This window comes from Streptomyces sp. JL2001, from assembly GCF_050917515.1.
GTDB lineage: Bacteria > Actinomycetota > Actinomycetes > Streptomycetales > Streptomycetaceae > Streptomyces.
Genome location: NZ_CP169421.1, coordinates 5,869,115 through 5,925,063 on the forward strand (window position 1 = coordinate 5,869,115; position 55,949 = coordinate 5,925,063).

Here is a 55,949-nt window from a genome sequence, read left to right on the forward strand (position 1 = left end):
GTCGCCGGCCCGGGCTTTCGCATGTGCTCCCGACCGTGACCGCCCGGCCTCCGAACGGCCCCGGGACTTCGTGTGAGGTGCCTCCGGTGCGGTGCCTCAGGGGTGGGGCGGCGGGTTCAGCGGGGGCTGCTCGGGCGGGCGGAGTAGGTCTCCCGCTCGCCGGCCGGGTCGTCGGTGTCCGAGGCCGTCGCGGGGTGAGGAGCCGCGGGCGCCCTGCGCAGCCGCGTCCACGCCGCGTACAGCACGAGCCCGGCGGCCAGCCCCGCCCCACCGCCGAAGCAGGCCGTCGGGATGAGGTCCAGCGGCTTGTCGATCCGGCCCCAGTAGGCGTAGAAGCGCAGGCAGCGGTGGACGATCCCGGCGAGGAAGCACGCCCCGATCAGCGCGCCCGCAAGCCGGCGCCCCCGCCGGTCCAGCACCACGATCCCCGCGGGACGGGCCCGGTCCGCGGGCGTCGCGCGCAGCGCCCGGACGACGAACCACACCAGCAGGCCGAAGGCCAGGGCCGAACCCCCGTACTGCGCGTACAGGTAGACCGGGAAGCCGGCCACGAGCTCGCCGAGGAACGGGATCACCCGGGTTCCCCAGCGGTCGAGGTGCGTGAAGGAGTCCCACACGACGTGCGTCGTCGCGCCGAGCATCGCGGACAGGCAGAACCAGCCGGCCAGCGCCGGTGCCCGCCGCCCCCGCCAGGAACTTCCCCGTACGAAGCCGTACACCCGCCCCTGCCATCGTGCCGGGAGCAGCGCCACCAGTGGCTCTCGCAACAGGAGCCACACCGCCACCAGGACGGCGGTGATGAGCACGTCGGCGGTCACGACGCCCACCGCCGAGTGCGTGACGGTGCCGAAGGTCATCGCGCCGGGGATCAGCGAGGCGGCGAAGTAGGTCATGTCGGGCGAGAACGACCCCGCCACGAGCGCCGAGGCGATCAACGGCCCGCGTGCGGTGCCGTCCCGCCGGATGCCCGGGAGCACCGCGGCGGCATGGCTCAGCGTGAACGGCATGGAACATCCCCCTCAGGATCTGTGCCGACCGCGGAGGCCCCCCGGGTCCGAGGTCGGTGGTCATGTCCAGTATGCGGGAGTGATTCCTTCGAGAGGGTGAGCGGCCAAGAGGTGACGAAAGCGTGAAACACGGTCAAGGCCCGGTGTTCCGGGGCCCGGAGTTGTCATAGGGTCGCCTGAGTCCGCGCGCGGGGAGCGCGAACGCAGGTCAAGGGGAGGGACTGTACGTATGGCAGCGCAATTGGGCCGCCGTCTGCGCAAGGGGGCCACCAGCAGCGCTGTGGTGGCCGCGGCGGTCGCGGCGCTGGCCGCCTCGCAGGCTCCGGGTGCGACTCCGCCACCGGCGGACAACGCGAGCGGGGACCGGTCCATAGGCACCGGGGACGCGACCACGCCGCCCGAGGGCTCGGCTACCGGCGGTTCCCCGTACTACACGGACCTGCCGCCGCTGAACACGCCCAACAAGCCCGGCACTTCCATAGACCTGCCGATCGTGACCGGACCGGCGGAGGCGGGCATACCCGCGTCCGTGCTGGCGGCCTACAAGCGGGCCGAGCAGTCCGTACGGTCGAGCGACCCCGCCTGCAACCTGCCCTGGCAGCTGCTCGCCGGCATCGGCAAGGTCGAGTCGGGACAGGCGCGCGGCGGTCGCGTGGACGCCAACGGGACCACGCTCTCGCCCATCCTCGGCCCCGTGCTCAACGGCGTCGGCTTCGCGAACATCTCGGACACCGACAAGGGTGCCTTCGACGGCGACGCACGGCACGACCGTGCCGTCGGCCCGATGCAGTTCATCCCCTCCACGTGGGCCACCTGGGGCCAGGACGCCAACGGCGACGGCCGCAAGGACCCCAACAACATCTACGACGCCGCCCAGGCGGCCGGTCTCTACCTCTGCGCCAACAACCGCGACCTCGCGGTCAAGGCCGACCTGGACCGGGCGATCCTCAGCTACAACCGCTCGACGGAGTACCTGAACACGGTGCTCTCCTGGTTCGAGTACTACAAGCGCGGCAGCCACCAGGTCCCCGACGGCACCGGCGTCCTCCCCGTCGACCGCAGCGACGTCCCCGCCGGCCGGAACCCCTCGCCGTCGCCGACCACCCCGGCCCCGACGAAGCCCGCGACGCCCAAGCCCAGCCCGTCGAAGCCGAGCACGCCGACCCCGCCGCCCGTGACCCGGCCCGCGGCCGAACGCGTGGCGAAGCTCGCCGACTCCGGCACGGGCACGCTCAAGGCCACCGCGGGCACGGCGTTCGCCGGGCGCCCGACCGTCCTCGCGCTCGACGCCGCGGGCAAGCCGGTCTCCGGACTGGCCGTGCGCTTCGAGATCGTCGGCGCCACCGACTCCCACTTCGGCGGCGGCGTCAAGACCGTCACCGTCACCACCGGCGCGCAGGGCAAGGTCGTCTCGCCGGCCGTCCGGGCGGGCGAGCAGGCCGGCGCGTTCACGGTGCGGGCCTCCGTAGCCGGCCGCAGGCTGGCGGTCGTCGACTTCGCCGCGACCGTCACCGTCCGGCAGGCCGACACCCTGGTCAGCGACGCCAAGGAGCTGAGCGCGACCACCGGCACCGGCTTCGCGGACCGGATTCTCGTGACGGCCACGCTCGACGGCGCGCCCGCCGCGTCCGTCGACCTCACCGCCGCCGTGCTCACCTCCGGCGAGGACCCGCAGCCGGCCACGAAGGGGCCGTACTTCAAGGACGCGAACGGCGACCCGGTCCGGACGCTCAGCGGACTGAGGACGGACGAGAAGGGGCTGCTCACCCTGCCCGACCTCTTCGCGGACGGCGAGGCCGGCACGTTCGTGCTGCGCCTGACCACGCCGGGCGGCGGCACCGTTGACATCGTCCTCAAGGTCACGGCTCCCGATCCGGAGCCCACCCCGTCGCCGACGGGATCGACGGACGCCTCGCCGTCCCCGTCGGCCTCGCCCACCACCTGAGCGTCCACCCGCCACGCTCCTCGCGCCGCCCCCTCGCCCGCCCGGACGAGGGGGCGGCGTTCTGTGTTCTGAGTGCAACGTGTTCTCATCTCGCGGCCGCGTTGCTACGGTGCCCCCGCCCTGACGCTGTATCAGATCGAGCACCGGGAGGACGATCGTGCGCGCCCTCGTCGCCGCCGCCATCGGGCTGGTCCCCGCCCTCCTCGTCGTGCTGCTCTTCGCGACGGTGGACCTGCCGCCCGACGGACCGACCTCGCCCCGCCCCCTCCTCACCGCCGACCCCGGCCCCCACCCGTAGGAGGAGCGCCCATGCGCCGCCTGGCGAGTCTCGTCCTGCTCTCCCTCGCCGTCTGCTTCGCCTCGATGGCCCCCACCCTGCGCTGGTACGTCTTCCCCCGCGCGGTGAAGATCCCGCCGAACCAGTACCAGGTGACGATCCTGGAGGCGAAGCCCGCGACCCTGCTCAACTACTCCACGCTCAGGGCCGAGAAGGTCGACAGGATCACGATCATCCAGACCCTCAAGGGCAACGTGGCGGAGTCGAAGCGGATCGAGAAGGACGCCGGCCGCGACGTCGTCGTCTGGGACTCGCTCTCCCACGTCGCCGGCCCCGACGGCAAGATGGTTTCCCAGATCCCCGAGCGCTACATCTTCGACGCCCACACCCAGGACCCCGTCCACGCGACCGGCGAGATGGTCGACGGCGACGCCGTCCGGCGCGAGGGCATCGAGTTCAAGTGGCCCTTCCTCACCGAGAAGCGGGACTACCAGTACTTCGACGCCCAGGCACGCACCTCGGCCCCCATCCACTACAAGGGCGTCCGGGACTTCAGGGGCATGGAGGTCTACTACTTCGAGCAGACCATCCCCTGGACCCGGGTCCCCATGCCCAAGTCGATGCCGATCAAGGGCATCACCCCCGAGTTCCTCGCCCAGACCGGCATCACCCGCTGGTACACCACCAAGCGCATGTTCTGGGTCGACCCCGTCACCGGGGCTCCCGTCAACGGCGAGGAGATCCACCGGGAGGAGCTCCGCAACGCCCGCAAGCTCATGGGCCAGGACACCGTCACCGCCTTCGCCGGCCACGTGAAGATGCGCGAGGACTACCTCCGCAGCACCGGCGAACTGGTCAGGACCAACCGCACCTACGTCCTGCTGCTGACCTCCTATCTGCCCTGGACCTTCGCCGGGCTCGCCCTCGTCCTCCTCGCCCTCGCGCTCTGGACCGAAGCCCGGAGCCGGCGGCCCGCCCCGGAACCGGTCACCCCCTCCTGAGCCGCGCGCTGGTGTGCCGGGTCGGCTGCGCCGCTCCCGGATCCTCCGGCCACGGATGCTTGGGATAGCGCCCCCTGAGCTCCGCCCGCACCGAGGGATAGCCGCTCCGCCAGAACGACGCCAGATCGGCCGTGACCGCGGCGGGGCGGCCGGCGGGGGAGAGCAGATGGACGAGCACCGGCACGCCCGCCACCCGCGGCGTCTCGGCCAGCCCGAACATCTCCTGGAGCTTCACCGCCAGCACGGGCTGCTCGCCGCCGTAGTCGACCCGTATCCGGGAGCCGCTCGGCACCTCGATCCGCTCCGGGGCCAGCTCGTCCAGCCGCGCCGCCTCACCCGTCGCCCAGGGCAGCAGCCGCCCGAGCGCCTGCCCCGCGTCGAGCCGGCCCAGTTCGGCCCGCCGCCGTGCCCGCGACAGCTCGGGCTCCAGCCACTCCTCCGCCCGGTCCAGCAGAGGCCCGTCCGCCACGTCCGGCCACGGCGCGCCCAGCACCCGGTGGAGGAAGCCCAGCCGCTGCCGCAGTTCCGAAGCCTCCCGGCTCCACCGCAGCAGCCCGAGTCCCTCACGGCCCAGCCCGTCGAGCAGCGCCGCGCGGACGAGACCCGGGTCCGCGTCCTCCCGCAGCGGGCGCACCGCGAGCTCGACGGCCCCGAGCCGGGACACCGACCGCGCCACCACGTCGCCGTCCTCCCAATGCACCTCCTCTCCCGAGGAGGCGAGATGCCCGGCCGCCGCGCGTGCCACGTCCTCGTCCACCACGGCCGCCAGCCGCACCCGCGCCGTCGCGTTCTGCGCCGTCCGGTCGGCCACGGCGACGGCCAGCCAGGAGGCCTCGCGCAGCGCCGAACCCTCGGCGAGCGCGGCCCCCGTCCCCGACACCATCAGGAACCCGCTGCCCTCACGGGCCCGCGCCACCCGCTCGGGGAAGGCCAGCGCGGTCACGAGCCCGGCCACGGCGTCGTCCGCCCGCGCGGCCCCGCCCGAAGTCCCGCCACCGTCCCCGGTGCCGGTGCCGGTGCCGGTGCCGGTGCCGGATCCCGGGTCCGCCTCCGCGGCCGACCGCTCCAGCCGGCGCGCCTCCGCCTTCCAGCGGGCGCCGTACCCGTCGCCGCCCCGGCGCGCCGTCCGCCAGGCCGCCGCCAGGTCGTCGCCGTACCCCCGCGGCGGCTCCTCGCTGAGCAGCGCCACCACCTCGGCCGCCCGCCGGGCGCCGACCTCCGGCGCGCCGTCCAGCAGAGCCCGCGCGAGCCGCGGGTGCACGCCGATCCGGGCCATCCGCACGCCCCGCTCCGACACCCGGCCGTCCTCGCCCACCGCGCCGATCGCCGTCAGCACCGACCGCGCCGCCGCCATCGCCCCCGCCGGCGGGGTGTCGAGGAGCGCGAGGCCCGCCGCGTCCGGGTCGCCCCAGCACGCCGTCCGCAGGGCGAACGCCGTCAGGTCCGCGACCCGGATCTCCGGCGACGGGAAGCGCGCCTGCCGGGCGTCGTCGATCTCCGACCAGCAGCGGTACACCGTCCCGAAGCCCTCGCGCCCCGCCCGCCCGGTCCGCTGGGTGGCGACCGCGACCGACACGGGCACCGTCGCCAGGGACCCGAGCCCCCGGGCGTGGTCCGTCCGCGGCTCCCGGGCCAGCCCCGAGTCCACGACGATCCGCACGCCCGGCACCGTCAGGCTCGACTCGGCCACGGACGTCGTCAGCACCACCCGGCGTGCGTCCCCGGGTCCTCTCCCCTTCAGTACCGCGTCCTGCACCGCCGCCGGGGCCCGGCCGTGCAGCTGGAGCACCTCCGCGTCGAGGTCCGCCAGCATGCCCGCCGTCCGCGCGATCTCGCCCGTGCCGGGGAGGAAGCAGAGGAGGTCGCCCTCGTGCCGGTCGAGGGCCAGCCGCACGGTCGCGGCCACATGACGCAGCAGGGCGGGATCGACCCAGGTGCCGTGCGCCGGCCGGACCCCGGGCGGCGGAGCCGCGAACAGGACGCGGCTCCCGTGCCCCTCGCCCGTGGCCCGGACGACCGGTGCCGGGCCCGTGGAGTCGAGAACCGTGAGCAGGTCGGCCCACGCCCGGGTGTCACCGGTCGCCGAGGCCGCGATCAGACACAGGTCGGGCCGTACCGTCGCCCGCACGTCGACCAGGAACGCCATCGCCGTGTCCGCGTCCAGATGGCGCTCGTGGCACTCGTCGAGGAGCACCACGTCCACGCCCGGCAGCTCCGGGTCGCGCTGGAGCCGCTGGAGCAGGACACCCGTGGTGACGACCTCCACCCGGGTCGCGGGGCCGGCCCGGCGCTCCCCGCGCACGGAGAAGCCGACGGCCCCTCCGACCTCCTGCCCGAGCAGCCACGCCATCCGGCGCGCCGCCGCCCGCACCGCCATCCTGCGGGGCTCGGCCACCAGCACCCGCCGCCGCGGACCGTCCCCTATGAGTCCGGCCAGGGCCAGCGGCACGAGGGTGGTCTTGCCGGTGCCGGGAGGCGCGGCCAGCACCGCCGTGCCGCGCTCCTCGAGCGCGGTCAGCAGCTCGGGGACGGCATGGCGGACGGGGAGACGGTCGAGTGCGTCGTTTCGGATCACGCACTCAGTCTCGGTCCTCGGGCGAAGTGGTGGGCCGCGTCGTCCACAGGCCCCACCACTTCATATGACCATCACTCCGCCGGCGTCGGGCCCGGCCGGGCTGCGGCGCGGGCTACGCGCGCTCGCTCCGCTCGCAGACGAAGATCGCCGTGCCCGGGATCAGGTTCCCCCGCAGCGGGGACCAGCCACCCCATTCCTGGCTGTTCCACTCGGGCCACTCCGGCTCGACCAGGTCCAGCAGCCGGAACCCGCCGGCCACCACGTCCCGTACCCGGTCCCCGACCGTCCGGTGGTGCTCCACGTAGACGGCCCGCCCCCGCTCGTCCTGCTCCACGTAAGGGGTGCGGTCGAAGTAGGAGGCGGAGACCGACAGGCCCTCGGGGCCCGGCTCGTCCGGGAACGCCCAGCGGAACGGGTGCGTCACCGAGAAGACCCAGCGGCCGCCCGGCCGCAGCACCCGGCGCACCTCCCGGAACACCTTCACCGGGTCCGCCACGAACGGCACCGCCCCGTACGCCGAGCACGCCAGGTCGAAGGAGCCGTCCCGGAAGGGCAGCGCGCCCGCGTCCGCCTCGACGAGCGGGACGTCGGCGCCGATCCGCAGGGCGTGCTGGAGCTGCCGGTGGGAGAGGTCGAGCGCCACCGGCCGCGCCCCCTGCGCCGCCAGCCAGCGCGAGCACTGCGCCGCGCCCGCACCGATCTCCAGGACGTCGAGGCCCTTCAGCCCGCCGGCCGGTCCGAGCAGCTCCGCGTCCGCCTCGTCGAGACCCTCGGGGCCCCAGACGAACCGGTCGTCCCCGAGGAACGCTCCGTGGTCGCTCTGGTACTCGTCGGCGTTCCTGTCCCACCAGCCACGGCTCGCCCGACTGCTCTCCGCGTCCCCCGCGTCACGCCGGGTCGCCTCCGGTTCGAAGTCGCCCTCGTCTTCGCGTCCGTACTCTTGGTTCATCTCGCCCGTCGATGTAGTTTGCGCTCAGCGCGGCTGTCCCGGCCCGCGGCCGGATGGCCTGGGGCGACTCGAGTTGTGCCGGTTATGGAGCGATCTGCCCCGGGTGCGCGCTTCGCGCATTGACCCTGTCCGGCTGCCCCCGTATGCTAAAGGTTGCGCTGCGGGCCTGCGCGCCTCAGACGGAGCAGGCCGCGCTCGTACCTGTTGTATGTCCCCTCGGTTTTCGAGGCGCCCTTCCGTTCGCGGATTCGGCGCTTCATTGGCTGTCCGGCTTCTTGGTGCGATACGGGCTCTCGGCGTAGCAGTACCTACGACTTTCTGTCCGTAACCGGAGCCCTTTCCCACATGACGAGCAGCACCGAGACCACCGCCACCACCCCGCAGGTTGCGGTCAACGACATCGGTAACGAGGAAGCCTTCCTCGCCGCGATCGACGAGACGATCAAGTACTTCAACGACGGCGACATCGTCGACGGCGTCATCGTGAAGGTCGACCGGGACGAGGTCCTGCTCGACATCGGTTACAAGACCGAAGGTGTCATCCCGAGCCGCGAGCTCTCGATCAAGCACGACGTCGACCCGAACGAGGTCGTCAAGGTCGGCGACGAGATCGAGGCCCTTGTCCTTCAGAAGGAGGACAAGGAAGGCCGCCTGATCCTCTCGAAGAAGCGTGCCCAGTACGAGCGTGCTTGGGGCACCATCGAGAAGATCAAGGAAGAGGACGGCATCGTCACCGGTACCGTCATCGAGGTCGTCAAGGGTGGTCTCATCCTCGACATCGGCCTCCGCGGCTTCCTCCCGGCCTCCCTGGTCGAGATGCGCCGTGTCCGCGACCTCCAGCCCTACGTGGGCAAGGAGCTCGAGGCGAAGATCATCGAGCTGGACAAGAACCGCAACAACGTGGTCCTGTCCCGCCGTGCCTGGCTGGAGCAGACCCAGTCCGAGGTCCGCCAGACCTTCCTCACGACCCTCCAGAAGGGTCAGGTCCGCTCCGGCGTCGTGTCCTCGATCGTCAACTTCGGTGCCTTCGTGGACCTGGGCGGCGTCGACGGCCTCGTGCACGTCTCCGAGCTGTCCTGGAAGCACATCGACCACCCGTCCGAGGTTGTCGAGGTCGGCCAGGAGGTCACCGTCGAGGTTCTCGACGTGGACATGGACCGCGAGCGTGTCTCCCTGTCGCTGAAGGCGACGCAGGAGGACCCGTGGCAGCAGTTCGCCCGGACGCACCAGATCGGCCAGGTCGTTCCCGGCAAGGTCACCAAGCTGGTTCCGTTCGGTGCGTTCGTCCGCGTGGACGAGGGCATCGAGGGTCTGGTCCACATCTCCGAGCTGGCCGAGCGCCACGTGGAGATCCCGGAGCAGGTCGTCCAGGTCAACGACGAGATCTTCGTCAAGGTCATCGACATCGACCTCGAGCGTCGTCGCATCAGCCTCTCGCTGAAGCAGGCCAACGAGTCCTTCGGTGCCGACCCGGCCTCGGTCGAGTTCGACCCGACCCTGTACGGCATGGCCGCGTCCTACGACGACCAGGGCAACTACATCTACCCCGAGGGCTTCGACCCCGAGACCAACGACTGGCTCGAGGGCTACGAGACCCAGCGCGAGGCCTGGGAGACCCAGTACGCCGAGGCGCAGCAGCGCTTCGAGCAGCACCAGGCTCAGGTCATCAAGTCCCGCGAGGCCGACGAGGCCGCCGCTGCCGAGGGTGGCGCCGCCGCTCCGGCCGGTGCCCCGGCGGGCGTCTCGGGTGGTTCTTACTCCTCGGAGTCGGACGACAACTCCGGCGCCCTGGCGTCGGACGAGGCCCTGGCGGCCCTGCGCGAGAAGCTGGCCGGCGGCCAGAGCTGAAGCTCTGACCACCAGCTGAACAGCTGAGGCCACAAGGCCCGCTCCCCTCGGGGGAGCGGGCCTTGTGCCGTTTCACGGGGTGACGGGGATGTTCGTCAGACCCTTTCCGCCGGTGACGGTGTTGGACGCGTGGACCGTCGTCGGACAGCTGCCGCTCCGGTTGGGCACGTTGATCGCCAGCTGCTGGGCGCCCACCGCGCCCGTCAGGTCCGCGTGGTTGTCGCGGAAGACCGTCCCGCAGCCCCAGCCGCTCTGCTGGGTGTGGGTCTCGAAGCCGTTGTTGGTGGTGTTGCGTCCGGTGTTGTTCTCGACCAGGACGCCGTTCCCCTTCACATCGACCCACGAGTCGTCGAAGTTGGCGCCCGTGAGGCCGCGCCCGTCGAAGGTGTTGCCGACGATCCTCGCCCCGGTGGTGCCCTCCTTGATGTCGACGGCCTCGCCGCCGACGTCGGGGCCGATGGTGTTGCCGAGGATCTGCGCGTTGTCGCTCCGGTCGGAGAGCCCGCCCGCCGAGCCGACGTAGACGCCCTCGCCCATGCCGCGCCCGTCGTTCCCGGTGTCGTAGATCCGCGAGTTCCTGATCACGCCGTCGCGACTGGAGTTGCGGAGGTGGATTCCCTCCATGTCGAGGCCGTGGACGGTCACGCCGTCGATGACGACCCCGTTCGCGGCGTCCGCCATGATCCCCTTCTGGCCGCCGGTCACGGTGACTCCCCGGACCGTCCAGTACGAGGCGCCGTTGAGGTGCAGGCCGTAGCCGCCGCCCGCGGTGAGCACCGCCCGTGGGGAGCCGGTCAGGACGATGCGGGCTGCGGAGGTTCCGGGGACGGTGGCCTTGAAGTTGCCCGTGTAGGTGCCGTCGGCGAGGTGGATCGTGTCGCCCGGCCGGGCGGCGGCCAGAGCCGTCTTGAGCTGGGCCGCGGTGGTGACCTCGATCGTCGCCGCCGAGGCCGGCGGCGCGGCGAGCGGTACGGCGAGGAGGGCCGGAAGCAGCGGGAGGAGCAGCGTTCGGGTGCGCATGGGGGTGCCTTCCCGTGAGACGAGTGTTCTTGTATGTGGACGATGAGCGAAATACTGAACACAACGCTGCTTCGTGACGGTAGAGATCACTCATGGGCATGTCAAGGTCTGGACCAATGACCGTTGGGGTGGCGCGCAACTCCGGGCCCACGGGGGAATGGGCGCGGCGAGGAAGGTGTTCCCCCTAGGAACAGAGGAGGAGCGGAAATCGTGCTTGATCCCCAGGATTTGTACGAATGGGACCGGCAGGGCCTGGCCGTGGTGGACGTGGCGCTGGCGCAGGAGTCGGCCGGGCTGGTCATGCTCTACCACTTCGACGGCTACATCGACGCGGGAGAGACCGGCGAGCAGATCGTCGACGGTCTGCTCGAGACGCTTCCGCACCAGGTGGTCGCCCGCTTCGACCACGACCGCCTCGTGGACTACCGCGCCCGCCGCCCGCTGCTCAGCTTCCGGCGCGACCGCTGGACGGCGTACGAGACGCCCGCGATCGAGGTCCGGCTGGTCCAGGACGCGACCGGCGCCCCCTTCCTGCTGCTGGCCGGTCCCGAGCCGGACGTGGAGTGGGAGCGCTTCGCCGCCGCCGTCCGCCAGATCGTCGAGCGGCTCGGCGTACGGCTCACGGTGAACTTCCACGGCATCCCGATGGGCGTCCCGCACACGCGTCCCGTGGGCCTCACCCCTCACGGCAACCGCACCGACCTCATGCCCGGCCACCGCAGCCCCTTCGACGAGGCGCAGGTGCCCGGAAGCGCCGAGTCCCTCGTCGAGTACCGGCTCACCGAGGCCGGCCACGACACCCTCGGTGTCGCCGCGCACGTCCCGCACTACGTCGCCCGCTCCTCCTACCCGGACGCGGCGCTGACCGCCCTGGAGGCCATCACGGCGGCCACCGGACTGGTCCTGCCCACCGTCGCGCACGCGCTGCGCACGGAGGCCCGGCGCACCCAGACCGAGATAGAGCGCCAGATCGGCGAGGGCGACGAGGAACTCGTGGCGCTGGTCCAGGGCCTGGAGCACCAGTACGACGCGGCCGCCGGCGCCGAGACCCGGGGCAGCCTGGTCGCGGAGCCCGTGGACCTGCCTTCGGCGGACGAGCTGGGGCGTGAGTTCGAGCGCTTCCTGGCCGAGCGCGAGGGCGACGCCTGATCCGGCCGCGGGCCCCGCGCGGGCGCCCGCCCGGCGCGGGTCCTAAGCTGCCGCTCATGCTGAAGGTGGGCCTGACCGGCGGAATCGGCGCCGGCAAGAGTGAAGTGTCGCGGCTGCTCGTCTCCCTCGGGGCGGTGCTGATCGACGCCGACAAGATCGCCCGCGAGGTCGTCGAGCCCGGAACGCCCGGGCTCGCGGCCGTCGTGGAGGCCTTCGGGGCGGAGATCCTGACGGCCGAGGGAACCCTGGACCGGCCGAAGCTCGGCGCGATCGTGTTCGCCGACGCGGGCCGCCTGGCCACCCTGAACTCCATCGTCCACCCCTTGGTCGGCGCCCGGTCCGCCGAGCTGGAGCGGGCCGCCGGCCCGGACGACGTCGTCGTCCACGACGTCCCCCTGCTCACCGAGAACGGCCTCGCCCCGCTCTACGACCTGGTCGTCGTGGTCGACGCGTCCCCCGAGACCCAGCTCGACCGCCTGGTGGCGCGGCGGGGCATGGCCGAGTCCGAGGCGCGGGCCCGGATGGCCGCCCAGGCCACACGCGCGCAGCGGCGCGCCGTCGCGGATCTCCTGATCGACAACGACGGACCGCTGGAGGCGCTGGAGCCCCAGGTGCGGAAGGTCTGGGAGGAACTGGCGCGGCGGGCGGCCGACGAGAAGCCCTAGGTGTATTGATCACGGACGTTGTTGACACGGTTGGGTCTTGAACATGGCGAAGGCCCCCGTGTGTGGTGGAGGTGTCGAATCTTCACCGCACGGAGGCCTTCGTGTCCCACCGTAATGCCCGACTGACCGTCTTCGGGAGACGACTGCTGGTCGAACGTGTCGAATCGGGCCGTCCGGTCGCTCATGTCGCGGCCGAGATGGGCATCTCCCGGGCCACCGCCCACAAATGGATCCGCCGTTGGCGAGCCGAGGGACAGGCCGGGCTGCGCGACCGTTCCAGCCGCCCGCACTCGACACCGCACCGGACCCCGCCGGCGATCGAGGCCCGGGTCTGCGACCTGCGCCGGGACCGCAAGCTCGGACCCGCCCGGATCGGCCCGATCCTGGGCCTGCCCGCCTCCACCGTCCACCGCATCCTCACCCGCCACCACCTGCACCGGCTCACATGGCTGGACCGGCCGACCGGCACGGTGATCCGCCGATACGAACGCGACCGGCCCGGCGAACTGATCCACGTGGACGTGAAGAAACTCGGCCGGATCCCCGACGGCGGCGGCCACAAGACCAACGGCCGCGAGGCCGGCCGGCCGATCCGCGGCATGGGCTTCGACTACGTGCACTCCGCCGTCGACGACCACTCCCGCCTCGCCTACAGCGAGATCCACGCCGACGAGAAGGTCGCGACCTGCGCAGGCTTCCTGACCCGCGCGGCCGCCTTCTTCCACAGCCACGGCATCGACCACATCGAGCGGGTCCTGACCGACAACGCCTGGGCCTACCGCAAGGGCCTGGCCTGGAAAAACGCCCTCGCCGAGCTCGGTGCGACCGGAAAGCTGACCCGTGCCTACCGGCCGCAGACCAACGGCAAGGTCGAACGCTTCAACCGCACCCTGCTCGACGAATGGGCCTACCTGAAGCCCTACCACTCAAACAACGAGCGCACCGAAGCCCTGGCAGACTTCCTCCACACCTACAACCACCACCGCTGCCACACCGCACTCGGCGGCAAACCGCCCATCACCCGTGTGAACAACCCTGCGAGTCAATACACCTAGGTCCTGTCAGGGCGATCTTCGAGGACCGGCCGCGGCGTCGGATGTGGTGTATCGCAAGGCGGAGGATCGCCCTCGTACTGGGCGTACTCGGGCGACTCCGACAACGCCGCGAGACGCCGCAGCCGTCGTCGCGGGCCCGAGAAGATCGCCGGGACAGGACCTAGGTCCGGTCCGGGCGGAGGCCGTCACGGCCGTCGCAGGGGGTCTCCCGGCCGCCCGGCGGCGAAAGCCGTGCGGGCGCTGCCGATCGACGGTGCCCCCGGCTGGGTAGGGATCGCGGGGACGGCGACCGGATCGTGTCCCGGTGCGGAATACGACTGCCGTACGCGATGTTGAACCGCCGGAGCTAGGGGAAGGATGCCACCGTGGCCGAGAGGAACCCGGAGACCCACGTCATCGACTTCCGCGCCGCCGAGCAGCTGCTGGCCGCGCGGGACCCGCGCGGTGCCGTGAAGCTGCTCGACTCGGTGATCGCCGCCCACCCCGAGAACACGGCCGCGCGGCTGCTGCGCGCCCGCGCCTTCTTCGCGGCCGCCCAACTGCGACCGGCCGAGCTGGAGTTCGAACTCGTGCTGGAGCGCGAGCCGGACAACGCCTTCGCCCACTTCGCGCTGGCCCGCACCTTCCAGCGCTCCGGCCGCCCCGAGCAGGCCACCCGGCACTTCCGGCTGGCCGCGGCGCTCGACCCGAAGCCCGAGTACCTCGAAGCGGCCCGCTTCGGGGGCACGCAGGGCGTCGGCGGCGCCGACGACTGACCCGGCCGGGTCAGCGGCGCCGGCCCGTACCGCCGTGATCGGGTTCGTACGGCGGGATCTCCCGGCCGGGCTGCCAGTGCGGCCCCTGCCGCAGGTGCCGCACGACCATGGCCAGGTCGACCACGACCACCAGGAAGAGCACCCCGCAGGCCGCCGCCCATCCCGGCCGTCCGACCAGGGCGAACACCGTCGTGCCGAAGGCCGCCCAGAGCAGCCCCCATAGACTCAGCCAGAACCGCATGCGCAGCGGACTGCGCGCGGTCGTCGGCTCACTCCCCGTACGCATGGCGCTCGCACCTCCTGCCGGGTGCCTACTGGGGATCTACCCGCGAGGGGGGCGTGTGAACGGTCAGGGGTGGTGGGAAACCACGGTGCGACGATCCCGGGTACGAGGCTGTCTGCTGGCCGGCGCCGTCGGGGACGCGCTCGGTGGCCCGGTCGAGTTCCAGTCGCTCGGCGCGATCCGGCGGGCGTACGGGGACCGGGGCGTGACCGGCCCGGTGCCGGACGCGGACGGGGTGGTCGGACGGATCACCGACGACACGCAGATGACCCTCTTCACGGTCGAGGGCCTGATCAGGGCACACGTGCGTGCGGTCACCAAGGGGATCGGCGGTGGCGAGACCGCCTGCGTGGCCCACGCGTACCGCCGCTGGCTCGACACCCAGAACTACCCCTCCCCGCCCGCCCGCGGTGGCACGGACCTGGTACGGACGGGTCGGCTGCGCACCCTCCCGTGGCTGTACGCCCGCCGGGCGCCCGGGAACGCCTGCCTGACCGGCGTCGCCGCGGGGCACGTCCCGCCGCCCCGGGGGCCCCTCGGCGTCGGACCCGTCAATCCGCAGTCCAAGGGATGCGGGACGGTCATGCGGTCCGCTCCCTTCGGCCTGACCGGGCGTCCCGTGCCCGACGCCTTCGAACTGGCCGCGCACTGCGCGCAGATCACGCACGGGCACCCGACGGCGGCGCTGGCGTCGGGAGCCTTCGCCGCGATCGTGGCTCATCTGGTGGAGGGCGAGTCCGCCGAGGGCGCGGTGCTGCGGGCGATGGACCTGCTGCGCCGTCACCCGGGCCACGAGGAGACGACCGCGGCCCTGCGCGCGGCGGTCGACCTGGCCGGCGAGGGGACGCCGAGCCCCGAGCGGGTGGAGTCGCTCGGCGCCGCCTGGATCGCCGAGGAGACCCTGGCCATCGCGGTGTACTGCCTGCTCGCGCACCCCTCCGCACCGGTGGAGGCGCTCCTGCTCTCCGTCAACCACTCCGGTGACAGCGACTCGACCGGGGCGGTCTGCGGGAACCTGCTGGGTGCCCGATACGGAGATGCCTGGCTGCCGCCCGAGTGGCTGACGCGGACCGAGGGCCGGCGGGTCGTCGCCGAACTGGCCGACGACCTCTCGCTCCAGTTCGAGCACGGTGAGATCGGCCCGGGAGTGCCGGTTCACTCGTACGAGCGATATCCGGCCTCCTGAAGCGGCGAGGGGAACGGCCGTCCGAACCGCCTCGTTCCTCCGGTATGAACCGACCGATGCGTGAGGGACATCAGGGAACGGGGCCCGGGGCGATCACCCCGGACGGCTGCGCGGTCGAGTTGTACCGCCGGCTCGCCGTCGGCGACGAGCCCGACGTGATCGAGGCCGCCGTGCCCGCCGGGTCGACCGTGCTCGAACTGGGCTGTGGCGCCGGGCGGGTGACGGAGCCTCTGGCGGCACGGGGATTCACCGTCACGGCGGTGGACGAGTCCGCGGAGATGCTGGCGGCGGTCAGAGAGCGCTCGCCGGGTGTGACGACCGTGCACGGCTCCATCGAATCGCTGGATCTGGCACGGCGGTTCGACGTGGTCCTGCTCGGCTCGTTCCTGGTGCACACGGCTGAGCACGGCACCCGGCAGGCCCTGCTGGAGACGTGTAGACGGCATGTGAAGGACGACGGCCGGGTGCTCATCCAGCGGGAGGGCGAGGACTGGCACCGAGACGTGCCGCGCGAGCGCCGGGACGCGGCGGGCTGCACGGTGCGGATCCTGTCCGCGGAGCCGGTCGGCGACGGCGTCGACTCGATACACGCCGAGTACGTCTTCCCCGACGCCCGCTGGACCCAGACGTTCCTCTCCCGGCCCCTGGACGGGAAGGAGTTCGCGCGCTGCCTGGCAGCGGCCGGACTCGTCGTGGAGGACGTCCTCACGGACGACGGCACCTGGGTGAGAGCCCGACCCGAGTCCCGCTGAGAATCCCCGGACGGACCGCCGGAACGGCGATGAGTTCCCGGCCTCCGCCCCGTCTACCCCTGTGAAAGCGCCGCAGCAGACGCCGACCCAGGGAGACCCCGTCATGACCACCGCCACCCGGACCGCCGCCGACACGACCACCACCGCACGCCGTCCGGGCCGACGTGCCGACGTCACCGTGCGGGTCCTCCAGATCGTCCTCGCGCTCTTCTTCGCCGTCCCGAGCGCCGGGCCCAAGCTGGTGGGGCACTGGTCGGCGGCCGAGTCCTTCGACCGGATCGGCTGGGGCGACTGGCTGATGTACACGGTCGGAGCCCTGGAACTGGCCGGTGCGATCGCCCTGCTGGTCCCGATCCTGTCCAGCGCCGCGGCGACCGCTCTGACCGGCCTGATGATCGGCGCGTTCGTCACCCAGCTGACCGTCTTCGACGGGGAGAACGCAGTGACCCCGCTGATCCTGGCCGTCCCCCTCGTCGCCATCGCCCTGACCCGCCGCCGTCACAACGAGGAGCTCCTCGCGCTCGTCCGGCGACGGCGCGCGTGAGCACGCGCGCGCCTCGACGCGCCGCGCCCGGGACGGGGGTCCGGGCGCGGCGCGTCGGCGTGGAGTCCGCTCTCAGTGCACGACGCTGTAGCTGCGCCAGGGCAGGGTGTCCGGCGCGATCTCGTTGGTCGTGTTGGTGGCGATGTAGATGGGGTCCTCACCCGTGCAGTCGAGGGTCCGGTACATCTGGATGTCGTTGAGCGTCCGGTTCTCGACCTTCCGCGTGCCCGCCGGCCCCAGCAGGTGGCAGCCGTTCACCGAGGGACTCGTCACCGTGACGACCAGGTCGCGCTCGGTCTCGTACGTCAGTGTGCCCACCGCGGAGCGGCCCAGGCCGGAGCAGCCCGCGACGCCGAGCGTCAGGAGTGCGGCCCCGGCTGCGGTGCAGAGACGCCGTTGAACGGACATGGCGGATCCTCGTCTGTCGGGCGAAGGCGGCGGAAGCCCTGTTCCTGGCCACCATGCCGTCTGCCGGGCGACGCGGCACCCGGTGCTGCTCCGCCCGGGCGAAGCACCGCGGGGACCCGGTTGTCAGACCTCACCCGTAAGGTCGGAGATCCAGCGGAATCCGTCGCGGAACGGGAGGTGGGCAGCGGTGACGCACAGCTGGCGGACCAGTGCCGCCGTCTTCCTGCCGGCCGCGCTTCCCCGCGAGGGCCGGGTCGCCTTCTGGGCGCCCGACGGTGCGCCGCTGCCCGGGGACACGGGGCAGGGGACCCGGACCGAGCTGACCGTCGTACGACGGCACGGCGCCGGGGCCCGCGGCCGCACCGTGCCCGCCGTACTCCTCCCCGTCGCCGAGGCCCTGCCCCACCTCGTGGCCGCCCGCCACCACCCGGCCGCCCACCCCGCCACCGCCTGCTGGGGCGCCGCCGCCCTGCACGCCCTCCAGCTGGCCGCGCGGGGCAGGCTGCTGCCGGGACTCACCGCCGACGACCTCGACGCCTGGCGGGCCGGCCCGCTGGACGCGGAGGACATCGCCCACCTGCGCGCCGTCGCCGCGGCCATGCCCTACGAAGCCCACGCCGTGCCCGTCCCCGGCCGCGGCCCGCTGCGGCTGCCCGAGCCCGAGGCGCTCGTCCGGGCCTTCCTCGACGCGGTCGCCGACACCCTGCCCCGCACCCCCGCCGCCGCGCACGCGGCCGGCGCGCCGTTCGCCGCCCGGGAGGCCCAGCACCTGCCCCGCGCGCGGGCCTGGGCGGCGGAGGCCGCCGCCGGCATGGACGCGGGAGTCCGGGTCTCGCTCCGCCTCGACCTCGCCGGCTACGAGCTCTTCGACATCGCGGAGGAGGGCGGGGACGAGCGGCAGGCCGCGGCGGCGCTCCTCCAGGTGCACAGCCTCGCCGACCCCACCCTCGTCATCGACGCCGCCGCGCTGTGGGCGGGCGACGGCGACGAGCACTTCGGACCCCGGGCCCGCATCGACGCCGTCCTCGCCCTGCGCCGCGCCGCCCGCGTCTGGCCGCCCCTCGGGCGCCTCCTGGAGCGCGACGTCCCCGACGCCCTCGCCCTCACCGAGGACGAGTTGTACGAACTGCTCGGCCCCGCGGCCGCCCGGCTGGCCGACGCCGGGGTCGCCGTCCACTGGCCCCGGGAGCTCGCCCGCTCGCTCAGCGCCTCCGCCGTCGTCCGGCCGGCCCTGACCGCACCCGGCTCCGCCACCGACGGCACCGCGTTCTTCGACAGCGAGGAACTGCTGCGCTTCAACTGGCAGCTGGCCCTCGACGGCGACCCGCTCACCGAGCGGGAGATGGACGGCCTGGCCGAGGCCCACCGGCCCATCGTGCGCCTGCGCGACCAGTGGGTGGTCGTCGACCCCGACCTCGTCCGCAAGGCCCGCAAGCGCGAACTCGGCCTGCTGGAGCCCGTCGACGCCCTCGCGGTCGCCCTCACCGGCACCGCGGAGGTGGACGGCGAGACCGTCGCCGCCGTGCCCGTCGGCGCCCTCGCCACCCTGCGCGACCGGCTCGTCGGCGGACCCGGGCACGCCGAACCGCCGGCCGGGCTGAACGCCACCCTGCGCGACTACCAGCTCCGCGGACTCGCCTGGCTCGACCTGATGACCTCGCTCGGCCTCGGCGGCTGCCTCGCCGACGACATGGGGCTGGGCAAGACCGTCACCCTCATCGCCCTCCACCTGCGCCGCGCGCGCCGCGCGCCGACCCTCGTCGTGTGCCCCGCGTCCCTCCTGGGCAACTGGCAGCGCGAGGTCCAGCGGTTCGCGCCCGGCGTCCCCGTCCGCCGCTTCCACGGCGCCGGCCGCTCGCTGGCCGGACTCGGCGACGGCCCCGACGGCGGCTTCGTCCTCACCACCTACGGCACCCTGCGCACCAGCGCGCCCCGGCTCGCCGAGCAGGAGTGGGGGATGGTCGTCGCCGACGAGGCACAGCACGTCAAGAACCCCTTCTCCGCGACGGCCAAGGCGCTGCGCACGATCCCGGCACCGGCCAGGGTGGCCCTCACCGGCACTCCCGTGGAGAACAACCTCTCCGAACTTTGGGCGCTGCTCGACTGGACGACCCCCGGCCTGCTCGGTCCGCTGAAGGCGTTCCGCTCCCGCCACGCCCGCGCCGTCGAGAACAGCGAGGAGATCGAGAACGACGAGGCCGTCGAGCGACTCGCCCGCCTGGTACGGCCGTTCCTGCTGCGCCGCCGCAAGTCGGACCCCGGCATCGTCCCCGAGCTGCCGCCCAAGACCGAGTCCGACCACCCCGTTCCCCTCACCCGCGAGCAGGCCTCGCTCTACGAGGCCGTGGTCCGCGAGACCATGGCGCAGATCGAGGGTGCGGAGGGGATCGCCCGCCGCGGGCTCGTCATGAAGCTGCTCACCTCGCTCAAGCAGATCTGCAACCATCCCGCGCAGTACCTCAAGGAGCAGACACCGGGCGGCGGAGGCACGGCCCGGCTCGCCGGCCGCTCGGGCAAGCTCGCCCTGCTCGACGAACTCCTCGACACGATCCTCGCCGAAAACGGCTCCGTGCTCGTCTTCACCCAGTACGTCTCCATGGCCCGGCTCCTGGCCGACCACCTGGCCGCCCGGGGCGTCCCCGCCCAACTGCTGCACGGGGGAACGCCCGTGGCGGAGCGCGAGCGGATGGTGGACCGCTTCCAGGACGGCGAGGTGCCCGTCTTCCTGCTGTCCCTGAAGGCGGCGGGCACCGGACTCAACCTCACCCGGGCGGGGCACGTCGTCCACTTCGACCGCTGGTGGAACCCGGCGGTCGAGGAACAGGCCACCGACCGCGCCTACCGCATCGGCCAGACGCAGCCGGTACAGGTCCACCGGCTGATCGCCGAGGGCACGGTGGAGGACAGCATCGCCGAGATGCTGAGGGCGAAGCGGGCCCTGGCCGACGCCGTGCTCGGCTCCGGCGAGGCCGCGCTGACCGAACTGACCGACCGGGAACTGGCGGACCTGGTCTCCCTGAGGAGGCCGTCATGAACCGGCGACGGCCGGCCGCCCGGACCTTCGACCCGCGCCACGACGACCGTCGCCGCACCTTCCCGCAACTCGCCCCGCGCGAGGCTCCGGACGGGCGGTTCGCCGGCACGTGGTGGGGCAACGCCTGGGTGGACGCCCTGGAGGGCACCGCCCTCGACGGGGCGCGCCTGGCCCGGGGCAAGGCGTACGCCGGGCGCGGTCACGTCGACGCCATCACGGTCACGCCCGGCCGGGTCGTCGCCTACGTCCACGGCACCCGCCCCCGCCCCTACCGCACCGAGATCCGGATGCGCACCCTCGGGGACGACGGCTGGGAGCGCTTCCTGGACGAGGTCGCCGCCCGGCCCGAGCACATCGCCGCCCTGCTCGACAAGGACGTCCCGCACGCCCTGGAAGCCGTCGCGGGGCTGCTGCCCGCCCCCGGCGACCTGATCCCGGACTGTTCCTGCCCGGACGACGGCTTCCCCTGCAAGCACGCCGCCGCCCTCTGCTACCAGGCCGCACGCCTCCTCGACGAGGACCCCTTCGTCCTCCTCCTGATGCGCGGACGCGGCGAACAGGAGATCCTCGCGGCACTGACCCGGCGCAATGCTGCGCGGTCGGCGGCCGAGGCGGGACCGGCGGCGCCCGCCCTGGCGACGGTCCCGGCCCGCGCCGTGCTCGGCCCGCCCCAGGACGACGCCGTGCGCAGGCCACTGCCACCCCTGCCCGACCCGCTTCCGGTGCCGCCCCGGCCGGGCCGCCCGCCCGCCTACCCGCCCGACCCCGCCGCCCCCGACCCGCTGGTGCTGGACCTCCTCGCCACCGAGGCGGCCGCCCGGGCCCACGCCTTCCTGGTCACCGGTGAGGACACCGTCGCCACGCTCACCCCGTGGCAGGACGCGGTCCGCCTCGCCGCCGCACACCCCGGCTCCGGCCTCACCGCGTCGACCCGCGCGCTCTACCGCGACCTGGGCCACGCCCTCGACCGCACCCCCACCGACCTCGCCCGCGCGGTGGCCGCGTGGCGCCAGGGCGGCCTCGCCGGGCTCGACGTCCTCGAAGAGCCCTGGGATCCGCCCGCCGGGCCCTTCGACCGGGCCCGCCCCGCGCTGCTCGCCGCCGACCTCCCGTCGTTCCGTCCCTGGCGCAACCGGCTCTCCACCCGGTCGCTCCAGCTCCGCTTCGGCCGGGACGGGCTCTGGTACGGCTACGAGTCCGATGCCGATCGCGAGGACTGGTGGCCCCGCGGCACGCCCGACGCCGATCCCGTGGGCGCGCTCACCGACCTCCTCGGCGGCTGACGGGGCCGGGTACCGCTTCCGGTGCCGAGCATGCAAGGCGGAATCGCGGGGGATCCGGCGCGGGGGAGGAGCGGGGCCTCGTGAATCCCGCGGCCTTGCGGCGTCCCCGCGTGCGCGGGCGGGCGTGCCTGTGCGCGGGCGGGCCGTCGCACGGGTCGGTGAGGGGAGAGGGCGCCGGAGCACGGACCGGACAGCGGTGTGGTGTGAGGGCGGCCGTGATGTGTGGCGCGATTCTGCCCACGTACGTTCGACGGCATTCCCACTCGATGGGGTGAATCACGCCGACGGCCTGATCCCGCCGGGTCCGGATGGCGTTATTGCGGATGCGGGCGAATGCCCGCGGAACACCTTCCGGAAGGCAGGAAGCCATGAGGCAGATTCGCCGAAGTGGTCTGGCCACACTGATGGTCACGGGTGGCGCGATCGCGCTCTCGGCGGGCGCCGCGCACGCCGACTCCGGTGCACAGGGCGCCGCTGTCGGATCGCCCGGCGTGATCTCCGGCAACTCCGTTCAGCTGCCGGTGCACGTGCCGGTCAACGCGTGCGGGAACACCGTCAACGTCGTCGGGCTGCTCAACCCGGCCTTCGGCAACGGCTGCGTGAACCGCTCGGGCGGCTCCGACGGCGGTGGCCGGGCGCACAAGGACCAGCCCGCGACGCCGCGTGCGGGACACTCGGGCGGTCACACCGGCGGTCACACCGGCGGTCACGCCGGCGGACACTCGGGCGGTCACGCCGGAGGACACACCGGCGGGGGTGCCTCCAACGGCGGCGGCTCCGCCGCCGAGGGCGTGGCGCACAACTCCCCGGGCGTGCTGTCCGGCAACGGCCTGCAGTTGCCGATCGACCTCCCCGTCAACCTCAGCGGCAACTCGGTCAACGTCGTCGGCATCGGCAACCCGACCTTCGGCAACACCGCGGTCAACGGCCCCGCCAAGCCCGAGACGCCCCGCGTGGTGACCCCGCCGAAGGAGACGGTGACCCCGCCCACCTCCACTCCCGAGACCGAGGTGCCGGGGCTCGCGCCGCAGGCCGAGTCCGCCGCGCTCGCCAGCACCGGCTCGGACATGGCCGGCATCGCCGCCCCGGCCGCGGCCGCGCTGATGCTCGGGGGCGCGCTCATGTACCGTCGCGCCCGCCGGATGGGCGGCGAGGCCTGAGGCCGTCGCCGCCTCATTCCGTGAGCCAGGCCCGGAGCACCGCCTCGATGGCGGGTGCCACTCTCGCCCGGGCCTGGTGGCGGGGAACGCCCCGCATCAGCAGCGTGTCGTACACGGTGTCGACATGCCGTACGGAGGCCCGCACCGCGGCCGTGACCGCGCCCCGGTCCAGTGCCCGGCCGGCCGCCGTGCGTCCCACCCGACCGCTGCCCTTCCGGCTTGCGTGCGCCGCGATCTCCGCGGCTCGCCCGGCCGGGCAGGACGGGAAGAGACGCAGGATCTCGGCCTCCAGGACGGCCGTGATCTCCGCGTCGTGCCGTGCCCGGCGGTCCGCGTCCCGTGCCCGGCGCCGGGCCCGCGCCTCCGCGTCCGCCAGGCAGGCCGACTCCGCGCGGGCGAGCGCCGCCTCCTCGACGAGCAGGCCCTGCCGCTCGTACCGGGTGCGCCGCCGGTTGTGCCGTACGACCACCGCCCACAGGGTGGAGCCCTCGCGGGCCCGGCGGGTGAGGGCCGTGTCGCCGCGACGGAGGAACACCAGGTGGCCGAGGTCCGCGCAGTCCAGGCAGACCGGGGCGTTGAACTCGACGATCATCCGCTCCAGCGGTCCGCGGTGACACTCCGAACAGCGGCGGCGCTTGAGCGGCTCGACGACCACGGGCGCGACGAGATCCACGACGGTCCTCCTCAGCGAAGGGCGGGCGAGGCGCCGGACGGCACGGTCGTGTCCCGCACGAGCCGGGTGGTGTCACGGAACGAGGGAGCGGCCGGCCTCTCGGCGAGGGCCCCGTGCGCGGTCCGGACCGGCGGGAAAATCGATGGATCCACGAGGGCCCCCGCCCTAAGGTCGACGACGTGGCAACGAAACTCAATCAGATCATCGCAGTGGAGAAGGGCGTCAAGTCCCGGGCGCACCAGGACCTGACGACGGCACACCACGGGCTGCAGAAGCCCGCGTTGCTCGCCGGCATCTCCCGTACGTACCAGCCGAAGGACGAGGAGGGCGAGCAGCTGCCGCCCGAGTCGACGCTGGTGCAGGTGAAGGCCGAGGACGTGCTGCGCGACACCGCGCGGGCGCTGACCCGCCTCTTCGATGTGACGGCCACCAAGGACTGGGCGAACTGCGAGGCGCGCGCGGACATCACGGTCGACGGGCGGGTGCTCGTCGGACAGGTGCCCGTCGCCTATCTGCTCTTCCTGGAGAAGCAGCTGACGGACATCAACACCTTCGTCCGCAAGCTGCCGGTGCTGGACGCCGCCGAGTCGTGGACGCAGGACCCGTCGACCGACGCGTGGAAGACCGAGGTCGTCCGGACGGTCCGCACGAAGAAGGTGCCGCGCAACCACGTCAAGGCGGAGGCGACCGACAAGCACCCGGCGCAGGTCGAGGTCTACTACGAGGACGTGCCGGTCGGTTACTGGACCACGGTGAAGTTCTCGGGCGCCCTGCCGGCCCGCCGGGTGAACGAGCTCCTGGAGCGGGTGGAGAAGCTCCAGCAGGCGGTGAAGTTCGCCCGTGAGGAGGCGAACGGCGCCGAGGTCACCGACCAGCGTGTCGGCGACGCCGTCTTCGGCTACCTCTTCGGGTAGCCGGGACACCACAGACTCCCCGGCCGCACAGCGCGGCCGGGGTGCGCGAGGAGCGCAAAGCTGAAGCTGAGCCTTGTCGTGACATCCGCGGTTCCAGTGGAGGTTCGAGTCCTCCTCCCGGCACTTCCTGCCGGGATGGCCCAATCAGGCAGAGGCAGACCGCGGTCAATCTCAGACTATTGCTCCAGACTCAGCATTCGCCGCTCATCGCCGGATCGACCGGGCCCGGGCCCTGGTGCGTCGAAATGCCAGTTCGAATCTGGTCCGCCGAGCTCGATCGGCGGTGGTCCAACGGCAGGACGCGACGCAATGACGAATGACCCGGGTCCTCAACTGTGCCGGCGTGTGATCGTGAGCGGCATCGACAGGGTCCGGGGGCAGGCTACGCCCTCGGACCCGCTCCTTTTCCGGGCGTGCCCCGCACCCGAAGGGCCCGCCACGGCGGGCCGTACGGGACCTGGCGCGTCGTCCTCGAAGGCTCGACGGGGCCGCCCTACTGGCGGTAGCCGCCGAGGAAGCGGCCGATGCGGCTGATGGCCGCGTCGAGGTCGTCGGCGTAGGGCAGGGTCAGGATGCGGAAGTGGTCGGGACGCGGCCAGTTGAAGCCGGTGCCCTGCACCACCTGGATCTTCTCGCGCAGCAGCAGGTCGAGGACGAACTTCTCGTCGTCGTGGATCCGGTGCACCTTCGGGTCGAGCCGGGGGAAGGCGTAGAGCGCGCCCTTCGGCTTCACGCAGGACACCCCCGGGATCTCGTTGAGCTTCTCCCACGCGCGGTTGCGCTGCTCGTGGAGCCTGCCGCCCGGGGCGGTCAGCTCGTGGATCGACTGCCGTCCGCCGAGCGCGGCCTGGATGGCGTACTGGGCGGGGGCGTTGGGGCACAGCCGCATCGAGGCGAGCATGGTCAGCCCCTCCAGATAGCTCTTCGCGTGCTGCCTGGGGCCGCTGACGACCAGCCAGCCGGAGCGGAAGCCCGCCACCCGGTAGGTCTTGGAGAGTCCGGAGAAGGTGAGGACGACGAGGTCCGGGGCGAGTGCGGCGGCCGTGTGGTGGACGGCGTCGTCGTAGACGATCTGGTCGTAGATCTCGTCGGCGAACACCATGAGCTGATGGCGGCGGGCGAGGTCGAGGATGCCCTCGACGATCTCGCGCGGATAGACCGCGCCGGTGGGGTTGTTGGGGTTGATGATCACGACGGCCCGTGTCCGGTCGGTGATCTTCGACGCCATGTCGTCGAGGTCCGGGTACCAGTCGGCCGACTCGTCGCACAGGTAGTGCACCGCCTTGCCGCCCGCGAGGGTGGTGGCGGCGGTCCACAGGGGGAAGTCCGGGGCGGGGATCAGGATCTCGTCGCCGTCCTCCAGGAGCGCCTGGACGGCCATGGAGACCAGCTCGGAGACGCCGTTGCCGAGGAACACGTCGTCGACGTCGACGTCCGGCAGGCCCTGTGCCTGGTAGCGCTGGGCGACGGCCCGCCGGGCGGAGAGGATGCCGCGCGAGTCGGTGTAGCCGTGGGCCCGTGGCAGCATCCGGATCATGTCCTGGACGATCTCCTCGGGCGCCTCGAAGCCGAAGAGGGCCGGGTTGCCGGTGTTGAGGCGCAGGACGCTGTGGCCCGCCTCCTCCAGGGCGTTGGCGTGCTCGATCACCGGACCGCGGATCTCGTAGCAGACCTCGCTCAACTTGCTCGACTGCCGGAACTCCATTGCGACGACCTCCCCAGAAACACTGATGCTTGGTTTTACCAAGTTCGAGCTTGGAAAGTCCAACAACTTGTCTAGACTGCGTCGCATGCCACGCCGCCGAAGCTATGACCAGTACTGCGCCGCCGCCCGTGCCCTCGACGCCGTCGGCGACCGCTGGACGCTGCTGATCGTCCGTGAACTCCTCGCCGGACCGCGCCGCTACACCGACCTGCACGCCGATCTGCCCGGCGTCAGCACGGACATGCTGGCCGGCCGGCTCAAGGACATGGAGGGCGCCGAACTCGTCACCCGGCGCCGCCTGCCGCCTCCCGGCCCGGCCTACGTGTACGAACTCACCGCCCGCGGCAGGACGTTGCTCCCCGTGCTGCAGGCCCTCGCGGCCTGGGGCGCGACGACCCTGGAGGAACCCCGGCCCACCGACGCCGTCCGCGCGCACTGGTTCGCGATCCCGTTGCTGCGCGCCCTGGCCGGTACGGCCGGGGGAGTGGTCCAGGTGACGCTGCCGGAGGGCGAGTTCCACCTGCGGGTCGGAGGCGACGGCGCCCCGGAGTACGGCGACGGCCCGGCCGCGGCGCCCGAGGCGCACCTGCGGACGGACACGGCGACCTGCCGGGCCCTGGCGAGCGGGGAACTCACCCTGGCCCAGGCCGTCGCGACGGGCCGAGCCGAGTTCACCGAGTCCACCGGCGGCGCCCGGGACTCCGAACTCGCGCCCGTCACCGCTCCGTCGGCCTGACCGCCGGCACCGCTCCGCCGGTCGGGCCACCGTCCGGCCGCACCCCGCCGGTGCCGCCGCTCCGATCGCCGCCTTCCGGTCGGACCTCCCCTCGCCGCAGCCCCCGTGCGGACCGTGCCCGGTCGGGTCCCCGCGTTCCCGTGTCCCGGCATCCGGCCCGTATCCCGTCCGCGACGCGGGTGATCCGGGTAGCGTGATGCTCTTTCGGCGGCCGTCGACCGTACGGCCGGTCAGCGAAGCGGGAGGGGATTTCCATGGAGACGGAGATACGCGGGAGACGGCCCGGTGCACGGCTGCGCAAGGGCCTGGTCGCCGCCGGCACGATCGCGGCGATGGCGGTCGTCCCGTCCGCCGCGCTGGCCACGCCCGGCACCGGTGTCAGCGGCACGGTCCTCGCCAAGGGCACCTCGGACGGCAGGCTCAGGATCAAGCCGCCCCACGGCGACACCGACGTCACCGTCCGGACCATCACCGTCGCGCCGGGCGGTTCCACCGGCTGGCACCACCACCCCGGCCAGCTCGTCGCCGTCGTCCAGTCCGGCACGCTGACCCGGACCCTGGACGACTGCTCGGTCGAGGAGACCTTCCCCGGTCAGGCGTTCATCGAGCCCGCCGGCCGCAGGCACGTCCACATCGGACGCAACCTGGGCACCGAGCCGGTGGTCCTCTACGTCACCTACCTGCTGCCGAAGGGCGCTCCGCTCTCCGTGGACGAACCGGCCCCCGCCTGCGCACAGGGCTGAGGCACCTCCGGCGCCGGCCGCGGGCCCGGCGCCTGCCTCCGCACACCACCGCGCCGCCGCCCCGCGCGCCCCCGGCGGCGACCGACCGGCATGATGGCGGGGTGCGATTCACGCCGATCACGTGGGAGAAGCTGACCGACGCCGTCGCGGCGCACGTCGACGGGACGGTTCCCGGCGACGGCGGCGACCGGCTCAGGATCGGGATCGACGGCGCGCCCGCCGCCCCCACCGCGGAGACGGCCCGGCAGATCGCCGCCGCCTTGCGGCTGCGCGGCCGGTCCGTGCTCGTGGTGGGCACCGACGGGTTCCTGCGCCCGGCGTCGCTGCGCTACGAGTACGGGCGGCGGGACCCGGACGCGTACTACGGCGGCTGGTTCGACACCGGGGCCCTCTGGCGGGAGGTCCTCGGCCCGCTGGACGCCGGCGGCAGCGGCCGTGTGCTGCCCGACCTGTGGGACCCCGAGACCGACCGGGCCACCCGGAGCCCCTATGTGACCCTGCCGCCCGGAGGCGTCCTGCTGCTGCACGGCCCCTTCCTGCTCGGCCACTGGTTCCCCTTCGACCTGACCGTCCACCTCGGCCTGTCGCCCGCCGCCCTCGCCCGGCGCACGGAGGAACCCTGGACGCTGCCCGCCTTCGCGCGGTACGAGCAGGAGGTCGGCCCCTCCGACGCCGCCGACGTGGTCGTCCGCGCCGACGACCCCCGACACCCCGCCTGGACCGGCCTCACCGGCGGCGACGCGGCCTGAGGAGGAGGGCGAAGGGGCGCCTGTGACGCGGCCCGACGGGAAGCCCCTACCTGTCGTCGTAGGGCGGACGTCCCCCGACCACGGTCACCGCCTCCGCGCCCGCCCGGCAGCCCGCCTCGGCCGCCTCCACCGCGTCCGCCCCCGCGAGGCGGGCGGCGAGGAACGCGCCCGTGAAGGCGTCGCCGGCGCCCGTGGAGTCGACCGGCCGGACCTCCGGCGCCGGGACCCGGGCGGTCACCGCCCCCGCCTCGGCCACCAGCGCCCCCGCCGCGCCCAGAGTGACGGCGACCAGCGGGAAGCTCCGGCTCAACACCGCAGCCGCGGCGGCCGGTTCGGCGAGCCCGGTCAGCAGCCGGGCCTCGTCGGCGTTGGGGAAGAGCACGTCCGCGCCCTCCGTCGCGGCCAGGAACCGGTCCGCCCCCAGCTCCGCCAGAAAACCCGCCGACGCGGGATCCACGCTCACCGGGATGCCCGCCCGCCGTGCGTCCCGCAGCGCACACCGCGCCGTCTCGCGGCTCGGCGCGGCGAAGAAGAGGTACCCGGACAGGTGCAGATGGGCGACGCCTTCCAGGAGGCCGGGGGACCAGTCGGCGGGGGAGAGGCGCAGGGCCGCGCCGCTGTCGGTCAGGAAGGTCCGCTCGGCGCTCGCGTCGACCAGCGCGATCACCGTCGCCGTCGCGGCGTGCGGGTCCGTGACCAGCAGCGGCCGGACCCCGGCCCGGCGCAGCGCCCGGGCGTGCCAGTCGGCCGCGTCGTCCCCGGTCCGGCCGAGCAGCCGTACGTCCTCGCATCCCGAACGGACCGCCCAGCAGGCCGCGTTGGCGCCGGCGCCGCCCGGCAGGGTACGGATCTCGGCGGCCGTGTCCGTGGCGGGCGTCGGCGGATTCCGGTGCCGGGCGACGACGTCGGTGACCACGTCACCGACGACCAGCAGGCCCGTCACCCGGCGTCGCCGCGGGCCGCCGCGATCCGCGCCGCGAGCCGTACGTTGCCGCGCACCGCGGCCAGGTTCGCCTCCAGGGAGGCCCCGTGCGTGTGCACGGTCAGGTACTCCAGCAGGAAGGGCGTGACGGCCTGGCCGGTGATCCCCTTCTCCTCGGCGGCGGCCAGCCCCTGGGCCAGCACCCGGTCGTGCAGCGCCGGATCGAGCTGGTCTGCCGCGGCGACCGGGTTGGCGACGATCAGCGCCGCGGTCGGCCCGCCCAGTGCGTCCCTGGCCCGCATCACGCCGGCGACCTCCTCCGGCGTCCGCACGGTCCAGTCGACCGGCTCGCCCGACGAGGCCAGGTAGAAGCCGGGGAACCTGTCCGTGCCGTAGCCGAGGACCGTCACGCCCAGGGTCTCCAGTCGCTGGAGGGTCGCCGGGACGTCGAGGATCGACTTGACCCCCGCGCAGACGACCGTCATCCCCACCCGGGACAGCAGCCGGAGGTCCGCCGACTCGTCCTGCGTCCGGGTCCACTCCCGGTGCACGCCGCCGAGCCCGCCGGTCGCGAAGACCCGCAGGCCGGCGGAGTCGGCGAGCCACGCCGTCGCGGAGACGGTGGTCGCACCCGTCGCGCCGGCCGCGAGCGCGGGCGCGAGGTCGCGGTGGCCCAGCTTGCGGACGTCCGGATCCTCCGCGATGCGGTCCAGCCGGGCCGGGTCCAGGCCGACGTGGGCCGTGCCGTCGATCACGGCGACGGTGGCGGGGACGGCGCCCTCGTCCCGTACGAGGGCCTCCAGCTCCCGGGCCACGGCGAGGTTGCGCGGGCGGGGCAGGCCGTGGGCGATGATCGTGGACTCGAGCGCGACGACGGGACGGCCCTCGTGGAGAGCCTCCCGCACCTCTTCGGACACGTGTGTGGACATGCCCCCATCCCTGGCGCGAGGGCGGACTCCTCAAACCTGGGGGTGTCCCGTCGGTCGCTCCGGGCTCCCGGCGTGACCGACGGGACACCCCTGGGAGCCGTTCATCGGCCACAGCCCGGCAGCCCGGGCAGCCGGCCGGCGTCCACGACCTGGATCACCGGCCGGGAGCCGTTCGCCTTGGCGTTTCCCAGGCTGTACGCGACGGCCAGGGCGCCGTCCCTCGCCTGGGCGTAGCCGTACGCCGGCGTGATCCGCGTGTACGAACCCGAGCCGAGGTCCAGGGCGTAGGACGTCTCCGGGGTGCGCCAGGTGACGAGCCGGCCGCTGACCCGCAGCTGGTCCATGCCGTCGACGGCCGGCGACCGCGTCACCACGGCCGTCGGCCGGGCGTCTCCCGTCCGCCACACCATCAGGGCGGGCTCGCTCTCGCCCGCGACCCAGGCCCAGGTCGTGCCGTCGGAGACGACGGAACGGACGTCGCGGAGGCCGGCCAGCGGCGCGGGCAGGGCGGCGGCCCGCAGTCCCGTCAGGGAGACGGCGGCCAGCCGGGTCGCCGCGCCGGCCGCTTCGCGCCACACCAGGAGTCCACCGGCGGTGAACGGGGTGTCGAGCACGCCGGTGTGCAGGGCGCGGGGCGCACCGCCGGTGGCCGGGGCCGCGTAGACGGTCGCCTTGCCGTCGCCGACTCCCTGCGCCCAGTGGACGGTCCCTCCGCTCACGACGGGGTGCGGGAGTGGTCCCGGCCGGTCGGCGCGGGCCAGGCGCCGGGCCCTGCCGGTGCTGCCGTCCCAGACGTACAGACTCCACGGGCTGTCCAGCGTCCGTCCTTCCAGGACGGCGAACGCGGCCCACCGCCGGCCGTCGAAGTCGGCGGCGAGCAGCTGGTGTTCGACGGGGTCGGCGAGCCGCAGCAGGGTGCGGGGGGCACCGTCCGCCGGTACGAGGGCGGCGCGTCGCCCGCCGGGGCCGCTGAGCTGGACCGCGGTCCAGCCGGGGCCGGTGTCGGTGAGCACCGCCCGCTCGGCGGACGGGGTGCGCACCTCGCCGGCGTCGAGCGCGGAGCTCCAGGCGGCGGGCAGCCGCACCTCGCATGCGGCGGCGAGGGTCCCCGGGCCGGGCCGGGTCGGGGACGCGACGCCGCTCGGGGCGCGGGGCGCGGTCGTCCCGTCCGCCGCGGCCGCGCGGTCCGGAGCCGTCGTGGGGTCGGGAGCCGCCCGCCCCGACGAGCACCCCGCCAGCAGGATGCCCGTCAGCAGCAGGACCGGCAGAGCGGGCCTACCAGACGTACCCACGGCCGCCCATGATGGTGGTGAGGGTGTCGGAGGAGATGTGCGCCGACCTGGGTACGGAGCCCGCCCAGGAGATCACGCTCGTGCTCACGCCGCCCACCGGGTCGAGGTAGTCGACCTGCGCGGCGGCGGTGTCGGTGTTGTAGCCGTCGATCGACACCCAGTGGAAGATCTCTATGTTCGGGTGGCCGACGAGGTGCGGGCCGCCGGGCACCTCCCAGGCGTTGCCGGCTATCGCGTAGTCGTTGTCGGTGTTGTGGGTGATGTGCTGCTTGAAGTTGGCCTTGTCGGTGGCGGTCGGGGTGTACGGCAGGGCCCTGGGCACGTATCCGGCTCCGGGCAGCCGGTGGTTGAGGGCGTCGGCCATCGGATAGCCGGTCGGGCCGGGCACGTTGATGTTGACGCCGTACCAGGCGGTGCCGCTGGTGTTCGTCTTCAGGAGGGTCGCCGCGTCCTGCTGGGACCGGCCGGCGACGCCGTCGTGGGCGGACTGGGTGATCACGAGGGTGGCCGGTCCGCACCAGTAGGACGTCTTCTGCGACTGGTGCAGGGCGCCGGAGAGCTTGTACCCGGCGAGGGCGGCCCCGGCCCCGCGTGCGGTGGCGGAGGTGTCGGCGGCCCGCGCCTGTTTGGCGGCGTCGAGTCTGCGCTGCGCGGGGGTCAGGCGCTGAGCGCCGAGGGTGTCGTACGCGGCCTTGTAGGCGGCTCCGGGGGCGAGCGGGGTGTCCGCCTCGCCGGGGGGCGGGGCCGAGGCGTGCGCCGAGGGGGCGGCCGCGGTGGCCGCGAGCAGGGCGGCGGCCGTCAGCGCGAGGGCGCGGGGGAGGAAGGCGGAGGTTGGCATCGCACTCTCCAGTCGGAGGTGGGGGAGGCGTTCACCGGGAGTTTGACGCGTGCACGCCATGCTTGGCAGGGGGCTCGGCGCATCGGCCGCGACCAACATTGGGCGCACCAAAGGCGCCGCCCCCGACCAGCGGGGACGTCTGCCGGCGACGTGTCGCGCCGGCCCGGTTTTCCGCCATGCGGCGTGATTCCACCTCGGTGGGCGGAGGATGCGTATGAGTGATTCCGGGGCCGGAGGTGCCGAGGTGTCCACTCGTCACTTCTACGACGATCCGGGCACCGGCCACGACCGGATGTACGCCGACCGGGGGTGCGGATGTCGCCGTATGGGGGGTCGTGCGACCGGAATCGAATATTCCGAGGCGGCTTCGGAATCAGTGCCGGGGTGCCCCGATCGACCCCCTTCCCGGGCGGCCCGCCCCGCCGGCCGGTGCGGGTGGTGGGGCGCCGGCGGCACGGGCCCGCGTGCCCCGGCGCCGCCGGTGGCGGACCCTGTCCGCCCGTCCGGGGGTGTCGTCCGGAGGGTGCCGGCGACCCGCCCGGCTCCACCCCTCAGGGCCCCTTCGGATTTCGTCGTCTCCGCCCGGTTCCGGGAAGTCGCCTGGTCGGAGCCGAAGTGGAGTCGCTCATTCAGCCGGTCCCGGGCGGGGGGAGGGCCGGCGCCCCCGCTACAGTCACCGGCCATGACGACACACGACCAGCCCTCCTTCGCCGTCCACATTCCCGACGCCGAGCTGGAGCCGGAGCCCCTCGACCCCGCCCAGATCGTCTCCGGGAACCCCGAGGTGACCGGCAAGGTCCTGTGGGAGTCGGCCGACGGCACGCAGGTGCGCGGCATCTGGCAGATCACCCCTGGCGTGGTGACCGACACCGAGGCCGACGAGCTGTTCGTGGTCGTGAGCGGGCGCGCCACCGTCGCGGTCGAGGGCGGCGCCACGCTGGAGGTCGGCCCCGGCGACGCCTGCGTGCTGCGCGAGGGCGACCGGACCACCTGGACCGTCCACGAGACGCTGCGCAAGGCGTACCACATCACCCAGGCGGGCAGCGCGAGTTGAGGGTCTGGTAGGAAGGTTTCCTATCGGATACGCTGCCGGACAGCGGCTCGGCGCGGCGCCCCTCCCGAGGGGTGTGACGCGCTCAGTGAGAGCTCTGACCCGGCCGCCGTGCGCCGTCCCCCGCCCCGGGCGGCGTCCCGTCGATCCCGCCGCGCGCCTGCGGCCCGATCCGCGGGACGGCCCCCGACCGGGGCGCGGCGCTCCGCACCGGTGTCCAGCTCTCGCCGTCCCCAGGCCAGGGAGCCCAGGTATGCGCCTGAACGCCTCCGCCCCACCACGCCACACCCACCTCACCCCGACCCTCGTGCTCACCGCCGTCCTGCTGCTGGTCGGCGGTCTGCTGCTCGCCGCGCCCGGCCGCGCAGGGGCGGCCGCCGACCCCCTCCTCTCCCGCGGCAAGCCCGTCACGTCCTCCTCCGTGGAGGACTCCACCCTCGGCCCCGCGAACGCCGTCGACGGCGACCCGGCCACCCGCTGGGCCAGCGCCGAGGGCTCCGACCCGCAGTGGATCCGCGTCGACCTCGGCACCACCGCGACCGTCTCCCGGGTCCGCCTGACCTGGGAGGCCGCGTACGCCAAGGCGTACCGGATCGAGGTCTCGGCCGACGGCGCGGCATGGACGCGCCTCGCCACCGAGACCGCCGGGAACGGCGGCACCGACGACTGGACCGCGCTCAGCGGCAAGGGCCGGTACCTGCGCGTCCACGGCACCGCCCGCGGCACCCCGTACGGCTACTCCCTCTACGAACTGGAGGTGTACGGCACCACCGACGGCGGCACCCCGCCCCCGGGAGGCGCCTTCACCGTGGTGGCCGCGGGTGACATCGCCGCCCAGTGCACCGCCTCCAGCAGCTCCTGCGCCCACCCGAAGACCGCGGCCCTGGCGCAGCGCATCGACCCGAAGTTCTATCTGACGATGGGCGACAACCAGTACGACGACGCCCTGCTCTCCGACTTCCGCGCCTACTACGACAAGACCTGGGGCGCCTTCAAGGCCAGGACCCGGCCGGTGCCCGGCAACCACGAGACGTACGACCCCGCCGGACCGCTCGCCGGCTACAAGTCCTACTTCGGCGCGATCGCCTACCCCCAGGGCAAGCCGTACTACAGCTTCGACGAGGGCAACTGGCACTTCGTCGCCCTCGACTCCAACTCCTTCGACGACGCGGCCCAGCTCCAGTGGCTCAAGGACGACCTCGCCCGCACCACCAAGGGCTGCGTCGCCGCCTACTTCCACCACCCGCTGTACTCCTCGGGCGGTCACGGCAACGACCCCGTCTCCAAGCCCGTCTGGCAGATCCTCTACGGCGCCGGGGCCGACCTCGTCCTCAACGGCCACGACCACCACTACGAGCGGTTCGCCCCGCAGGACCCGTCCGGGCGGGCGACGGCCGCGGGCATCGTCGAGATCGTCGGCGGGACCGGCGGAGCGGAGCCCTACCCGATCGAGACCGTCCAGCCCAACAGCCAGAAGCGGATCAGCGGCCCCTACGGCGTGCTGAAGCTCGACCTCACCGACACGACGTACACCTGGCAGTACGTCGGCACCGACGGCCAGGTCAAGGACTCCGGCCCGACCTACACCTGCCACTGATGTACCTCGCGACCACCGGTCGCCCGGACGCGCCGCCGCCCCACCAAGGGGTCCGGCGGCGCGTCTCCGGCACCGTTTTCGCGCTGGGCGCGGTCAGCCTGGTCACCGACGTCTCCTCGGAGATGGTGACCGCCGTGCTGCCGCTCTACCTCGTCCTCGGACTCGGCCTCTCCCCGCTCCAGTTCGGCTTCCTGGACGGCCTCCTCAACGGCGCCACCGCGCTCGTACGGCTCCTCGGCGGCCACGCGGCCGACCGCGGCGGCCGCCACAAACGCGTCGCGGGGATCGGGTACGCGCTGTCCGCCTGCTCCCGGCTCGGACTGCTCCTCGCGGGCGGCGCGGCCGGCCCGATCGCGGCGTCGCTCGCCGCCGACCGGCTCGGCAAGGGCATCCGCACCGCACCCCGGGACGCGCTGATCACCCTCAGCAGCCCGCCGGACGGCCTCGGCCGCGCCTTCGGCGTCCACCGGGCGATGGACACCACCGGCGCCCTGCTCGGACCGCTCGCCGCGTTCGCCCTGCTCTGGGCGACGGCCGACGCCTACGACGCGGTGTTCGTCGTCAGCTTCTGCACCGGGGTCGCCGGCGTGCTGCTCCTGGTGGTGCTCGTGCCGAACGCCCCCACCGCCCCTCCGGCGCCGGCAGCCCCCGTACCGCCCCGACGGCGGGCGCCCCGCGCCCCGTTCGCGCCGCTGCGCACACCGGCCTACCGCCGGATCGTCGTCTGCACCGCGCTCCTCGGGGCGGCCACCGTCGGCGACGCGTTCGTCTACCTGCTGCTCCAGCGGCGGCTCGACCTGGCCGTCACGTGGTTCCCCTTCCTGCCGCTCGGCGCGGCGGCCTGCTACCTGCTGCTCGCCGTCCCGGCCGGCCGGGTCGCCGACCGGATCGGACGCCGCCGCCCCTTCCTGTACGGGCACGGGGCCCTGCTCCTCGCGTACGCGGCGCTCCTCGCCCCCGGCCCCGGCCCCCTCCTCCTCGGGCTCGTCCTCGCGCTCCTCGGGATCTTCTACGCCGCCACCGACGGGGTCCTGATGGCGCTGACCGGCCCGCTCCTGCCGGCCGGGCGCCGGGCGGGAGGACTCGCACTCGTCCAGACCGTCCAGGCCCTGGCCCGGCTCGTCGCGGCGGCCGGCTTCGGGGCCGCCTGGACGGCGTGGGGCCCCCGGGCCGCGCTCCTGCTGGCCTGCGCGGGGCTCGCGGCGGCCCTCTGCTGCGCCCTGCGTCTGCTGCCCGCCCCGCCGCCTCCCGAAAGGTCCCCTTCATGACCGGCACCGGCCGTCCCGCCCGGACCCGTCTCCTGCTCCTCGTCCTGGCCGTCGTCCTGCTCGCCGGCGGCGCCACCGCCTACACCCTCCGCGCGGCCGGGCACGCGACGGCCGGCCGGACCTCGACCGCGGCGGCCCCCGGCTTCACCCTCGAAGACCCGGCCGGACGCCTGTACTTCCGCGACACGGCGACCGGCCGCGTCGCCCGCCGGGACCCCGCTGCCCCGGACGGGCGGGTGGCCGGCGGCCCGGTGTGCGACCGCTTCCACGCCGCCGGGCCCACCGCCCTCTGCCTCCTGCGGCGCCCGGGCGTACCGCCGCGCTCGTACGCCCTCGTGCTCGACCGGAACCTGCGCGAACTGCGGCGGATCGCGCTCCCGGGCATCCCCAGCCGGGCCCGCGTGTCGGCCTCGGGACAGGTGCTGTCCTGGACCATGTTCGCCACCGGCGACTCCTACGCGACCTCCGCCTTCTCGACCCGGACCTCGATCCTCGACCTGCGCACCGGATACCTGGTCAAGAACATGGAGCAGATCCCGCTCACGCTCGGCGGCCGGCGGTACCACGCGCCCGACGTCAACTACTGGGGCGTCACCTTCGCCCGCGACGACAACCGCTTCTACGCCACCGTCGCGACGGACGGCCGTACCCACCTGGTCGAGGGCGACCTCCGGGCCTGGTCGGCGCGGGCCGTGCGGGAGAACGCCGAGTGCCCGTCGCTGTCGCCCGACGGCACCAGGGTCGCCTTCAAGAAGAAGGTCTCGGACGATCCGAAGGCGCCCTGGCGCCTGTACGTCCTCGATCTCCGGACCATGCGCGAGCACCCGGTCGCCGATGACCGCAGCATCGACGACCAGGCCGCCTGGACCGACGACCGCACCCTGGCGTACGGCCACGAGGGCGCTCTGTGGACGGTCCCGGCCGACGGGTCGGGTCGGGCCCGCCCACTGGTGTCCGGCGCCTCGTCACCCGTGGTGCCACGCTGACGGGCGCACGGGGCACGCCGGCCGCGGCGGCGCGGCCCGCCGGATCAGGCGCGGCGGACCGCGCCCCGGACGGCCAGCGCGGCCATCGGCAGCAGCAGACAGGCGCCCACCACGTTCAGCCAGCCGTAGCCCGCCTCGGCCACGATCAGTCCCGCCATCAGCCCGCCGATGCCCGCCGCGGTGTTCATGGTGAAGTCGGACAGGCCCTGGACCGCCGCGCGGGCGGCCTGCGGCACCGAGTCCGTCAGGAGCGCGGAGCCCGACACGAGCCCCGCCGACCAGCCCAGGCCCAGCACGAACAGGCCCACGGCGGTCCGCCCGTGGCTCGGCCCAGCCGTGCCGGCCAGCAGCGCCGCCACCGACAGGAGCCCGACCGCCAAGCCGATCACCGACAGCCGGCCCAGCCGGTCCGACAGCCATCCCATCACCGGCGAGAAGGCGTACATGCCCGCGATGTGGCCGCTGATGACCAGGCCGATCAGCTCGATCCCGGCGCCGTGATGGCTCAGTGCCACCGGCGTCATCGACATGATCGAGACCATCGCCGTGTGCGAGGCGGCCACGGTGACCAGGGCCAGCCGGGCCCGCGAGGACTCCCGGACCGCGCGCATGCCCGCCCGCAGGGAGCGCCCGTCGGCCTCCTCCCGGTCCGCGGGACCGGCCAGCGCGCGGGCGGTCAGGAGGGGGTCGGGGCGCAGCAGCACCGCCATCAGCGCCGCGGCGAGCAGGAACACGCCGGCCGCCCAGACGAAGGGCCCGGCCGTCGCCGGGATGCCGAGCCCGGCCACGCTCCGCCCGGCCGGCGCGGCGATGTTCGGGCCGAGGACCGCCCCGATCGTGGTCGCCCAGACCACGGTCGAGATGGCCCGCGCCCGGCGCTCCGGCTCGGCGAGGTCGGCGGCCGCGAAGCGGGCCGCGAGGTTGGCCGAGGAGCCGGCCCCGAAGCCGACCAGACCCAGCAGGAGGAGGGGGAAGCTGCCGACGACCGCGCCGAGGACCACCACGCAGGCGCCGAGCGCCCCCACCAGATAGGCGAGCACGAGTCCCGCACGCCGCCCCCGGGTGGACATCAGGGCGGCCAGCGGCATCGCGAGCAGGGCCGGGCCGGCCACGGTGGCCGTCGAGGCCAGCCCCGACAGCGCCTCGGTGCCGCTGACGTCCTTGGCCAGCACGGCGGCCAGGGCGACCCCGATGGCGATGCCGAGCCCGCCGAGGATCTGGCTGGTGATCAGTACGGCCTGGATCCGCCGCCGGAGCGCGGGCAGCTCGGGCGCCGCGACGGGAGGGGGTATCTCCGCCGAAAGCAGGGCGTCAGGGGCGTCGGGGGTGTTGGTCACTTACGGCAGTGTGCCAGCCGTCCCACCCCGTGGGAACGCCTCCTTGCTCACATCTCCGGGAGCGGCGCGGCCGGCCGCCGGGGGCCGCGTTCAGAACAGCGGCTGCGGCAGGACGCCCTCCAGCTCCAGCAGCCTCCGCTTCGTCTCCAGACCGCCCCCGAAGCCGCCGAGCCCGCCGTCGCTCTCCACCACCCGGTGGCACGGCACGACGATCGGGAGCGGATTGGAGCCCATCGCCACCCCGACCGCCTGCGCGGCGCGCGGCTCGCCGACCCGCTTCGCCAGCTCCCCGTACCCCACCACCGTCCCGTACGGCACCCCGATCGCCAGCTCGCGCAGCACCACCCGGTTGAACCCGGCCGTCAGCGACCAGTCCAGGGCGACGCCGAACTCGCGCAGCCCGCCGTCGAAGTAGTCCGCGAGCTGCCGTACGGGCTCGGCGAGGAGCCCCGACGCGTCGTGCACCGGATCCGCGCCGAGCCGGCCGGCGATCCGGTCCAGGGTCCGCTCGCGCACCCCCTCCGCGGCGTGGAATACCACGCTCACCAGGCCACGGGAGGTCGCCGCCAGCAGCAGCGGGCCGATGGCGCTGTCCACGACCGCCCACTCCAGCCGTTCCGCGGACCCCCGCGGCGGGGTCGTCTCGCTGTCCATACCGATCACCGTACGACCCGGCACCGACATCGCGGCGGGGCATCGCCCCGATCTCCCCCCGGGCCTTTTCCCGGACCACATGGTCGCGCGGCTCCCGGCGCGCCATAATCTCGCCCCGGTAGCACTACTCAGCGGTACCGACTGTTTTCGGACGACGTTGCACCACGGGTGGAGGTCACACGCTCATGCAGGGCACGGTCGACGGATTCAGTCACGGCGTCGTCACGCCGGTGGCGGCCTTTCTCATGGCCTGCCTCGGCGGCGCCCTGGGACTGCGCTGCACCACCAGATCGCTCCGCAACCGTGACACCTTCAAAGCCGGCTGGCTGGCGCTCGGCGCCACCTCGATCGGCACCGGCATCTGGACCATGCACTTCATCGGCATGATCGGCTTCTCCGTCCGGCAGGCCCCGATCACCTACGACCGGCCGCTCACCTTCGCCAGCCTGGGCGTCGCCGTCCTGATGGTCGGCGTCGGCATCTTCATCGTGGGCTACCGCGGCGCGACGACGCTCACCCTGGTCACCGGCGGCACCATCACCGGTCTCGGGGTCGCGACCATGCACTACCTCGGCATGGCGGGCATGCGGCTCCAGGGCCGCATCGAGTACGACACGGTCACCGTGGCGCTCTCCGTCGCGATCGCCGTCGTGGCGGCCACCGCGGCCCTCTGGGCCGCCGTCTCGGTACACGGATTTCTGGCCAGCCTCGGCGCGAGCATGGTGATGGGACTCGCCGTCACTGGTATGCACTACACCGCCATGGCGGCGGTCAACGTCCACCTGCACGGCGACGGCGCCCTCGCGAGCGGCGGCGACTCCGCCACCTCCCTCCTCCTCCCGATGCTGATCGGCCCGGCGGTCTTCCTGCTGCTGGCCGCCGTCGTCGTCATGTTCGACCCGCTGCTCGTCATGGGCGACCCGGACTGGCAGAAGCCCGCCTCCCCCAGGGCCGTGCGGGCCGGCGTGCCCGCGCCGCGCCGCCCCTCCGCGTACGGGGAGCCCGCCAACTGGTCGGCCCGCCCGGCCTCGGGACGGGCCGCGCGCAAGGGCGTCCCCCGGGGCGCGCACCGCTCCCAGGACTGGTGAGGCCGGGGCCGCAGCCATCCGCCGGGCCGTTCACCGCCCGACTGTCGGTGGGGGGTCGTACGGTGGGTGCATGCGGCCCGTTTCCAAGATCGAACGTTCGGTGGCGCCCTTCGAGGTCGTCAGCCCCTTCCAGCCCAGCGGCGACCAGCCGACGGCCATCGCCGACCTCGAGCGGCGCATCCGCGCCGGCGAGAAGGACGTCGTGCTGCTCGGCGCCACCGGCACCGGCAAGTCGGCGACCACCGCGTGGATGATCGAGAAGCTGCAGCGCCCCACGCTGGTCATGGCCCCGAACAAGACCCTGGCGGCCCAGCTGGCGAACGAGTTCCGCGAGCTCCTGCCGAACAACGCCGTCGAGTACTTCGTCTCGTACTACGACTACTACCAGCCCGAGGCCTACGTCCCGCAGTCGGACACCTACATCGAGAAGGACTCCTCGATCAACGAGGAGGTCGAGCGGCTGCGCCACTCCGCGACGAACTCCCTGCTCACCCGCCGGGACGTCGTGGTGGTGGCCTCCGTCTCCTGCATCTACGGCCTCGGCACGCCGCAGGAGTACGTGGACCGGATGGTCCCGCTCAAGGTCGGCGAGGAGTTCGACCGCGACCAGCTGCTCCGCCGCTTCGTCGACATCCAGTACGCGCGCAACGACCTGGCGTTCACCCGCGGCACCTTCCGGGTCCGCGGCGACACCATCGAGATCTTCCCGGTCTACGAGGAGCTCGCCGTCCGCATCGAGATGTTCGGCGACGAGATCGAGGCGCTCTCCACGCTGCACCCGCTCACCGGCGAGGTCATCAGCGAGGACCGCGAGCTGTACGTCTTCCCCGCCAGCCACTACGTCGCCGGCCCCGAGCGCATGGAGCGCGCCGTCGACGGCATCGAGCGCGAGCTCGAGAGCCGCCTCGCCGAGCTCGACAAGCAGGGCAAGATGCTGGAGTCGCAGCGGCTGCGCATGCGCACCACGTACGACATCGAGATGATGCGCCAGATCGGCTCCTGCTCCGGCATCGAGAACTACTCGATGCACTTCGACGGCCGCGAGCCCGGCTCCGCCCCGAACACCCTCCTCGACTACTTCCCCGAGGACTTCCTGCTCGTCATCGACGAGTCGCACGTCACCGTGCCGCAGATCGGTGCCATGTACGAGGGCGACGCCTCGCGCAAGCGGACCCTGGTCGACCACGGCTTCCGGCTCCCCTCGGCGCTCGACAACCGCCCGCTGAAGTGGGAGGAGTTCCAGGAGCGGATCGGCCAGACTGTCTATCTCTCCGCCACCCCCGGGACGTACGAGCTGTCCCGCGGAGACGGCTTCGTCGAGCAGATCATCCGCCCCACCGGCCTGGTCGACCCCGAGGTCGTCGTCAAGCCCACCGAGGGCCAGATCGACGACCTGGTCCACGAGATCCGGCTGCGCACCGAGAAGGACGAGCGGGTCCTCGTCACCACCCTCACCAAGAAGATGGCCGAGGACCTCACCGACTACTTCCTGGAGCTGGGCATCCAGGTCCGCTACCTCCACAGCGACGTCGACACCCTGCGCCGCATCGAGCTGCTGCGCGAGCTGCGGGCCGGCGAGTACGACGTCCTGGTCGGCATCAACCTGCTGCGCGAGGGCCTCGACCTCCCCGAGGTCTCCCTCGTCGCCATCCTCGACGCCGACAAGCAGGGCTTCCTGCGCTCGGGCACCTCGCTGATCCAGACCATCGGCCGCGCCGCGCGCAACGTCTCCGGACAGGTCCACATGTACGCGGACAAGATCACGCCCGCGATGGAGAAGGCCATCGACGAGACCAACCGGCGCCGCGAGAAGCAGAACGCCTACAACACCGCCCACGGCATCGACCCCCAGCCGCTGCGCAAGAAGATCAACGACATCGTCGCCACGATCGCGCGCGAGGAGGTCGACACCGAGGAGCTCCTCGGCACCGGCTACCGCCAGGGGAAGGACGCCAAGGCGCCCGTGCCCGCGCTGGCCGCGCACGGCACGAAGGGCCGGGGCAAGGCCGCCAAGGCCGGCTCCACGGTCGAACTCGGCGACCGGCCCGCCAGCGAACTGGCCGCGATCATCGAGGAGATGACCGACCGGATGCGCGCCGCGGCGGCGGAGCTCCAGTTCGAGGTGGCCGCGCGGCTGCGGGACGAGGTGGGCGAGCTGAAGAAGGAGTTGCGCCAGATGAAGGAGGCGGGCCTGGCCTGAGCGGCCGGGCTCCGGGGCCCGTCCGGTGTGTTGCAAGACCGACACAAAACCGGACCGCGCCTGCTGCGGTGTCGGTGACACTGCGTAGGGTGCTGCACAACCGCACGTTCGGCATGGACTGCCGCGGGGATCGCACAACGAGAGGGGACGAGCGTGACGGTCAACATGACCAAGGGTCAGGCCATCAGCCTGGAGAAGCAGGGCGGGGGCGCCCTGACCGCGGTGCGGATGGGCCTCGGATGGCAGGCGGCGCCCCGGCGCGGGCTGTTCGGCTCGCGCACCCGGGAGATCGACCTGGACGCGTCGGCGGTGCTCTTCGCCGACAAGCAGCCGGTGGACGTGGTCTTCTTCCGTCACCTGGTCAGCGACGACGGCTCCGTGCGTCACACCGGTGACAACCTGGTCGGCGGCGCGGGCCAGGGCGGCGACGACGAGTCCATCCTCGTCGACCTCCAGCGCGTCCCGGTCCACATCGACCAGATCGTCTTCACGGTGAACTCCTTCACCGGCCAGACGTTCCAGGAGGTGCAGAACGCCTTCTGCCGGATCGTCGACGAGACCAACGGCCAGGAGCTGGCCCGCTACACCCTGGACGGCGGCGGCCAGTACACCGCGCAGATCATGGCGAAGGTGCACCGGGCCGGCTCCGGCTGGCAGATGACCGCCCTGGGCAACCCGGCCAACGGCCGGACCTTCCAGGACCTGATGCCGGCGATCCTGCCGCACCTGTAGGCGCTCCCGCCCGCGCATCCCACAGCTCCCGGAGGCAGTCGGCCGCCGGGAGCTGTCCCGCATGACCGAGACGATCACGACACGATCCGAGCGATCGCAGCATCCGAGGGGACAGAGCCGATGACGGCCGAGCTGGTCCGGGGGCAGAACCACCCCCTGCCCGACACCCGACTGGAGATCCGGGTGTCGGCCGGCCATCCCGTCGTCGCCGGAACCACCCTCGGCGACGAGCGGGGGAGGGTCGCCGGCGTCGAATGGATCGCCCACCCCGGCTCGCCGTCCCTGCCGGGGATCGAGGTCTCCCAGCAGGCCGCGGCCGACCACCGCCTGGCCGTCGACCTGGAGGCGCTCCCGGACTCCGTCCACCGTGTCTCGGTCCTCCTCGCGCTGCCCGTCGGTGCCGGCGGCCCCTCCCGCTTCGGCGCCGCCGCGGCGCCCTTCGTCGCCGTGACCGCCCTCGACGGCACGGAGATCGCGAGCTACACGATCACCGGCCTCGACAGCGAGTCCGCCGTCGTGGCCCTGGAGCTGTACCGCCGCCAGGGCGCCTGGAAGGTCCGTGCCGTGGGCCAGGGGTACGAGGGCGGCCTGGCGGCCATGCTCGGCGACCAGGGACTGGAGAACCCCGCCGAACTGGCCGCCGCCATCCTGGAAGCCGTCGTGCGGGGCATGGCGCGGTCGGTGGCATCTCCGCCCCCGCGCGTCCCCGACGCGGAGCGGGTGCGCCACTCCGCCCCGGCGACCGCGGCGGACACGGCCCCGACCGTGCCCGTGACACCGCCGCCCGCGCCGGCACCCTCGCCCGGACCGGCCGGCGGCACGCCCTCCGGCCAGGGCGGCCCGATCGACTACGCGCATCCGCGCCGCCGCGCCGCCGCCCCGCAGTCCCCGCCGCAGCCCGCGCCCCGCGCGGAGCCGCAGCAGTCCCCGCCCGTCCCCGTCGCCGGGGACGCCGCCGGCTGGTCCATGGACGAGCGGCTGTACAACCAGGTCTGGGGCATGTTCGAGGATCTGGCCCGCACCACCGCCGCGTACCGCAGCGCCTGCGACTTCGCCGAGTCCCGTCTCGACCAGGAGCTGGACCGCGTCCTCTCCGACCCGCGCAGCCGCATCGGCGGCACCGGAGACGCCGCCCGTACCGAGGCCCGGGCCAAGCACGACGAGCTCACCGCACGGGCCCAGGAGGCCCTGGACCGCGACCTCGCCCAGCTCGTCGCCGAGTCCGAGGTCGTCGAACCCGCGCTGCCCGCGGCCTTCGCCCGCTGGGACAGCCCCGTCTGGCAGGGCTACCGCGTCCCCATGGAGACCCCGATGGCCCTGCGCCTGGGCGACCTCCACCTTCCCGAGCGGACCGATCTGCACATCCCCATGCTGATCCGCCTCCCGCTGGAGCGCGGGCTGTGGGTGGACAGCGGGCGCGGGCGGTCCGAGGCCTCCGCGCTCCTCGACGAGGCCGAGCTGCGCCGGCTCGCCCTGGACGCCGCCGTGGCGCACGCGGCCCGGCTGCTCGCCGTCTATCCCGCCGGCGACTTCACGGTCCACGTCCTCGACGCGGCGGGCTCGGGCTCCGCGTCCCTGGCGCCGCTCGTGGAGTCGGGCGTCCTGGCCGCCCCGCCGGCCGCCGGCGCGGCCGGAGTCTCCGCCGTCCTGGCGCAGCTCACCGAGCGCGTCGACCTGGTCCAGATGGCGGTGCGGGCCGGCGCCGCCGACGCGCTGCCGCCCGGCATGGACACCGCCGAGCAGCTGCTGATCGTCCACGACTTCCCGCACGGTTTCGACGACCGGGCCGTCACCCAGCTGCGCTACCTGGCGGACGAGGGCCCGCGGGTCGGCGTCCACCTGCTGATGGTCGCGGACCGCGAGGACGCCTCGGCGTACGGGCCGCTGCTGGATCCGCTGTGGCGTTCGCTGCTGCGGGTGACCCCCGTCGCCGACGACCACCTGGCCGACCCGTGGGTCGGGCACGCCTGGACCTACGAACCGCCGCGGATCCCGGTGGGCAGCGACGTGCTCCGTCAGGTGCTGGCCCAGGTCGCCGAGGCACGTCGCCAGGGGTGGCACTGACCTGGCCTTTTGGCGGCTCTTTACCCTTACCTTTACCTTCCCTTGGTGTTTCGGGTAGTCTTCTCGGCGCGGAGGGGAGTACTCCCCAGTGCGCGGCGTTCCCGTCAATACGGACAGGCCCCCAGCGGCCCGATCCCGGGGCGTCGGCCCGGCCGGTCTCGTACCGCCCCGGGTGGAAGAGACCTCCGGCAGCGGCGACGCTGATCAGTAGCCGTACGACGCCGGAGGCGCAGTGGACGTTTCAATGACCCTGTGGGTGCTGACCATTCTCGGTCTGTCCGCCCTCATCGCCATCGACTTCTTCATCGGGCGCAAGCCCCATGACGTGTCGATCAAGGAAGCCGGGATCTGGTCGATCGTCTGGATCGCGCTGGCCGTGCTCTTCGGGCTCGGCCTGCTCGTGTTCGGCGACAGCCAGGCTTCCGGCGAGTTCTTCGCCGGTTTCATCACCGAGAAGTCGCTGAGCGTCGACAACCTCTTCGTCTTCGTCCTGATCATGGCGAAGTTCGCGGTGCCCTCGCACCTCCAGCAGCGCGTGCTGCTGGTGGGCGTCCTGATCGCCCTGGTGCTGCGGGCGATCTTCATCGCCGCCGGCGCCGCGATCATCGCCAGCTTCTCCTGGGTGTTCTACATCTTCGGCGCGTTCCTGATCTTCACCGCCTGGAAGCTCATCCAGGAGGCGCGCAAGGGCGAGGACGAGGACGAGGACGAGTGGGAGGAGAACCGTCTCCTCAAGTCGATCGAGAAGCGGTTCGGCGTCGCCGACAGGTACCACGGCACCAAGCTCTTCATCCGGGTGAACGGCAAGCGGGTGCTGACTCCGCTGATGGTCGTCATGCTGGCGATCGGCACCACCGACGTCCTGTTCGCCCTCGACTCGATCCCGGCGATCTTCGGCCTCACCCAGGACCCGTACATCGTCTTCACCGCCAACGCCTTCGCCCTGATGGGTCTGCGGCAGCTGTACTTCCTGATCGGCGGCCTGCTCAAGAAGCTGGTCCACCTCAGCTACGGCCTGTCGGTGATCCTCGGCTTCATCGGCGTGAAGCTGGTGCTGCACGCCTTGCACGAGTCCGGGGTGCACGTCCCCGAGATCTCCATCCCGTTCTCGCTCGCGTTCATCTTCGGTGTACTGGTCGTCACCACGATCACCAGCCTGATCGCCTCCAAGAGGCAGGCCGAGCGCGAGGCGGCGGAGTCGGCGGCCGAGGCCCCCGAGGCGGAGGCCGGCGACACGGAGAAGGACAGCATCGGCGCCTGACCGGCCCGACACCAGAACGCACCGCGGCCGGTGCGGGCGGCACACCACCGCCCGCACCGGCCGCGGTGCGTGGTCAGGCCGGTGCCGTCCGCGGCGCCTCGGACCGGACGGCGTCCGGCAGTGTCTCCGGCAGCAGCGCGAAGCAGCCCAGGCTCACCAGCGCCACGACCGTCAGATACGCCGCCACGCCCCAGGGCGGCCCCGAGCCGCCCTCCGACAGCGCCGTCGCCGCGATCGGAGTCAGGGCCCCGCCCAGCACCCCGGCCAGGTTGTAGCCGACCGCCGCGCCCGTGCAGCGCACCCTCGGCTCGTACAGTTCCGGCAGGTAGGCGGCGACCACCGCGAACATCGTGATGAACGCCAGCAGCGAGCCCAGGAACCCGAGGAACATCAGCGAAGGCCGCCCGGTGTGCAGCAGCCCCACCATCGGGAACGCCCAGAGCGCCGAGGCGGCGCACCCCGCCAGGCACAGCGGCCGGCGACCGTGGCGGTCGCCGAGCATCGCCACGAACGGCGTCACCGCGCCCTTGACCGCCACCGCCGCCATGACGCAGGCCAGCATCACCGTGCGGTCGACGCCGAGGCGCTCCGTGCCGTACGTCAGGGCCCAGGTGGAGACCGTGTAGAAGACGGCGTAGCCGACGGCCAGCGCCCCGGCCGTCAGCAGCACCAGCCGCCAGTGATCCCGCGCCACCTCCGTCAGCGGGGCGCTCGCCCGGCGCCCGGCCTCGGACAGCTCCCGGAACTGCGGGGTCTCGGCCAGCGAGGAGCGCAGCAGCAGCCCGCCGGCGGCGAGCACCCCGGCGGCCCAGAACGGCACCCGCCACCCCCATGCGCGGAACTGCGCGTCGGTGAGCGCCGCCGACAGCGCCAGCATCACCCCGTTCGCCAGCAGGAAGCCGACCGCCGGCCCGATCTGCGGGAAGCTCGCCCACAGCGCGCGCCGCCGCTCGGGCGCGTGCTCGGCCGTGAGCAGCACCGCCCCGCCCCACTCGCCGCCGAGCCCCAGACCCTGCAGGAAGCGCAGGACGAGCAGGAGGACCGGGGCGGTGATGCCGAGCGTCGCGTACGAGGGGACGCAGCCGACGGCGACGGTGGCGCAGCCGGTGAGCAGCAGCGACGCGAGCATGACCGGGCGCCGCCCGTGGCGGTCGCCGACGTGGCCGAAGAGGACGGAGCCCAGAGGGCGGGCGAGGAACCCCACGGCGAAGGTGCCGAAGGCGGCCAGCGTCCCGGCGAGCGGCGAGAAGGTGGGGAAGAAGAGCGGCCCGAGGACGAGGGCGGCGGCGGTCCCGTAGACGAAGAAGTCGAAGAACTCGATGGCCGTGCCGGCGAGGGACGCGGCGGCGAGCCGCCCCATGGCGGGGGCCGGCGGCGGGGTCGGGGACTGACTGTGGCGCATGCCGCGCCAACCGTCCGATCCGGTCCGCGGTTACGGGGGCGTGCGCGAGCGCACGGCACGCGGCCGTGCGCCGTCCGTCCCGGCGAGTACGTCGAGAACGATGTGAGCGCGCACTCGGGTGAGGAACGCCCCGTGTACGACCGGCTGACGGCCGATGCCGTCGAGGCCGCCCGGGAACCGGGTGCTCGAGTCTTGCCGATGGGGGTTCGGACGGAAGAGGTTCAGTCGGCCAGCGAGCCGGCGAAGATCTGCCACGCCAGGAGTGACTTCGCCACGAGGCTGAGGACCAGGTAGGCCTTTTCGCCATATGCATAGTCGGTCCACCGGCCGACTCCGCGGTACTGGAGCCACTGGTTGAGACCGAAGCTGAAGAAGAGGGCTGCCTGGACGAGAACGATTCCGTACACGAAGCCGGGGACGGTCTCGGCCGCGACGGTGTTGTACGCGATCGAGACCCACGGCGTGACGCCGACCAGGGTCCCGAACCAGAACGGCAGCATCCTGGTCCTCGCCCGCCCCGGAGGGTTCATCACCTCCTCGACCCAGCCGAAGAGAATCATCCCGACGTTGGCGCCGACGACGGCGATGACGGCATTGAGACCGGTGATGCCCGCGTAGAAGCCGATGAGGAGCACCATCAGGGTTGCGCTCAGCGCGTACTCCAGCCACCGGAAGCGGTTGATGCCGCGCCTGAGGTCGCGTTCGTAGGTGTCGCGGCACACTGTCGCCGTCAGCAGGTGGTCTGCTGCCGCGAGGGCGAGGAAGACGGCGACGGCCCAGCCGATCGGCACGTCGAACAACGCTTCCGGGGCGGGCGCTGCCGTTCCCGGTGGCCCCTCGGGGACGGAGGAGGTCACCGTGATCGAGAAGCTCCCGGCGAGCACGGCGATGGCCACGGCTTGGATCAGGTGCAGCAGCGTGAGCCCCAGGTTCCACCTGCGGAGCCCGGTGAGACGCTCGGCGGTGACACCGGTGGCCACCGATGTGCCGTCCTCTCGGTCCACAGGTCCTCCCCAGTGGCTGGTGCCGCGGTACGTCAGCATGGTCGTACCGGTCGGCCGCGAATCACGGCAGTCACGCCACGGCCCCGCCGAGAAGTCGCCCGAGTGGCGCCCGGGAATCCGCCGAAACCGCGGCCTCCGGGACGCCCCCCGAGATCTCTCCCGGGACGGTGTGGCTGGGGTTGCGCAACGGCCGCAGCAGCTCGCTGTGCTGGGTACCGCCCGCCGAACAGTCCTCCCAGGCGCTGATCTAAAGGCTTCCGGCGCCCGGCGTCTGTTCTTGGACGGTGACCGGAGCGCAGGCCGGCGGCGGGCTCCGATGTCGAGTGCGGGTGCCGGGGACGACGAGCCCTTCGTGCCGCACCATGTCCGGCTGCCGGCATGACGGTCGGGTGCGCGAGCCGCCTGGAACTGTGCGCAGCCACCGGCCCTGCTGAACCGGGCAGGGCGGCTGCGCCCTTGGGCCGGCCCGCGGGGAGCCGGGGTGCACAGCGCGTTGGCGATGTTCAACGTCGTGGGGTCGGGGGTCCGGACGGATCGACGGTGCGGGATGTGGCGCCGGACGCGTCGTGGGCCCTGGCGAAGTGCTGGCCGGGTGTGCTGCGGCGGTGGGGGCTGAGGGTGGTCATGACGGCCGTCCTTCCGGATGGTGCGGGCTGGCGGAGGGGGTCGAGGCGTGGGCGCCGGTGGCCGGGTGCGGCTGCGTGTCGGCCGTGTGGTCCGTCTGGGATGCGGTTTCGCCGCTGTCGCTGTCCTCGCCGCGGGTGGCGACAAGGGACCAGGCGATGGAGACGGTGATGGTGACGGCGATGACGCCGAGAGTGAGGGGAATGGGCAGCTTGCCGACGGGGGTCTCCGAGAGGATGAGCTTGACGCCAGCGAACGCGAGCAGCACCGCGAGTCCGTAGTGCAGGTATCGGAAGCGGCGCAGCAGCCCGGCGAGGCAGAAGTACAGGCTGCGCAGGCCGAGGATGGCGAAGGCGTTGGCGGTCCAGACGATGAAGGTGTTGGTGGTGATGGCCAGGACGGCGGCGACGGAGTCGACCGCGAAGATGAGGTCGGTGGCCTCGACGGCGACCAGGACCACGAACAGCAGCGTGGCGATGCGCTTGCCGCTGACGCGGATGAAGAACTTGTCGCCGTGGAATCGCGGATCGGTGGGGATGATCTTCTTGACGAGGCGGACGACGGGGTTGCGGTCGGGGTGGACCTCTTCGTTCTTGGAGACGGCCATCTTGTAGCCGGTCCAGATCAGGAACGCCCCGAACAGGTAGGCGGTCCAGAAGAAGACCTGGAGCAGTTCGGCGCCGATGAAGATGAACACCAGCCGGGCCGCGAGCGCGCCGATGACGCCCCAGAACAGGACCTTGTGCTGGTAGGCGTCGGGCACGGCGAAGAAGGAGAAGACCAGCGCGAAGACGAAGACGTTGTCGATCGACAGGGCCTTTTCGATCAGGTAGCCGGCGTAGTACGTCGACGATGCCTCGCCGCCCTGCCACGCCCACAGGACCAGGCCGAAGCCGAGGCCGATGGCGATCCACAGGCCGCTCCACAGCACGGCCTCGCGGAAGCCGATCACGTGGTTGTCGCGGTGGGCGATCAGGTCGACGGCGAGCATCACGCCGATGCCGAGCGTGACCGCAGCCCATACCCACAGCGGGACGGCGAACGACAGTTCATTCATGGTGGATCGGCTTCCTCGTGCGGGGCGCAATGGCAAGGGCGGACAGGAGGGTGGGGAGTGGTGCGCCCCGGGCCTGGCGGGCTTCGGAGGGCTGCCGGGCCCGGGCGCTGATTCAGTTCGTCCAGGCGTTCACCTCCCCGGTTCCGGCGGGCCGCCGGACGGCGGTCGTGCGGCGGCGGTGCGGGCGCAGGGCGAGGGCGAGACACAGGCCGCCGACGACCAGGTCCACGAGCGCCAGCAGCCACCAGGGTGCGAGCGCGTGCAGGCCGTTCATCACGCCTCGATCCGTCGGGCCGCGGGCAGGACGGCGACCAGCAGCACCGGAGCCTTGCAGGGAGCGGCCGGCCGCACGGCCGCGTCCACCACGGCCAGGTCGTCGGGACGGTCGGTCACCAGCGCGGTGACCGGGTGCGGCAGGGACAGCGGCAGCGCCGGGGAGCCGGTGTCTGCCGGGCGGGTCAGGGTCGGGATGGAGGTCTGGGAGGGCATCGGGACCCCCTTTCAGCAGGGTCGAAGAGGCTGGTGAGGGTGCGGCCGGCGTCACCTGCTCCTCTGATTCCCGTCCCTAATTACGCGAAAACTTTTTCGCCAATTCGTTTTCGCGAAATGATGTTGATCATGCGAAGCCTGCTTCGTATGATGAAAGCCATGAGTCAGCCCTCCAGCCCGCGCGGCGACCAGTGGACCTTCCTGACCAATCACGCCCGGGTCCTGATCGCCCTCGCCCGCGACCCCGAGGCGCGCGGGCGGGACGTCGCCGACGCCATCGGCATCACCGAACGCGCCGTCCAGTTGATCGTCGCCGACCTCGAAGCGGCCCGATACCTCACGCGCGAGCGCGTCGGCCGCCGAAACCGCTACACCATCGATCCCACCGTCGCCCTGCGCCACCCCAGCGAGGCCGACCACCCCGTCGGCGACCTCCTGGCCACCTTCCTGCACCGCGAGGACACCCCCGTCGCCGATTCCGGGGGCACCGCCTCGTAACGGGAGCTCACCGGGCAGCCGGCGCCAGGGTCTGCAGCAGTCGGTCCCGGTCGCTTCTCCCTGTGGGGCGGCCGGGGCCGATTCCTTCGGTCCGAGGCTCAGCGGGGCGGGCAGGGCACGGTCAGTGGCGCCCACGGCACCGGCGGGACCGCGTGCACGAACGGGCCGCCACGGATGGCGGCGGCCTCCATCACCGTGCACGCATCCAGCCCCGCCGGCCCGCTGTGTGATGCCACCAGCAGTGAGCAGCCGTGGAGGGCCGCCGTGTCCAGCAGCGCCTTCGCCGCATGCAGCCGCCCGCTGCCGCGCACGGCGGGACGGTGATAGGCGGCCGACCGATGGGCGATCCCCGCGCGGGCCAGTCGCGGCAGAGCCCGCCCGACCACCGCGCGGACCGCCGTCGAGTCCGGGCGGACGGTCTTGGTCGTGGGCGGCGGTGGAGGCAGTACCGCGATCAGCAGCAGCGGTGCACCGCGCGAGGTGGCGAGCCGGACGGCCGCGTCCACCACGGCGGTGTCATCGAGGCGGTCGGCCAGCACCGCGGCCACCGGGAACCGCCGGCGGGCGACCGAGGCGGTGGCATCCGACGCGGGTGAGAAGCTCGGGCGAGTGGTGTTCATGACGGTCGCGCTTTCCGGGAGTAGCGGAGGAGGCACTTCCAGCGTCCCCTTCACCCCGAAAGTGCGTCAACACTTACGCGAAAGAGTTTTCGCGTAACTTGTATCGCGTATCTGGGGCCCCGGTCGGTCCGGAGATCATCGTCCCGCGCCGGCCGACCCGGGGGCGACCTGACCGGGCCCGGCGGCGCCGCCGATCCCGGGCTGAGGGAACACGGCGGACGAGCCCGACGAGGAACCATCCGGCCGGCAACCGGCGGTCAGAGCACCCGGCTACCGGGCTGAGATCAATCTCGGCACCCACGGCTGTACCGATGGCACCGAAGCAGGTGGACCTCCGGCCAAGATCAACGGTTGAGCGTCAACCGCCGTACCGGTGTTCCCCGAGGCCGGCCACCGTCCGTGGGGCGTGCTCCTCACGAGCGCGGAACAGGCCTGAACGCGCGACCGCCCCCTCTTCGGTTTCGAAACGGGGGCGGTCGTCGTCGGATGGCTACCAGCCGCGTGCGCGCCAGTCGGCGAGGTGCGGACGCTCGTCGCCGAGGGTGGTGTCCTTGCCGTGCCCGGGGTAGACCCAGGTCTCGTCGGGCAGGACCTCGAAGAGCCTGGTCTCCACGTCGTGGATCAGGCTGGCGAAGGCCTCGGGGTCCTTCCAGGTGTTGCCCACCCCGCCCGGGAAGAGGCAGTCGCCCGTGAAGACGTGCGGGTGCCCGTGCGGGTCGTCGTAGACGAGGGCGATCGAGCCGGGGGTGTGCCCGACCAGCCGGCGCGCGGTCAGCTCGACCCGGCCGACCGTGATCGTGTCGCCGTCCTCGACCGGCACGTCGGTCGGGACGGGGATGCCCTCGGCGTCGTACGCCCCGGCGTACGTCCGCGCCCCGGTCGCGGCGACCACCTCGGCGAGCGCCTGCCAGTGGTCGCCGTGCCGGTGGGTGGTGACGACGGACGCGATGCCGTCGTCACCGATCAGCGTGAGGAGCGTGCCGGCCTCGTTCGCCGCGTCGATCAGCAGCTGCTCCCCGGTCGCCCGGCAGCGCAGCAGATACGCGTTGTTGTCCATCGGGCCGACCGCGACCTTGGAGATCATCAGGTCCGTCAGCTCGTGCACATCGGCCGGTCCGCCGACCTTCACCGCTCCGCTGTAGGTCATGGGCTCAGCCTATCTCCGGGTGCCGGCGGGCGTGGCCCAACAGCGGGGGCTACAGCGGCGGGAGCTCCGGGAGGCCGTCGCCCTCGAGGAGGACGAGGTGGGCGCCCTTGTCGCCGCGACCGGAGAGCCAGCCGAGCAGCTCGGCGCGGGTGCCGCCCAGGACGACGGGGTCGCCCTTGTCGCCGCCGGTGTGCCAGGAGGGGCTGTTCTCCTCGTACCCGAGACGGAGCGTCACCGGCGGGACCTCCGGGCGTCCCGACCAGCGGTCGGCCAGGAAGTCGATCTCCCGCAGGACGAACTCCTCGGGGAGGTCCGCCAGCTCGTAGCCGACCCCCAGGTCGACGTGGTGGAGCGCGACCTCCACCCAGCGGCGGAAGGGGACGCGGGCCGCCCGGTCCGTGACGCCGTTGCGGAGCTCCACGACGCGGTCCCAGTCGGCGGGCTCCCGGCCCACGGCCTGGAAGCGCTCGCCGCTCTCGCGCACGTCGGCGAGCTGTACGTCGAGGGGACGGGAGGCGTCCCGCTCGATGTCACGGTCGCGGGTGGCGGCGTCCGCGTACATGGGACGCCCCTCCAGGACGTTCACCAGCGCGTCGGCGTTGCGGGCGATGTGGGCGAGCAGATGTCCACGGCTCCAGCCGGGAAGCCGTGACGCCTCGGCCAGCGTCGCGTTGTCCCAGGAGGCGGCCGCGTCGAGGAGTCGCTCGGTCGCTTCGCGTACAGAGGCCAGGTCACGCACATGATCGATCATGGCGCCGACCCTAGCGCCACCACTCGTTCGGGTGAAGCAAGAGGAGCGAGGCCGTAAATCGAATGTGCGTGCTATAGGCTCGATGGAAGCATCCGGCATCCTTGGTTGTTGGGTAATGCGAAACATCCAGGCATATCTGCGACCCGCACTCCTGTGCCTCCGCTCTCTCAAGAAAGGTGCGGACCGGCGTGGCCGACCGTCTCATCGTTCGTGGCGCTCGCGAGCACAACCTCAAGAACGTCTCGCTCGACCTCCCGCGTGACTCGCTCATCGTCTTCACCGGGCTGTCCGGGTCGGGCAAGTCCTCCCTCGCGTTCGACACGATCTTCGCCGAGGGTCAGCGCCGGTACGTCGAGTCGCTCTCGTCGTACGCCCGGCAGTTCCTCGGCCAGATGGACAAGCCGGACGTCGACTTTATCGAAGGTCTCTCGCCCGCCGTCTCCATCGACCAGAAGTCGACCTCGCGCAACCCGCGTTCGACGGTCGGCACCATCACGGAGGTCTACGACTACCTCCGCCTGCTCTTCGCCCGCATCGGCAAGCCGCACTGTCCCGAGTGCAGCCGGCCGATCTCCCGGCAGTCGCCGCAGGCCATCGTCGACAAGGTGCTGGAACTGCCCGAGGGCAGCCGCTTCCAGGTCCTCTCGCCGCTGGTGCGCGAGCGCAAGGGCGAGTTCGTCGACCTCTTCGCCGACCTCCAGACCAAGGGCTACAGCCGTGCCCGGGTCGACGGCGAGACGATCCAGCTGAGCGAACCGCCGACGCTGAAGAAGCAGGAGAAGCACACGATCGAGGTGGTCGTCGACCGTCTCACCGTGAAGGACAGCGCGAAGCGCCGGCTCACCGACTCCGTGGAGACCGCGCTCGGCCTCTCCGGCGGCATGGTCGTGCTCGACTTCGTCGACCTCGCCGAGGACGACCCCGAGCGCGAGCGGATGTACTCGGAGCACCTGTACTGCCCGTACGACGACCTGTCCTTCGAGGAGCTGGAGCCGCGCTCCTTCTCCTTCAACTCGCCCTTCGGCGCCTGCCCGGACTGCACCGGCATCGGCACCCGCATGGAGGTCGACCCCGAGCTGATCGTCCCGGACGAGGACAAGTCCCTCGACGAGGGCGCCATCCACCCCTGGTCGCACGGCCACACCAAGGAGTACTTCGGCCGGCTCATCGGCGGACTCTCCCAGGCGCTCGGCTTCCGCACCGACCTGCCGTACGCCGCCCTGCCGCAGCGGGCCAAGAAGGCCCTCATGCACGGCCACAAGACCCAGGTCGAGGTCCGCTACCGCAACCGCTACGGCCGCGAGCGGGCCTACACCACGCCGGCCTTCGAGGGCGCGGTGTCCTTCGTGAAGCGGCGGCACAGCGAGGCCGAGAGCGACTCCAGCCGCGAGCGCTTCGAGGGCTACATGCGCGAGGTGCCCTGCCCCACCTGCCAGGGCACCCGGCTCAAGCCGATCGTCCTCGCGGTGACGGTGATGGAGCGTTCCATCGCCGAGGTCGCCGCGATGTCGATCAGCGAGTGCGCCGACTTCCTCGGCCGGCTGAAGCTCAACGCCCGGGACAAGAAGATCGCCGAGCGGGTCCTGAAGGAGGTCAACGAGCGGCTGCGCTTCCTCGTCGACGTCGGCCTGGACTACCTCTCGCTCAACCGCGCGGCCGGCACGCTGTCCGGCGGCGAGGCCCAGCGCATCCGGCTCGCGACCCAGATCGGCTCCGGCCTGG

51 protein-coding genes and 1 pseudogene (1 of these 52 cut by a window edge) are annotated in these 55,949 nt (G+C 73.0%); 30 read left to right on the forward strand and 22 right to left on the reverse strand.

The features are described 5' to 3' along the window. Positions 1-116: 116 nt before the first annotated feature. Entirely contained in the window at positions 117-1,007 is an 891-nt protein-coding gene (locus tag ACE1OA_RS26170) for a DUF4184 family protein (protein ID WP_432753475.1), read from the reverse strand. 229 nt (positions 1,008-1,236) lie between these two features. On the opposite strand from ACE1OA_RS26170, the gene ACE1OA_RS26175 reads away from it, so the two are divergent. The 3 genes from ACE1OA_RS26175 (at position 1,237) to ACE1OA_RS26185 (ending at position 4,230) form a co-directional block, all read left to right on the forward strand. Then, positions 1,237-2,952: a lytic murein transglycosylase gene (locus tag ACE1OA_RS26175; RefSeq protein WP_361315807.1), complete on the forward strand. Its 1,716-nt coding sequence runs from the start codon at positions 1,237-1,239 to the stop codon at positions 2,950-2,952. Positions 2,953-3,109: 157 nt separating this feature from the next. Further along, positions 3,110-3,250, forward strand: a complete 141-nt coding sequence (locus ACE1OA_RS26180) for an SPW_0924 family protein (RefSeq protein ID WP_356603374.1) — start codon at positions 3,110-3,112, stop codon at positions 3,248-3,250. 11 nt (positions 3,251-3,261) lie between these two features. After that, positions 3,262-4,230 carry a DUF3068 domain-containing protein gene (locus ACE1OA_RS26185; protein WP_386544019.1) on the forward strand — a complete coding sequence of 323 codons (969 nt, stop codon included), beginning with the start codon at positions 3,262-3,264 and terminating at the stop codon, positions 4,228-4,230. On the opposite strand, the gene hrpB is transcribed toward ACE1OA_RS26185, so the two are convergent. Both hrpB and ACE1OA_RS26195 read right to left on the reverse strand, forming a co-directional pair. Next, on the reverse strand, positions 4,217-6,805 hold the full coding sequence (hrpB, locus tag ACE1OA_RS26190) for an ATP-dependent helicase HrpB (RefSeq protein ID WP_432753476.1): 2,589 nt from the start codon (positions 6,803-6,805) through the stop codon (positions 4,217-4,219). The two genes, ACE1OA_RS26185 and hrpB, sit on opposite strands and share 14 nt — an antisense overlap. Positions 6,806-6,917: 112 nt before the next feature. Beyond that, the gene (locus ACE1OA_RS26195) at positions 6,918-7,754 is read right to left on the reverse strand and encodes a class I SAM-dependent methyltransferase (RefSeq protein ID WP_356603368.1); all 837 of its coding nucleotides are present in this window, start codon (positions 7,752-7,754) and stop codon (positions 6,918-6,920) included. Between the two features lie 345 nt (positions 7,755-8,099). On the opposite strand from ACE1OA_RS26195, the gene rpsA reads away from it, so the two are divergent. Then, positions 8,100-9,602 carry a 30S ribosomal protein S1 gene (rpsA, locus tag ACE1OA_RS26200; protein WP_019885395.1) on the forward strand — a complete coding sequence of 501 codons (1,503 nt, stop codon included), beginning with the start codon at positions 8,100-8,102 and terminating at the stop codon, positions 9,600-9,602. Positions 9,603-9,674: 72 nt separating this feature from the next. On the opposite strand, the gene ACE1OA_RS26205 is transcribed toward rpsA, so the two are convergent. After that, on the reverse strand, positions 9,675-10,622 hold the full coding sequence (locus tag ACE1OA_RS26205; RefSeq protein ID WP_432753477.1) for a right-handed parallel beta-helix repeat-containing protein: 948 nt from the start codon (positions 10,620-10,622) through the stop codon (positions 9,675-9,677). A 210-nt stretch (positions 10,623-10,832) separates the two neighbouring features. Between ACE1OA_RS26205 and ACE1OA_RS26210 the strand changes: the two genes are divergently transcribed. From ACE1OA_RS26210 to ACE1OA_RS26225, 4 genes are all read left to right on the forward strand, one after another. After that, on the forward strand, positions 10,833-11,771 hold the full coding sequence (locus ACE1OA_RS26210; RefSeq protein WP_384873553.1) for a PAC2 family protein: 939 nt from the start codon (positions 10,833-10,835) through the stop codon (positions 11,769-11,771). 56 nt (positions 11,772-11,827) lie between these two features. Next, the gene (gene coaE, locus ACE1OA_RS26215; RefSeq protein ID WP_432753478.1) at positions 11,828-12,436 is read left to right on the forward strand and encodes a dephospho-CoA kinase; all 609 of its coding nucleotides are present in this window, start codon (positions 11,828-11,830) and stop codon (positions 12,434-12,436) included. A 101-nt stretch (positions 12,437-12,537) separates the two neighbouring features. Continuing rightward, a complete protein-coding gene (locus ACE1OA_RS26220) occupies positions 12,538-13,491 on the forward strand; it encodes an IS481 family transposase (protein WP_432753479.1) in 954 nt (317 codons plus the stop codon). Positions 13,492-13,856: 365 nt separating this feature from the next. Further along, positions 13,857-14,246: a tetratricopeptide repeat protein gene (locus ACE1OA_RS26225; RefSeq protein ID WP_432753480.1), complete on the forward strand. Its 390-nt coding sequence runs from the start codon at positions 13,857-13,859 to the stop codon at positions 14,244-14,246. A gap of 10 nt (positions 14,247-14,256) precedes the next feature. Here ACE1OA_RS26225 and ACE1OA_RS26230 read toward each other — a convergent pair whose 3' ends face one another. Further along, positions 14,257-14,532 (reverse strand): DUF6343 family protein, encoded by a 276-nt coding sequence (locus ACE1OA_RS26230; protein ID WP_384874630.1) that lies wholly within the window; start codon positions 14,530-14,532, stop codon positions 14,257-14,259. 85 nt (positions 14,533-14,617) lie between these two features. Between ACE1OA_RS26230 and ACE1OA_RS26235 the strand changes: the two genes are divergently transcribed. From ACE1OA_RS26235 to ACE1OA_RS26245, 3 genes are all read left to right on the forward strand, one after another. Beyond that, a complete protein-coding gene (locus ACE1OA_RS26235; RefSeq protein ID WP_386544008.1) occupies positions 14,618-15,715 on the forward strand; it encodes an ADP-ribosylglycohydrolase family protein in 1,098 nt (365 codons plus the stop codon). 56 nt (positions 15,716-15,771) lie between these two features. Continuing rightward, a complete protein-coding gene (locus tag ACE1OA_RS26240; RefSeq protein ID WP_432753481.1) occupies positions 15,772-16,467 on the forward strand; it encodes a class I SAM-dependent methyltransferase in 696 nt (231 codons plus the stop codon). 103 nt (positions 16,468-16,570) lie between these two features. Next, positions 16,571-17,011 carry a DoxX family protein gene (locus tag ACE1OA_RS26245; protein ID WP_432753482.1) on the forward strand — a complete coding sequence of 147 codons (441 nt, stop codon included), beginning with the start codon at positions 16,571-16,573 and terminating at the stop codon, positions 17,009-17,011. A 72-nt stretch (positions 17,012-17,083) separates the two neighbouring features. On the opposite strand, the gene ACE1OA_RS26250 is transcribed toward ACE1OA_RS26245, so the two are convergent. Then, on the reverse strand, positions 17,084-17,419 hold the full coding sequence (locus ACE1OA_RS26250) for a hypothetical protein (RefSeq protein WP_356608063.1): 336 nt from the start codon (positions 17,417-17,419) through the stop codon (positions 17,084-17,086). Between the two features lie 187 nt (positions 17,420-17,606). Here ACE1OA_RS26250 and ACE1OA_RS26255 point away from each other — a divergent pair, with 187 nt between their 5' ends. From ACE1OA_RS26255 to ACE1OA_RS26265, 3 genes are all read left to right on the forward strand, one after another. Then, positions 17,607-20,453, forward strand: coding sequence for a DEAD/DEAH box helicase (locus ACE1OA_RS26255; protein ID WP_432753483.1), 2,847 nt, complete (start codon positions 17,607-17,609; stop codon positions 20,451-20,453). Continuing rightward, positions 20,450-21,736, forward strand: a complete 1,287-nt coding sequence (locus ACE1OA_RS26260; RefSeq protein ID WP_386543999.1) for an SWIM zinc finger family protein — start codon at positions 20,450-20,452, stop codon at positions 21,734-21,736. The genes ACE1OA_RS26255 and ACE1OA_RS26260 overlap by 4 nt, the downstream gene beginning before the upstream one ends. Before the next feature lie 368 nt (positions 21,737-22,104). After that, positions 22,105-22,896: a chaplin gene (locus tag ACE1OA_RS26265; RefSeq protein ID WP_432753484.1), complete on the forward strand. Its 792-nt coding sequence runs from the start codon at positions 22,105-22,107 to the stop codon at positions 22,894-22,896. Between the two features lie 13 nt (positions 22,897-22,909). Here ACE1OA_RS26265 and ACE1OA_RS26270 read toward each other — a convergent pair whose 3' ends face one another. Then, entirely contained in the window at positions 22,910-23,569 is a 660-nt protein-coding gene (locus ACE1OA_RS26270; protein ID WP_356608055.1) for a DUF2293 domain-containing protein, read from the reverse strand. Between the two features lie 179 nt (positions 23,570-23,748). Between ACE1OA_RS26270 and ACE1OA_RS26275 the strand changes: the two genes are divergently transcribed. Both ACE1OA_RS26275 and ACE1OA_RS26280 read left to right on the forward strand, forming a co-directional pair. Beyond that, positions 23,749-24,483, forward strand: coding sequence for a hypothetical protein (locus tag ACE1OA_RS26275; protein ID WP_356608053.1), 735 nt, complete (start codon positions 23,749-23,751; stop codon positions 24,481-24,483). Between the two features lie 35 nt (positions 24,484-24,518). Then, positions 24,519-24,606 (forward strand): annotated as a pseudogene (locus ACE1OA_RS26280). A 370-nt stretch (positions 24,607-24,976) separates the two neighbouring features. Here ACE1OA_RS26280 and ACE1OA_RS26285 read toward each other — a convergent pair. After that, a complete protein-coding gene (locus tag ACE1OA_RS26285) occupies positions 24,977-26,188 on the reverse strand; it encodes a pyridoxal phosphate-dependent aminotransferase (protein ID WP_147980408.1) in 1,212 nt (403 codons plus the stop codon). A gap of 85 nt (positions 26,189-26,273) precedes the next feature. Between ACE1OA_RS26285 and ACE1OA_RS26290 the strand changes: the two genes are divergently transcribed. From ACE1OA_RS26290 to ACE1OA_RS26300, 3 genes are all read left to right on the forward strand, one after another. Next, a complete protein-coding gene (locus tag ACE1OA_RS26290) occupies positions 26,274-26,924 on the forward strand; it encodes a winged helix-turn-helix transcriptional regulator (RefSeq protein ID WP_386543994.1) in 651 nt (216 codons plus the stop codon). 254 nt (positions 26,925-27,178) lie between these two features. Further along, positions 27,179-27,667 carry a cupin domain-containing protein gene (locus tag ACE1OA_RS26295; protein WP_432753485.1) on the forward strand — a complete coding sequence of 163 codons (489 nt, stop codon included), beginning with the start codon at positions 27,179-27,181 and terminating at the stop codon, positions 27,665-27,667. 101 nt (positions 27,668-27,768) lie between these two features. Next, positions 27,769-28,416, forward strand: coding sequence for a uridine kinase (locus ACE1OA_RS26300; protein ID WP_386543993.1), 648 nt, complete (start codon positions 27,769-27,771; stop codon positions 28,414-28,416). Between the two features lie 46 nt (positions 28,417-28,462). Here ACE1OA_RS26300 and ACE1OA_RS26305 read toward each other — a convergent pair whose 3' ends face one another. From ACE1OA_RS26305 to ACE1OA_RS26320, 4 genes are all read right to left on the reverse strand, one after another. Then, on the reverse strand, positions 28,463-29,359 hold the full coding sequence (locus ACE1OA_RS26305) for a carbohydrate kinase family protein (RefSeq protein ID WP_432753486.1): 897 nt from the start codon (positions 29,357-29,359) through the stop codon (positions 28,463-28,465). Continuing rightward, positions 29,356-30,267 carry a pseudouridine-5'-phosphate glycosidase gene (locus ACE1OA_RS26310; protein WP_432753487.1) on the reverse strand — a complete coding sequence of 304 codons (912 nt, stop codon included), beginning with the start codon at positions 30,265-30,267 and terminating at the stop codon, positions 29,356-29,358. The genes ACE1OA_RS26305 and ACE1OA_RS26310 overlap by 4 nt, the downstream gene beginning before the upstream one ends. Positions 30,268-30,368: 101 nt before the next feature. Beyond that, the gene (locus ACE1OA_RS26315) at positions 30,369-31,559 is read right to left on the reverse strand and encodes a hypothetical protein (RefSeq protein WP_386545596.1); all 1,191 of its coding nucleotides are present in this window, start codon (positions 31,557-31,559) and stop codon (positions 30,369-30,371) included. Beyond that, positions 31,543-32,397, reverse strand: a complete 855-nt coding sequence (locus ACE1OA_RS26320; protein WP_432753488.1) for a hypothetical protein — start codon at positions 32,395-32,397, stop codon at positions 31,543-31,545. Before ACE1OA_RS26320 ends, ACE1OA_RS26315 begins: the two co-directional genes overlap by 17 nt. Positions 32,398-33,079: 682 nt before the next feature. On the opposite strand from ACE1OA_RS26320, the gene ACE1OA_RS26325 reads away from it, so the two are divergent. The 4 genes from ACE1OA_RS26325 (at position 33,080) to ACE1OA_RS26340 (ending at position 37,299) form a co-directional block, all read left to right on the forward strand. After that, entirely contained in the window at positions 33,080-33,451 is a 372-nt protein-coding gene (locus ACE1OA_RS26325; protein ID WP_356608037.1) for a cupin domain-containing protein, read from the forward strand. A gap of 250 nt (positions 33,452-33,701) precedes the next feature. Beyond that, on the forward strand, positions 33,702-35,045 hold the full coding sequence (locus ACE1OA_RS26330) for a discoidin domain-containing protein (protein WP_356778780.1): 1,344 nt from the start codon (positions 33,702-33,704) through the stop codon (positions 35,043-35,045). Next, complete coding sequence (locus ACE1OA_RS26335; RefSeq protein WP_432753489.1) at positions 35,045-36,313, forward strand: MFS transporter; 1,269 nt, start codon at positions 35,045-35,047, stop codon at positions 36,311-36,313. Before ACE1OA_RS26330 ends, ACE1OA_RS26335 begins: the two co-directional genes overlap by 1 nt. Continuing rightward, a complete protein-coding gene (locus ACE1OA_RS26340) occupies positions 36,310-37,299 on the forward strand; it encodes a TolB family protein (protein ID WP_432753490.1) in 990 nt (329 codons plus the stop codon). Before ACE1OA_RS26335 ends, ACE1OA_RS26340 begins: the two co-directional genes overlap by 4 nt. 44 nt (positions 37,300-37,343) lie before the next feature. Here ACE1OA_RS26340 and ACE1OA_RS26345 read toward each other — a convergent pair whose 3' ends face one another. Together ACE1OA_RS26345 and ACE1OA_RS26350 are read right to left on the reverse strand one after the other, a co-directional pair. Beyond that, on the reverse strand, positions 37,344-38,636 hold the full coding sequence (locus ACE1OA_RS26345) for an MFS transporter (RefSeq protein WP_386545611.1): 1,293 nt from the start codon (positions 38,634-38,636) through the stop codon (positions 37,344-37,346). 90 nt (positions 38,637-38,726) lie between these two features. Then, positions 38,727-39,290, reverse strand: coding sequence for a methylated-DNA--[protein]-cysteine S-methyltransferase (locus tag ACE1OA_RS26350; protein ID WP_432753491.1), 564 nt, complete (start codon positions 39,288-39,290; stop codon positions 38,727-38,729). Positions 39,291-39,475: 185 nt separating this feature from the next. Between ACE1OA_RS26350 and ACE1OA_RS26355 the strand changes: the two genes are divergently transcribed. From ACE1OA_RS26355 to ACE1OA_RS26375, 5 genes are all read left to right on the forward strand, one after another. After that, positions 39,476-40,378, forward strand: a complete 903-nt coding sequence (locus ACE1OA_RS26355; RefSeq protein ID WP_356608027.1) for an MHYT domain-containing protein — start codon at positions 39,476-39,478, stop codon at positions 40,376-40,378. Between the two features lie 70 nt (positions 40,379-40,448). Continuing rightward, positions 40,449-42,578: an excinuclease ABC subunit UvrB gene (gene uvrB / locus ACE1OA_RS26360; RefSeq protein WP_356608025.1), complete on the forward strand. Its 2,130-nt coding sequence runs from the start codon at positions 40,449-40,451 to the stop codon at positions 42,576-42,578. A gap of 153 nt (positions 42,579-42,731) precedes the next feature. Continuing rightward, a complete protein-coding gene (locus ACE1OA_RS26365) occupies positions 42,732-43,310 on the forward strand; it encodes a TerD family protein (RefSeq protein ID WP_147977498.1) in 579 nt (192 codons plus the stop codon). Positions 43,311-43,430: 120 nt separating this feature from the next. After that, positions 43,431-45,374 carry a TerD family protein gene (locus ACE1OA_RS26370; protein ID WP_432753492.1) on the forward strand — a complete coding sequence of 648 codons (1,944 nt, stop codon included), beginning with the start codon at positions 43,431-43,433 and terminating at the stop codon, positions 45,372-45,374. 232 nt (positions 45,375-45,606) lie between these two features. After that, entirely contained in the window at positions 45,607-46,635 is a 1,029-nt protein-coding gene (locus ACE1OA_RS26375; protein ID WP_386545622.1) for a TerC family protein, read from the forward strand. A 73-nt stretch (positions 46,636-46,708) separates the two neighbouring features. On the opposite strand, the gene ACE1OA_RS26380 is transcribed toward ACE1OA_RS26375, so the two are convergent. The 5 genes from ACE1OA_RS26380 to ACE1OA_RS26400 all read right to left on the reverse strand — a co-directional run bounded on the left by ACE1OA_RS26380 (position 46,709) and on the right by ACE1OA_RS26400 (position 51,211). Then, positions 46,709-47,995 (reverse strand): MFS transporter, encoded by a 1,287-nt coding sequence (locus ACE1OA_RS26380; RefSeq protein WP_432754098.1) that lies wholly within the window; start codon positions 47,993-47,995, stop codon positions 46,709-46,711. Between the two features lie 263 nt (positions 47,996-48,258). Further along, positions 48,259-49,041: a heliorhodopsin HeR gene (gene heR, locus ACE1OA_RS26385; protein WP_384874575.1), complete on the reverse strand. Its 783-nt coding sequence runs from the start codon at positions 49,039-49,041 to the stop codon at positions 48,259-48,261. Between the two features lie 622 nt (positions 49,042-49,663). Then, positions 49,664-50,722 carry a TerC family protein gene (locus ACE1OA_RS26390; RefSeq protein WP_384874572.1) on the reverse strand — a complete coding sequence of 353 codons (1,059 nt, stop codon included), beginning with the start codon at positions 50,720-50,722 and terminating at the stop codon, positions 49,664-49,666. A 112-nt stretch (positions 50,723-50,834) separates the two neighbouring features. Beyond that, positions 50,835-50,996: a hypothetical protein gene (locus ACE1OA_RS26395; protein WP_384874569.1), complete on the reverse strand. Its 162-nt coding sequence runs from the start codon at positions 50,994-50,996 to the stop codon at positions 50,835-50,837. Further along, the gene (locus ACE1OA_RS26400; protein WP_384874566.1) at positions 50,996-51,211 is read right to left on the reverse strand and encodes a hypothetical protein; all 216 of its coding nucleotides are present in this window, start codon (positions 51,209-51,211) and stop codon (positions 50,996-50,998) included. The genes ACE1OA_RS26395 and ACE1OA_RS26400 overlap by 1 nt, the downstream gene beginning before the upstream one ends. A gap of 159 nt (positions 51,212-51,370) precedes the next feature. Between ACE1OA_RS26400 and ACE1OA_RS26405 the strand changes: the two genes are divergently transcribed. Continuing rightward, entirely contained in the window at positions 51,371-51,709 is a 339-nt protein-coding gene (locus tag ACE1OA_RS26405) for a helix-turn-helix transcriptional regulator (RefSeq protein ID WP_384874563.1), read from the forward strand. A 98-nt stretch (positions 51,710-51,807) separates the two neighbouring features. On the opposite strand, the gene ACE1OA_RS26410 is transcribed toward ACE1OA_RS26405, so the two are convergent. The 3 genes from ACE1OA_RS26410 to ACE1OA_RS26420 form a co-directional block, all read right to left on the reverse strand. Continuing rightward, positions 51,808-52,329 carry a universal stress protein gene (locus ACE1OA_RS26410; RefSeq protein ID WP_432753493.1) on the reverse strand — a complete coding sequence of 174 codons (522 nt, stop codon included), beginning with the start codon at positions 52,327-52,329 and terminating at the stop codon, positions 51,808-51,810. A 490-nt stretch (positions 52,330-52,819) separates the two neighbouring features. Further along, the gene (locus tag ACE1OA_RS26415) at positions 52,820-53,476 is read right to left on the reverse strand and encodes an MBL fold metallo-hydrolase (protein WP_356608017.1); all 657 of its coding nucleotides are present in this window, start codon (positions 53,474-53,476) and stop codon (positions 52,820-52,822) included. Between the two features lie 49 nt (positions 53,477-53,525). Then, the gene (locus tag ACE1OA_RS26420; RefSeq protein WP_356608015.1) at positions 53,526-54,227 is read right to left on the reverse strand and encodes a maleylpyruvate isomerase family mycothiol-dependent enzyme; all 702 of its coding nucleotides are present in this window, start codon (positions 54,225-54,227) and stop codon (positions 53,526-53,528) included. 188 nt (positions 54,228-54,415) lie between these two features. On the opposite strand from ACE1OA_RS26420, the gene uvrA reads away from it, so the two are divergent. After that, positions 54,416-55,949, forward strand: partial view of an excinuclease ABC subunit UvrA gene (uvrA, locus tag ACE1OA_RS26425; RefSeq protein ID WP_356608013.1) — the 5' portion only. Its footprint extends 1,475 nt past the window's final position; 1,534 of the gene's 3,009 nt are visible here — the first part of the coding sequence; the start codon lies at positions 54,416-54,418; its stop codon lies off the right edge, out of view.

What these genes read in the sequence shown, in the direction of transcription:
- ACE1OA_RS26170 (WP_432753475.1), bottom strand. Translation starts at nt 1,007, where the DNA reads ATGCCGTTCACGCTGAGCCATGCCGCCGCGGTGCTCCCGGGCATCCGG.
- ACE1OA_RS26175 (WP_361315807.1), top strand. Translation starts at nt 1,237, where the DNA reads ATGGCAGCGCAATTGGGCCGCCGTCTGCGCAAGGGGGCCACCAGCAGC.
- ACE1OA_RS26185 (WP_386544019.1), top strand. Translation starts at nt 3,262, where the DNA reads ATGCGCCGCCTGGCGAGTCTCGTCCTGCTCTCCCTCGCCGTCTGCTTC.
- ACE1OA_RS26195 (WP_356603368.1), bottom strand. Translation starts at nt 7,754, where the DNA reads ATGAACCAAGAGTACGGACGCGAAGACGAGGGCGACTTCGAACCGGAG.
- rpsA (WP_019885395.1), top strand. Translation starts at nt 8,100, where the DNA reads ATGACGAGCAGCACCGAGACCACCGCCACCACCCCGCAGGTTGCGGTC.
- ACE1OA_RS26205 (WP_432753477.1), bottom strand. Translation starts at nt 10,622, where the DNA reads ATGCGCACCCGAACGCTGCTCCTCCCGCTGCTTCCGGCCCTCCTCGCC.
- coaE (WP_432753478.1), top strand. Translation starts at nt 11,828, where the DNA reads ATGCTGAAGGTGGGCCTGACCGGCGGAATCGGCGCCGGCAAGAGTGAA.
- ACE1OA_RS26230 (WP_384874630.1), bottom strand. Translation starts at nt 14,532, where the DNA reads ATGCGTACGGGGAGTGAGCCGACGACCGCGCGCAGTCCGCTGCGCATG.
- ACE1OA_RS26240 (WP_432753481.1), top strand. Translation starts at nt 15,772, where the DNA reads ATGCGTGAGGGACATCAGGGAACGGGGCCCGGGGCGATCACCCCGGAC.
- ACE1OA_RS26245 (WP_432753482.1), top strand. Translation starts at nt 16,571, where the DNA reads ATGACCACCGCCACCCGGACCGCCGCCGACACGACCACCACCGCACGC.
- ACE1OA_RS26250 (WP_356608063.1), bottom strand. Translation starts at nt 17,419, where the DNA reads ATGTCCGTTCAACGGCGTCTCTGCACCGCAGCCGGGGCCGCACTCCTG.
- ACE1OA_RS26260 (WP_386543999.1), top strand. Translation starts at nt 20,450, where the DNA reads ATGAACCGGCGACGGCCGGCCGCCCGGACCTTCGACCCGCGCCACGAC.
- ACE1OA_RS26265 (WP_432753484.1), top strand. Translation starts at nt 22,105, where the DNA reads ATGAGGCAGATTCGCCGAAGTGGTCTGGCCACACTGATGGTCACGGGT.
- ACE1OA_RS26285 (WP_147980408.1), bottom strand. Translation starts at nt 26,188, where the DNA reads ATGGAGTTCCGGCAGTCGAGCAAGTTGAGCGAGGTCTGCTACGAGATC.
- ACE1OA_RS26290 (WP_386543994.1), top strand. Translation starts at nt 26,274, where the DNA reads ATGCCACGCCGCCGAAGCTATGACCAGTACTGCGCCGCCGCCCGTGCC.
- ACE1OA_RS26295 (WP_432753485.1), top strand. Translation starts at nt 27,179, where the DNA reads ATGGAGACGGAGATACGCGGGAGACGGCCCGGTGCACGGCTGCGCAAG.
- ACE1OA_RS26310 (WP_432753487.1), bottom strand. Translation starts at nt 30,267, where the DNA reads ATGTCCACACACGTGTCCGAAGAGGTGCGGGAGGCTCTCCACGAGGGC.
- ACE1OA_RS26320 (WP_432753488.1), bottom strand. Translation starts at nt 32,397, where the DNA reads ATGCCAACCTCCGCCTTCCTCCCCCGCGCCCTCGCGCTGACGGCCGCC.
- ACE1OA_RS26325 (WP_356608037.1), top strand. Translation starts at nt 33,080, where the DNA reads ATGACGACACACGACCAGCCCTCCTTCGCCGTCCACATTCCCGACGCC.
- ACE1OA_RS26330 (WP_356778780.1), top strand. Translation starts at nt 33,702, where the DNA reads ATGCGCCTGAACGCCTCCGCCCCACCACGCCACACCCACCTCACCCCG.
- ACE1OA_RS26335 (WP_432753489.1), top strand. Translation starts at nt 35,045, where the DNA reads ATGTACCTCGCGACCACCGGTCGCCCGGACGCGCCGCCGCCCCACCAA.
- ACE1OA_RS26340 (WP_432753490.1), top strand. Translation starts at nt 36,310, where the DNA reads ATGACCGGCACCGGCCGTCCCGCCCGGACCCGTCTCCTGCTCCTCGTC.
- ACE1OA_RS26350 (WP_432753491.1), bottom strand. Translation starts at nt 39,290, where the DNA reads ATGGACAGCGAGACGACCCCGCCGCGGGGGTCCGCGGAACGGCTGGAG.
- ACE1OA_RS26355 (WP_356608027.1), top strand. Translation starts at nt 39,476, where the DNA reads ATGCAGGGCACGGTCGACGGATTCAGTCACGGCGTCGTCACGCCGGTG.
- uvrB (WP_356608025.1), top strand. Translation starts at nt 40,449, where the DNA reads ATGCGGCCCGTTTCCAAGATCGAACGTTCGGTGGCGCCCTTCGAGGTC.
- ACE1OA_RS26370 (WP_432753492.1), top strand. Translation starts at nt 43,431, where the DNA reads ATGACGGCCGAGCTGGTCCGGGGGCAGAACCACCCCCTGCCCGACACC.
- ACE1OA_RS26380 (WP_432754098.1), bottom strand. Translation starts at nt 47,995, where the DNA reads ATGGGGCGGCTCGCCGCCGCGTCCCTCGCCGGCACGGCCATCGAGTTC.
- ACE1OA_RS26390 (WP_384874572.1), bottom strand. Translation starts at nt 50,722, where the DNA reads ATGAATGAACTGTCGTTCGCCGTCCCGCTGTGGGTATGGGCTGCGGTC.
- ACE1OA_RS26395 (WP_384874569.1), bottom strand. Translation starts at nt 50,996, where the DNA reads ATGAACGGCCTGCACGCGCTCGCACCCTGGTGGCTGCTGGCGCTCGTG.
- ACE1OA_RS26400 (WP_384874566.1), bottom strand. Translation starts at nt 51,211, where the DNA reads ATGCCCTCCCAGACCTCCATCCCGACCCTGACCCGCCCGGCAGACACC.
- ACE1OA_RS26405 (WP_384874563.1), top strand. Translation starts at nt 51,371, where the DNA reads ATGAGTCAGCCCTCCAGCCCGCGCGGCGACCAGTGGACCTTCCTGACC.
- ACE1OA_RS26410 (WP_432753493.1), bottom strand. Translation starts at nt 52,329, where the DNA reads ATGAACACCACTCGCCCGAGCTTCTCACCCGCGTCGGATGCCACCGCC.
- ACE1OA_RS26415 (WP_356608017.1), bottom strand. Translation starts at nt 53,476, where the DNA reads ATGACCTACAGCGGAGCGGTGAAGGTCGGCGGACCGGCCGATGTGCAC.
- ACE1OA_RS26420 (WP_356608015.1), bottom strand. Translation starts at nt 54,227, where the DNA reads ATGATCGATCATGTGCGTGACCTGGCCTCTGTACGCGAAGCGACCGAG.